The sequence below is a fragment of the Streptomyces sp. NPDC044571 genome, assembly GCF_040647115.1.
Taxonomy (GTDB): Bacteria; Actinomycetota; Actinomycetes; order Streptomycetales; family Streptomycetaceae; genus Streptomyces.
Window position 1 is genome coordinate 1 of the sequence record NZ_JBEZBN010000051.1, and the last position, 46,976, is coordinate 46,976.

The 46,976-nt window shown below is 74.1% G+C and carries 36 protein-coding genes and 1 pseudogene; 11 read left to right on the plus strand and 26 right to left on the minus strand.

Going from position 1 to position 46,976, the window contains the following annotated elements:
• Window positions 1-216: 216 nt before the first annotated feature.
• On the minus strand, window positions 217-540 hold the full coding sequence (locus AB0B01_RS24135; protein ID WP_361722728.1) for a plasmid stabilization protein: 324 nt from the start codon (window positions 538-540) through the stop codon (window positions 217-219).
• A gap of 131 nt (window positions 541-671) precedes the next feature.
• Between AB0B01_RS24135 and AB0B01_RS24140 the strand changes: the two genes are divergently transcribed.
• A complete protein-coding gene (locus tag AB0B01_RS24140) occupies window positions 672-1,073 on the plus strand; it encodes a DUF6479 family protein (RefSeq protein WP_361722730.1) in 402 nt (133 codons plus the stop codon).
• A gap of 75 nt (window positions 1,074-1,148) precedes the next feature.
• On the opposite strand, the gene AB0B01_RS24145 is transcribed toward AB0B01_RS24140, so the two are convergent.
• Together AB0B01_RS24145 and ligD are read right to left on the minus strand one after the other, a co-directional pair.
• Window positions 1,149-2,081 carry an ATP-dependent DNA ligase gene (locus AB0B01_RS24145; RefSeq protein WP_361722733.1) on the minus strand — a complete coding sequence of 311 codons (933 nt, stop codon included), beginning with the start codon at window positions 2,079-2,081 and terminating at the stop codon, window positions 1,149-1,151.
• Window positions 2,078-3,019 carry a non-homologous end-joining DNA ligase gene (ligD, locus tag AB0B01_RS24150; protein ID WP_361722736.1) on the minus strand — a complete coding sequence of 314 codons (942 nt, stop codon included), beginning with the start codon at window positions 3,017-3,019 and terminating at the stop codon, window positions 2,078-2,080. The genes AB0B01_RS24145 and ligD overlap by 4 nt, the downstream gene beginning before the upstream one ends.
• A gap of 31 nt (window positions 3,020-3,050) precedes the next feature.
• On the opposite strand from ligD, the gene AB0B01_RS24155 reads away from it, so the two are divergent.
• Window positions 3,051-4,205, plus strand: a complete 1,155-nt coding sequence (locus AB0B01_RS24155) for a Ku protein (RefSeq protein ID WP_361722739.1) — start codon at window positions 3,051-3,053, stop codon at window positions 4,203-4,205.
• Here the strand turns inward: AB0B01_RS24155 and AB0B01_RS24160 are convergent.
• Window positions 4,099-5,031: a nuclease-related domain-containing protein gene (locus tag AB0B01_RS24160; RefSeq protein WP_361722742.1), complete on the minus strand. Its 933-nt coding sequence runs from the start codon at window positions 5,029-5,031 to the stop codon at window positions 4,099-4,101. The two genes, AB0B01_RS24155 and AB0B01_RS24160, sit on opposite strands and share 107 nt — an antisense overlap.
• Window positions 5,032-5,235: 204 nt before the next feature.
• Between AB0B01_RS24160 and AB0B01_RS24165 the strand changes: the two genes are divergently transcribed.
• Window positions 5,236-5,844: a hypothetical protein gene (locus tag AB0B01_RS24165; RefSeq protein ID WP_361722745.1), complete on the plus strand. Its 609-nt coding sequence runs from the start codon at window positions 5,236-5,238 to the stop codon at window positions 5,842-5,844.
• A gap of 61 nt (window positions 5,845-5,905) precedes the next feature.
• Here the strand turns inward: AB0B01_RS24165 and AB0B01_RS24170 are convergent, their stop codons facing one another.
• From AB0B01_RS24170 to AB0B01_RS24180, 3 genes are read right to left on the minus strand one after another with little or no spacing between them, the layout of a single operon-like run.
• The gene (locus tag AB0B01_RS24170; RefSeq protein ID WP_361722748.1) at window positions 5,906-6,184 is read right to left on the minus strand and encodes a hypothetical protein; all 279 of its coding nucleotides are present in this window, start codon (window positions 6,182-6,184) and stop codon (window positions 5,906-5,908) included.
• A gap of 10 nt (window positions 6,185-6,194) precedes the next feature.
• Window positions 6,195-6,908: a helix-turn-helix domain-containing protein gene (locus tag AB0B01_RS24175; RefSeq protein ID WP_361722751.1), complete on the minus strand. Its 714-nt coding sequence runs from the start codon at window positions 6,906-6,908 to the stop codon at window positions 6,195-6,197.
• Between the two features lie 29 nt (window positions 6,909-6,937).
• A complete protein-coding gene (locus AB0B01_RS24180) occupies window positions 6,938-7,867 on the minus strand; it encodes a diiron oxygenase (RefSeq protein ID WP_361722754.1) in 930 nt (309 codons plus the stop codon).
• A 193-nt stretch (window positions 7,868-8,060) separates the two neighbouring features.
• On the opposite strand from AB0B01_RS24180, the gene AB0B01_RS24185 reads away from it, so the two are divergent.
• A complete protein-coding gene (locus AB0B01_RS24185) occupies window positions 8,061-9,170 on the plus strand; it encodes a ferritin-like domain-containing protein (protein ID WP_361722757.1) in 1,110 nt (369 codons plus the stop codon).
• Window positions 9,171-9,176: 6 nt separating this feature from the next.
• Here AB0B01_RS24185 and AB0B01_RS24190 read toward each other — a convergent pair whose 3' ends face one another.
• Both AB0B01_RS24190 and AB0B01_RS24195 read right to left on the minus strand, forming a co-directional pair.
• Complete coding sequence (locus AB0B01_RS24190) at window positions 9,177-10,649, minus strand: penicillin-binding transpeptidase domain-containing protein (RefSeq protein ID WP_361722760.1); 1,473 nt, start codon at window positions 10,647-10,649, stop codon at window positions 9,177-9,179.
• Entirely contained in the window at window positions 10,646-12,016 is a 1,371-nt protein-coding gene (locus AB0B01_RS24195) for an FtsW/RodA/SpoVE family cell cycle protein (RefSeq protein ID WP_361722763.1), read from the minus strand. The genes AB0B01_RS24190 and AB0B01_RS24195 overlap by 4 nt, the downstream gene beginning before the upstream one ends.
• A gap of 353 nt (window positions 12,017-12,369) precedes the next feature.
• Between AB0B01_RS24195 and AB0B01_RS24200 the strand changes: the two genes are divergently transcribed.
• Window positions 12,370-13,878, plus strand: a complete 1,509-nt coding sequence (locus AB0B01_RS24200) for an NlpC/P60 family protein (RefSeq protein ID WP_361722766.1) — start codon at window positions 12,370-12,372, stop codon at window positions 13,876-13,878.
• Here the strand turns inward: AB0B01_RS24200 and AB0B01_RS24205 are convergent.
• The 5 genes from AB0B01_RS24205 to AB0B01_RS24225 are packed head-to-tail and all read right to left on the minus strand — an operon-like array spanning window position 13,764 to window position 19,522.
• On the minus strand, window positions 13,764-15,089 hold the full coding sequence (locus AB0B01_RS24205; RefSeq protein WP_361722769.1) for a styrene monooxygenase/indole monooxygenase family protein: 1,326 nt from the start codon (window positions 15,087-15,089) through the stop codon (window positions 13,764-13,766). The genes AB0B01_RS24200 and AB0B01_RS24205 overlap by 115 nt on opposite strands.
• Before the next feature lie 9 nt (window positions 15,090-15,098).
• The gene (locus AB0B01_RS24210) at window positions 15,099-15,722 is read right to left on the minus strand and encodes an ATP/GTP-binding protein (RefSeq protein ID WP_361722772.1); all 624 of its coding nucleotides are present in this window, start codon (window positions 15,720-15,722) and stop codon (window positions 15,099-15,101) included.
• Window positions 15,703-16,137 carry a DUF742 domain-containing protein gene (locus tag AB0B01_RS24215; protein WP_361722775.1) on the minus strand — a complete coding sequence of 145 codons (435 nt, stop codon included), beginning with the start codon at window positions 16,135-16,137 and terminating at the stop codon, window positions 15,703-15,705. The genes AB0B01_RS24210 and AB0B01_RS24215 overlap by 20 nt, the downstream gene beginning before the upstream one ends.
• Entirely contained in the window at window positions 16,134-16,610 is a 477-nt protein-coding gene (locus tag AB0B01_RS24220; RefSeq protein ID WP_361722778.1) for a roadblock/LC7 domain-containing protein, read from the minus strand. The genes AB0B01_RS24215 and AB0B01_RS24220 overlap by 4 nt, the downstream gene beginning before the upstream one ends.
• A complete protein-coding gene (locus AB0B01_RS24225) occupies window positions 16,607-19,522 on the minus strand; it encodes a nitrate- and nitrite sensing domain-containing protein (RefSeq protein WP_361722781.1) in 2,916 nt (971 codons plus the stop codon). The genes AB0B01_RS24220 and AB0B01_RS24225 overlap by 4 nt, the downstream gene beginning before the upstream one ends.
• 437 nt (window positions 19,523-19,959) lie before the next feature.
• Between AB0B01_RS24225 and AB0B01_RS24230 the strand changes: the two genes are divergently transcribed.
• Window positions 19,960-20,733, plus strand: coding sequence for a protein phosphatase 2C domain-containing protein (locus AB0B01_RS24230; RefSeq protein ID WP_361722783.1), 774 nt, complete (start codon window positions 19,960-19,962; stop codon window positions 20,731-20,733).
• Between the two features lie 66 nt (window positions 20,734-20,799).
• Here AB0B01_RS24230 and AB0B01_RS24235 read toward each other — a convergent pair whose 3' ends face one another.
• The 5 genes and pseudogenes from AB0B01_RS24235 to AB0B01_RS24255 all read right to left on the minus strand — a co-directional run bounded on the left by AB0B01_RS24235 (window position 20,800) and on the right by AB0B01_RS24255 (window position 26,730).
• The gene (locus AB0B01_RS24235) at window positions 20,800-21,240 is read right to left on the minus strand and encodes a MarR family transcriptional regulator (RefSeq protein ID WP_356849494.1); all 441 of its coding nucleotides are present in this window, start codon (window positions 21,238-21,240) and stop codon (window positions 20,800-20,802) included.
• A 141-nt stretch (window positions 21,241-21,381) separates the two neighbouring features.
• Window positions 21,382-23,781, minus strand: coding sequence for an endopeptidase La (gene lon / locus AB0B01_RS24240; RefSeq protein ID WP_361722786.1), 2,400 nt, complete (start codon window positions 23,779-23,781; stop codon window positions 21,382-21,384).
• Window positions 23,782-23,925: 144 nt separating this feature from the next.
• The gene (locus AB0B01_RS24245) at window positions 23,926-24,390 is read right to left on the minus strand and encodes a DinB family protein (protein ID WP_361722823.1); all 465 of its coding nucleotides are present in this window, start codon (window positions 24,388-24,390) and stop codon (window positions 23,926-23,928) included.
• A gap of 75 nt (window positions 24,391-24,465) precedes the next feature.
• A pseudogene (locus AB0B01_RS24250) lies at window positions 24,466-25,317 on the minus strand (sulfurtransferase); the annotation flags it as partial.
• A 57-nt stretch (window positions 25,318-25,374) separates the two neighbouring features.
• Window positions 25,375-26,730, minus strand: coding sequence for a glycosyltransferase family 39 protein (locus tag AB0B01_RS24255; protein WP_361722789.1), 1,356 nt, complete (start codon window positions 26,728-26,730; stop codon window positions 25,375-25,377).
• A 143-nt stretch (window positions 26,731-26,873) separates the two neighbouring features.
• Here AB0B01_RS24255 and AB0B01_RS24260 point away from each other — a divergent pair, with 143 nt between their 5' ends.
• The 4 genes from AB0B01_RS24260 (at window position 26,874) to AB0B01_RS24275 (ending at window position 33,736) form a co-directional block, all read left to right on the plus strand.
• Window positions 26,874-27,446: a hypothetical protein gene (locus AB0B01_RS24260; RefSeq protein WP_361722792.1), complete on the plus strand. Its 573-nt coding sequence runs from the start codon at window positions 26,874-26,876 to the stop codon at window positions 27,444-27,446.
• Between the two features lie 239 nt (window positions 27,447-27,685).
• Entirely contained in the window at window positions 27,686-28,426 is a 741-nt protein-coding gene (locus AB0B01_RS24265) for a response regulator transcription factor (protein ID WP_356849500.1), read from the plus strand.
• A complete protein-coding gene (locus AB0B01_RS24270) occupies window positions 28,423-29,559 on the plus strand; it encodes an ATP-binding protein (protein WP_361722795.1) in 1,137 nt (378 codons plus the stop codon). The genes AB0B01_RS24265 and AB0B01_RS24270 overlap by 4 nt, the downstream gene beginning before the upstream one ends.
• 259 nt (window positions 29,560-29,818) lie before the next feature.
• Entirely contained in the window at window positions 29,819-33,736 is a 3,918-nt protein-coding gene (locus tag AB0B01_RS24275; RefSeq protein ID WP_361722798.1) for a multifunctional oxoglutarate decarboxylase/oxoglutarate dehydrogenase thiamine pyrophosphate-binding subunit/dihydrolipoyllysine-residue succinyltransferase subunit, read from the plus strand.
• Between the two features lie 619 nt (window positions 33,737-34,355).
• On the opposite strand, the gene fxsT is transcribed toward AB0B01_RS24275, so the two are convergent.
• From fxsT to AB0B01_RS24310, 7 genes are all read right to left on the minus strand, one after another.
• A complete protein-coding gene (fxsT, locus tag AB0B01_RS24280; protein ID WP_361722801.1) occupies window positions 34,356-37,361 on the minus strand; it encodes an FxSxx-COOH system tetratricopeptide repeat protein in 3,006 nt (1,001 codons plus the stop codon).
• A gap of 63 nt (window positions 37,362-37,424) precedes the next feature.
• Window positions 37,425-38,690: an HEXXH motif domain-containing protein gene (locus tag AB0B01_RS24285; RefSeq protein ID WP_361722804.1), complete on the minus strand. Its 1,266-nt coding sequence runs from the start codon at window positions 38,688-38,690 to the stop codon at window positions 37,425-37,427.
• Window positions 38,687-39,943 (minus strand): FxsB family cyclophane-forming radical SAM/SPASM peptide maturase, encoded by a 1,257-nt coding sequence (locus AB0B01_RS24290; RefSeq protein WP_361722807.1) that lies wholly within the window; start codon window positions 39,941-39,943, stop codon window positions 38,687-38,689. Before AB0B01_RS24290 ends, AB0B01_RS24285 begins: the two co-directional genes overlap by 4 nt.
• A 115-nt stretch (window positions 39,944-40,058) precedes the next feature.
• Window positions 40,059-40,226 (minus strand): FxSxx-COOH cyclophane-containing RiPP peptide, encoded by a 168-nt coding sequence (fxsA, locus tag AB0B01_RS24295; RefSeq protein ID WP_361722810.1) that lies wholly within the window; start codon window positions 40,224-40,226, stop codon window positions 40,059-40,061.
• Between the two features lie 113 nt (window positions 40,227-40,339).
• The gene (locus tag AB0B01_RS24300; protein WP_361722813.1) at window positions 40,340-43,462 is read right to left on the minus strand and encodes an SAV_2336 N-terminal domain-related protein; all 3,123 of its coding nucleotides are present in this window, start codon (window positions 43,460-43,462) and stop codon (window positions 40,340-40,342) included.
• Between the two features lie 6 nt (window positions 43,463-43,468).
• On the minus strand, window positions 43,469-44,479 hold the full coding sequence (locus AB0B01_RS24305) for a MoxR family ATPase (protein WP_361722816.1): 1,011 nt from the start codon (window positions 44,477-44,479) through the stop codon (window positions 43,469-43,471).
• 19 nt (window positions 44,480-44,498) lie between these two features.
• Window positions 44,499-46,577, minus strand: a complete 2,079-nt coding sequence (locus tag AB0B01_RS24310; RefSeq protein ID WP_361722819.1) for a trypsin-like peptidase domain-containing protein — start codon at window positions 46,575-46,577, stop codon at window positions 44,499-44,501.
• Between the two features lie 132 nt (window positions 46,578-46,709).
• On the opposite strand from AB0B01_RS24310, the gene AB0B01_RS24315 reads away from it, so the two are divergent.
• On the plus strand, window positions 46,710-46,895 hold the full coding sequence (locus AB0B01_RS24315; protein WP_003966321.1) for a DUF6104 family protein: 186 nt from the start codon (window positions 46,710-46,712) through the stop codon (window positions 46,893-46,895).
• Window positions 46,896-46,976 lie beyond the last annotated feature (81 nt).

Sequence of the window (46,976 nt, forward strand, 5' to 3'; positions counted from 1 at the left end):
GGGTGGCGGGGCCGGGGCTCCGGGCGGGGGCCGCGGGGCGCGCGGGGGGCCCCGCCCCCCGCGGCCCCCCGGGGGGGCCCCGCGCGGCCGGCGGCGGCCGGCGCCCACCGGCTCCGGCTCCGGCTCCGGCATTCGGGTCCGCCGGCGGCCCGGTGTCACCCGGACAGGTGTGTGCGGGCGGGCGGATTCAGGCGGGTCGCCCGCCGGTGCGCGGTGTCACTTGTCGAGGGCGCGCTTCAGCTGGTCCTTGTTCATGTCCGAGCGGCCGTGGATGTTGCGGCGCTTGGCCTCCGCGTAGAGCTGGTCGTACGTCGGCCCCTGCGCGCCCGAGTGCGAGTGCAGGCCGCCCCGGCGGGACGAGGACATGTCCTCCAAGGACTCCTTGCTCGCCGTCTTGGACTCGCCGGCCCGGGCCCGCTCCTTGTTCACCGTCCGGGCCGCGATCTCCTTGGCCCGGTCCTCGGACTCGCCGCGCTGCTCGGCGCTCTCCTTGATGTGCTCGTACTGGCGTTCCCGTTTGGGGGAGGATCCGCGGGGCATGACGCGCTCCTTTCCGGGTCATGTACCGGTCGCTTGCCTGGGGCGTTTACCCCGGCCCGGACGAGGTATCCGGTCCGGAGGTTTTCCAAGCGCCCGAGTGCATTGGGCCGATATGCGGGAAAATGGTGGATATGGACGTGACTTTGAGCATGGACAGGATGCTGACCAACATCGCGTGGTTCCTGGTCGTCGGAATCGTGATCGTCGGTTTCCTGCTCGGCGCCTTCAAGCTGGGCCAGCGGGTCCGCGCCAAGGAGCCGCCGCCGCCCACCCCCGAGAGCCAGCCCCACCTGCCGAACGGCGGCGCCGTGGGGGAGGTCCGGGAGGAGCGCGACCCGGTGGAGTTCCCGCCGGAGGGCCTGCGCCCGCACGAGATGCAGGGCTTCGGGAACTTCGGGTCCACCACCTCCGCACATCCCGATGACATCCGGGCCGAGCGCGAGGCGGGCTACCGGAATCCGCCGTCGTACCCCGGGCCGCAGCAGCCGCCGAAGGGCGAGCCGCCGCGGGACAAACCCACCGGCCACGCCTGAGCCCTGTCCGTCCGTGCCGGGCCGCCCCCCTGTACGTGCCGGTCGCCTCTGACCTGCGCCACCCCACGGCGCAGGTCAGAGGTCTGTCCGGAGCCTGAGCACCTCGGGCGGCGGATGCCTCAGCGAGGTGTAGCGGACCTCCGCCGCCAGGGGAGGGTCCAGCGTCCGGTACACGACCTCGCCGAACCCGATCGCCGTGACGGTCCGGGTCGCGGCCCCGGCCCCCGCCCCCTCCCGCGCCCCGGCCGCTCCGGCCTCCCCCGCCGAACCCGCCCGCGCCGCCACCGCCGCCGCCACCTCCGCCCGCAACCCCGCCGACAACGGGCTGGACACCAGCGGCGTCTCGTCCTCCACCGGCACGACCACCACCAGCGCGAGCGGCCGCCGCGGGGTGCCGGTGTAGCCGACCACCGCCGCGTCGCGCACCTCCGTGTGCCGCAGCTTCTGCCAGCCGCGCCGCCCCGCCGGGTAGGTCTGGTCGAGCCGTTTGACCACGATCCCCTCGATGCCGCTCGCGGGCAGGGTCTCGTACCAGGTGGCGGCCAGTTCGGGGTCGGTGGTCATCGGTACGGGCTGGAGCGGCGGGCCGAGCGGGAGCAGCAGGTCCACCAGGAGCGCCCGGCGCCGCTCGTAGGGGCGCCCGCGTACGTCCACCCCACTCAGCTCCAGCACGTCGAAGGCGGCGTACGAGGCCGGCAGGGTCTGCGCGAGCACGGGGGCGCGCGCCGCGGTGGCGGCCGCCCTGCGCTGGACGAGGGCGAAGTCCGTACGGCCCTCGTGCCAGACCACCACCTCGCCGTCGAGGACGGTGTCGGCGGGCAGGTGCAGCGCCGCGGCCGCCAGGTCGGGGAAGGCGCTGGTCACGATGCGCCCGGAGCGGGCCTGGAGCTGGACGTCCCGCCCGGTGCGGACGATGACCATCCGGTGGCCGTCGAACTTGGGCTCGTACGCGAGGCCCGCCGCGACGGGCAGGGTCCGTACGGGCGCGGCGAGCGCGACCTTGATCATCGCCTGGTCCCGGGGGGCTTCCGCGTCGCGGGGGATTTCCGGGTCCGGTGGTGCCCGGGGAGCGGGCGGGCCCGGTCGGGGTCGGTCAGCGGGGCGAAGAGGTCCCCGTCGCGCTCCAGCCGGGGCGGGACGTCCTCGGCGAGGAAGACCAGCTGGGAGGGGTCCCCGCAGTGCGCGACCTCATCCCAGGAGACGGGCGCGGAGACCGTGGGGCGGGCCCGGGCCCGCAGGGTGTAGGGGGCGGCGGTGGTCTTGGCGGCGGCGTTCTGGCTGTGGTCGACGAAGACTTTGCCGGGGCGCAGGGCCTTGGCCATGCGGTGCACGACGAGGTCGGGGAGCTCCCGCTCGGCCTCCTGGGCGAGGGCCTTGGCGTACGCGGACACGCGGTCGGACGGGGTCGGCTCCAGGGGCACGGCCAGGTGGAGGCCCTTGGAGCCGGAGGTCTTGGCGTACGCGGACAGGCCGTCGGCAGCCAGGCGCTCGCGCAGCCAGAGCGCGGCGGCGCAGCACTCGACGACGGTGGCGGGCGGGCCGGGGTCGAGGTCGAGGACCATCCGGTCGGCGACGGCGGGGCTGCCCGCCGGCCACTGGTAGGTGTGGAACTCGACGACGAGGTTGGCCGCCCACATGAGGGACGGCAGGTCCGAGACGAGCACCTGTGCGGCGGAGGGCTCGTCGCTGCGCGGCACCGGGGCGGTCTTCACCCAGGCGGGTGTGCCGGGCGGCGGATTCTTCGTGAAGAAGAGCTGGCCGTCCGGGCCGTCGGGGTAGCGCAGGAACGACACCGGCCGGTTGTGGGTGTGGGCCAGCAGCGGGTCCGCGACGGTGGCGTAGTAGTGCAGCACCTCGCCCTTGGTGGTGCCCGTCTCCGGGTACAGGACCTTGTCCAGGTTGCTGAGCGAGATGCGACGCCCCTCCACCATGGTGATCGGCGTCATACGATGAGATTGCCATGAAACGGGAGGAACCGTGCGATCCATCTGGAACGGCGCAATCTCTTTCGGTTTGGTCAGCATTCCGATCAAGCTGGTGAACGCCACCGAGAGCCACTCGATCTCCTTTCGGCAGATCCACCTGAGCGACGGCGGACGGATCCGCTACCGCAAGGTGTGCGAGCTGGACGGGGAGGAGGTGACCAACGCCGAGATCGGCAAGGGCTACGAGGAGCCGGACGGGGCGATCATCCCGATCACGGACGAGGATCTGGCGCAGCTGCCGATCGCGACGGCGAAGACGATCGAGATCGTGTCCTTCGTGCCGGCCGACGAGATCGATCCGCTCCAGATGGACGCGGCGTACTACCTCGCTGCGAACGGGGCCACGGCCGCCAAGCCGTACACCCTGCTGCGGGAGGCGCTGAAGCGGAGCCGGCAGGTCGCCATCGCCAAGTACGCGCTGCGGGGCCGCGAGCGGCTGGGGATGCTGCGGGTCGTCGACGATGTGATTGCCATGCACGGGCTGCTCTGGCCGGACGAGATCCGCGAGCCGGAGGGCGTGGCCCCGGAGGGGTCGGTGTCGGTGCGGGATGCGGAGCTGGACCTGGCGGACGCGCTGATGGCGACCCTGGGCGAGGTGGACATCAGCTCGCTGCGGGACGAGTACCGGGACGCCGTGGAATCGATGATCGAGGCGAAGGCGGAGGGCGCTTTCGAGCCTCCGGCGGAGGTGGGGACGGAGCCGGCCGGGAAGGTGATCGACCTGATGGCGGCGCTGGAGAACAGCGTACGGGCGGCCAAGGCCGCCCGGGGCGAGGCGGCGTCGGGGGCGGGCGCGGCCGGGACGGAGGGCGGCGAGGCGGAGGTGACGCCGATGCGGCGGTCCGCCTCCTCCGGTTCCGGCGGCTCCCGGACCTCCCGCAAGTCCGCGGGATCCGCACCGAAGGACGTGGGCGGCAAGAAGTCGACCGCGACGACGGCGAAGAAGACGGCGGCCTCGGGAACGGCCAAGAAGTCGGCGGCCAAGTCGACCTCCAAGTCGGCGTCGGCCAAGTCCGCTTCCGGGGCCCGGTCCGGCACGGTCAAGTCCACCTCGGCGGCGAAGAAGACCTCCGCGAAGAAGACGGCCTCGGCGGCGAAGACGGCCTCGGGAGCGAAGAAGGCGGCCCCGCGGAAGCGGACGGCCTGAGGAGGCTGCGCGGGCCGGGGCCCGCGGGGCCGGGGAGCCAGGTCCGGCTGTCGCGGGCGAGGGCGAAGAGGGCTTCGGTGTCCGGCGGTTTGAGGGTGGCGGGGGCCGAGGCGAGGACCTCGGCCGCCGTGGCCGGTTCCAGGACGCGGATGTCGGCGACCGTGGGCGCCACCGCGATCCGGGCCGCGTCGACCAGCGCGAGGGCCGGGCTGACGGGGGCTGCCAGGGCGCGGGTGGCCGCTGCGGCAGCGCGGCGGATCCAGCGCGGGTCCGGGCGGGGCTCCGTACGCCCCACGGTCAGCAGCAGTTCGCCCACCGAGGCGCGCTGCCTGCGGCCCGGGACCGTACGGACGCAGAAGAGTCCCGCCGGGCCGATGAGCAGGTGGTCGACCGGGCCCAGACCGGGCAGCGGAACACCGTGCAGGACCCGCCAGCCCTCCACTTCGAGGGCGTCGAGGACCTCGCCCATCTGCTGCTGGGCGGTCAGGTCCTGGCGCAGCCGGTGCCGGGCCCTGGTGCCCGCAGAGCCGTGTTCGAGCTCGCCGAGCAGCAGCTCGCCCGGGCGGTTCGGGGCCAGGTCCCGGTCCGGGGGCAGGGAGAGCCGGCGCAGCTCGGCCCGGGTGGGGACCGGGGGCGGGCCGACGGCGTAGCCGTGGGCCAGGTACGGGCGCAGGGCCGCGAGGACCGCGTCGCGGTGTTCGTCGGCGAGCACACTGATCCGGTTGGCCTCCCGGTCGTACCAGGCCACCGCCCGCCCGTCGGGCAGGTTCACATACAGCCGGCCGCGGCCGGGCCGGCCGCTCGGCAGCACCTTGAGTCCGCGCACGGGACCTCACCCCCGCCGTACATGGGAGCAGCCTCGGGGCAGTGCGGCAATCCCCCGGTGGAGTTCTCGGCCGTGTTCGGCCGTGTAACGACTTCTACGGGACTCCGCCGGGTTCCTGTTACACGGCGCGTGCTCAACCGCAATGGCCCGCACCTACGTTGGTGGCACCCGCAGCCGCCGGACCCACCGCACCGAGGGATTCACGTGACCACCGTCAGCCGCCGCACTCCCGTTCGCGCAGCCGCCGTGACCGCCTGCGCCGCAGCCCTGCTCGCGCTGCCCGCCGCGGCGGCGCTCGCCGAAGGGGTGCCGGCCGCGTCGGCCGCGCACACCGCCGGCGCACCCGGGACGCCGGTCAAGAGCCTCGGCCTCGCCGACGGCGTCTCCACCGCGAAGGTGTACCGGGTCTCCGAGGGCGTGTACCAGGCGGAGATCCTCACCGCCGACGGCTCCCTGGCCACCACCGTGACCAGCCGCGACGGGATCCCCGCCGTCGGCGGCGCGGGCCCGCTGCACGCGGCCCTGCAGCCCGACGGGCGGCTCTCCTCCTGGGTCGGCGACCCCTCCGCCCCGAGCGGTACGCGCGGGGGCGACGGCTACAAGACCGGCATCCGGGACGGGCACACCGCCCCGGCGGCGGCGCCGCGCACGCACACCGTCGCCGCCGGCGCGACCGGGGTGCTACGCCTGGACACCCTGGCCGACCAACCGGGTGACGGGCTGGTGCTGGTCGCGGCGGGCGCCGGGATGGCGGCGCTGGGCGCCGCCGGGCTCGGCTTCGCCCTGCTGCGCCGCGGCCGCAGCGAGGGCTGACCTCGATCGAGGCGGCCACCTCAGGCGGGGGGGCGAAGGGGACGAACCCCAAGGGCCTGCCTCAGGGGGCCGGGGGCCGGCTCGGTTTGGTCCAGGGCCAGCGCAGTCCCGGTTCGCGCGCCTGCGGGCGGTATTCGTACTTCCAGCCCTTCTGGAGGTGCAGCCGCTTGCTGTAGCCGGCCGGGACGCGTTCGTAGAGCAGGACCGTCGGGGCCCCGCCGTCCGCCGCCGGGACCGGGATCTCGTACCACCGCGGCGGGTGGCCGGTCGGGCCGAGGAGGATCGGGAGGACGCGGCCGTCCATCGGGCCGCCCTCGAAGGGGGTCGGTTCGCTTCTCACCCCACCAGTGTCACAGCAGGTGCGCGGCCTGCGAGACCACGGGCATCACGCGCCGGACCAGTACCCCCGCCGGCCCGTCCGCCGACTCCAGGGCCAGCGCCGCCCCCGCCGCGGCCGCGGTCTGCGGGTCGGTGGCGGCGGTCGCCGTGAGGAGGGCGATGAACTGGTCCACCAGCCAGTCCCGCAGCGAGGCCACGTCCGGCTGCTTGCCCTCGTCGATCCAGATCAGGGAGGCGGCCTCGACGGCGGTGATCCAGGTGCGGACCATCATGCGCAGCCGCGGCCCCGGCGACGGGACGCCCAGGTGGACGAGGATCTGCTGCGCGGCCGCCCGCCGGATGCCGTCCACGGTCGCCGTCGTACGGGAGGTCTCCACGACGCTGCCGCCCTGCAGCAGGGCCGCGAAGCCCGCGTCGTGCACGTCGACGAAGCCCAGGTAGCGGTCCAGCGCCCGGGACAGCCGCTGCGTCAGCGGGCCCTCCTGGGGCTCGGCGAAGCACAGTTCCAGGATGTCGGCCGCCGAGCGCAGGGCGGCCTCGTACAGCTGCTGCTTGCCGCCTGGGAAGTACCGGTAGACCAGCGGGCGCGAGACTCCGGCCGCCTCGGCCACGTCGTCGAGGGAGACGTCCTCCGGCGCCCGGTGCGCGAAGAGAGACAGGGCGGCGTCGAGGAGTTGGGCCCGCCGCTCCTCGACGCTCAGCCTGCGGTACGCGCGTACGGTCATGCCCGCAGGGTAGCCCCACCCCCCGGGCTTCAGGCGAGGAGTCCCGAGCTCCGCCAGAGCCTGCGGCCGACCCCGCGCAGCACGCCGATGTCGTCCAGGAAGTCGGTGAGCCGCTTGGCACCCGTCTGCATGACCTCCCGCCGGTGGCCGCTCGCCTTGACCTGGGCGACGGCTTCGCGGCGGTCCAGGCCGATGTTCTCGTAGACGTGGGGGTTGACGAAGGCCAGGGAGAAGACGCGGGCGGCCTCGCCGCAGCTGATGCGGGTGAGCTCCTGCTCCCAGCGCGGGGCGGTCAGCATCTGGCGGCGCAGCTCCTCGCGGGCGTACCGGACGTGCCGGGCCTCCTCGATGACGTGGATCCGGGTGACCCCGCGGACCAGCGGCTGGATGCGCTCGTCGGGGAAGGTCAGCCGCTGCATCCAGTCGAGGATCTCCTCCCCGAGCAGGGTGCAGGCGAAGGAGCCCGGGGTGGTGGAGACCGTCTTGAGGATGCGGGCGAGGTTGTGGTTCGTGCGGGACACCGGGTACGCGGGGGCCCCGGCCTTCTGGATCATGCGGGCGAACATCATCGAGTGGCGGCACTCGTCGGCTATCTCGGTGAGCGCGTACCGCACGTGATTGCTGGTCAGCGGCTTGTCGTAGATGTGCCGGACCAGGAGCTGCATCAGGATGATCTCGAACCAGATGCCGAGGGAGCCGAGCGCCGCCGCCTCGTGGCGGGAGAGGTCGATGCGCTGCTCCTCGCCCATCTTCTTCCACAGCGGGGTGTCGTAGAGGGAGAGCAGCTCGGGGGGCCAGTAGTACTTCCCGTCGACCGTCGGGGCATCCCAGTCGAGTTCCTTGTCGGGGTCGAAGGAGTGCTTGGCGGAGGATTCGAGGAGGCGTGCGGCGATCTGCTCGCGGTCCTTGAGGAGGCCGAGCGCGTCCTGGAGGACCCGTCGATCGGTCGTGGTCGTCATGGCGGGGGCACCTCGCCGTGTTCCGGATGGATGGATGGGTGGGGCGTCACTGCTTGCCGTCACCAGTTATGAGACTGCCTGTCAGCAAGGGCGTCAATCCCCCGCGCGTCACTTGTTGACCGCGCGTCTACCAACGTGTGACGCTGCCAACCATCCAGTCCTGTACGGAAGTACACGAGCCGAGGGGGCGTCAGTGTCGACGCACGAGCTCTACACCAAGGACCCGGGCGCAGACGTCTGGCAGGTTCCCGCCACCGGCGCCGCCCGCTTCAGCTGGGAGTACGGCGAGGGCCGGGAGCGCCTCCTCGCGCTGTACCAGAAGGGCAAGGACAAGCAGTGGGACGGTGCCAAGCGCATCGACTGGGACCTGGAAGTGGACCCGTACAACCCGCTCGGCACGCCGGACGAGGCGCTGACCCTCCACGGCACCCGCTACTGGCCCCGGCTCACCGACCAGGACAAGGGTGAGCTGCGCCGGCACTACGCCGCCTGGAACTTCAGCCAGTTCCTGCACGGCGAGCAGGGCGCGATGGTGTGCGCCGCACGCATCGTGGAGTCGGTGCCGGACCTGGACGCGAAGTTCTACTCCGCCACCCAGACCATGGACGAGGCCCGGCACGCCGAGATCTTCGGGCGCTTCCTGCACGAGAAGATCGGGATGCTCTACCCGATCAACGACAGCCTGCAGGGCCTGCTCGGCGACACCCTGCGCGACGCCCGCTGGGACATGCCCTACCTGGGCATGCAGGTGCTCATCGAGGGGCTGGCGCTGGCCGCGTTCGGGATGATCCGCGACACCACCGACAAGCCGCTGCCCAAGCAGATCCTCGCGTACGTGATGCAGGACGAGGCCCGGCACGTGGCCTTCGGGCGGATGGCGCTGCGGGACTACTACAAGCAGTTGACGGACGCCGAGCTGCGCGAGCGCGAGGAGTTCGTGATCGAGGGCTGCCACCTGATGCGCGACCGGCTGCGCGGGGTGGAGGTGCTGGAGAACTTCGGCATCCCGCGCAAGGAGGCGGAGGAGTTCAGCGAGCAGTCGGAGTTCCTCCACATGTTCCGCAGGCTGCTCTTCAGCCGGATCGTGCCCTGCGTGAAGGACATCGGGCTGTGGGGCGACCGGCTGCAGAAGACGTACCTGGACATGGGCGTCTTCGAGATGGGCGACTCCAACCTGGACCTGCTGATGAGCCAGGACGAGGAGATCGCCGAAGCCCTCGACCGCGAGCGGTTCGCGGCCGAGGAGGCCGAGAGGGTGGCGGAGGTGCGGGCCGCCATCGCGGAGGGCGGCGAGAACCCGTAGGGCGGGTCAGGCCGGCGGCCGCGCCCCGGACAGGGCCGCCTCCATCACCGCCCGGGCGATCGGGGCCGCCGCGCCGTTGCCGCTGACGCCCCCGCGGACCGCCGATGCGTCCTCGACCACCACCGCGACCGCGACCCCCGGCAGCGGTGCGTCCTCGGCCTTGGCCCAGCCGATGAACCAGGCGTACGGGGTGCCCGCGTTGCCGACGCCGTGCTGGGCCGTCCCCGTCTTGCCGCCCACCACGGCGCCCCGGATGGCCGCGTTGCGCCCGGTGCCGTCCTCCACCACCTTCACCATCAGCTCCTGGAGCTGCAGCGCGGTGGCCGGGCTCATGGCCCGGCCCAGACTGCGCGGGACGCCCCGCCGCACCGGACCGCCGTCGCCGCGCGTGGTCCGGTCCACCAGGTAGGGGGCCCTGAGCTCGCCGCCGTCCGCCACGGCCGCCGCCACCATCGCCATCTGCAGGGGTGTCGCCCTGGTGTTGAACTGCCCGATCGAGGACAGCGCCAGCTGGTCCTGGCTCATGTCGGTGTCGAAGTTCGAGCGGGACACCCACGAGGGCACGCGCAGCCCGTCGTCGTTGAACCCGAACCGCCGGGCCGCCTCCACCATCCTGCGCAGCCCGACCTGGACGCCGATCTTCGCCATCACCGTGTTGCAGGACCACCGCACCGCCTCCGCCATCGAGGCGTCCTCGCAGCCGGTGGCCGCGTTCGGCAGCAGGGTGCGGGTGCCGGGCAGGGGGTAGGGGTCGGGGGTCCGGGTCGGCGCGTCCGCATCGGTGACCACGCCCGCGTCCAGGGCCGCCGCAGCCGTCACGATCTTGAAGGTCGAGCCGGGCGGATACGTCTCGCGCAGCGCCCGGTTGAGCATCGGCCGGGCGGGATCCGCATTCAGCCGCGCCCAGGCCGCCTTCACGGCCGCACCGGTCCCCGAGAGCGTCCCCGGGTCGTACGAGGGGCTGCTGACCAGCGCGAGGATCCTCCCGGTGGCGGGCTCCAGCGCGGCCACCGCACCGCGCTTGCCGGCGAGCCCCGTGTACGCGGCCCGCTGCACCGCGGACCGGAGGGTGGTCGCCGCGTTCCCCCCGGCCGGACGGCCCCGGGAGAGCTCGTACCAGAGGGGGAACGCGGAGAGACCCGGATCCGTGCCCGAGAGGATCCGGTCCTCGGCGCGCTCGACGAAGCTGGTCCCGTACGTCTGCGAGGAGTAGCCGGTGACCGGCGCGTAGAGCGGGCCGTCGGCGTACGTCCGCTCGTGACGCAGGAGTTGGCCGCTGTCCCGGGATCCGGTGACGGGCCGGCCCTCGACCAGGATGTCCCCGCGGGGTTCGGCGTAGCGGGCGATGGCGGGACGCTTGTTGGCCGGGTTCGCCCCGTACGCGGCGGACTCCCAGACCTGCACCCGGGCCACGTTGACCAGGAGGGCGAGCAGCAGGGCGGCACAGAAGTACGCGCACCAGCGGATGTAGCGGATCACGCGGCGGCCTCCCCGTCGGCGGGGCGGGGGCGGTGGGCGCTGTCGCTGAGCCGGACCAGCAGGGCGACGATGATCCAGTTGGTGACCACGGAGGAGCCGCCCTGGGCGAGGAAGGGCATGGCCATGCCGGTCAGCGGGATCAGCCCGGTCACTCCCCCGGCGATGACGAACACCTGGAGCGCGATGATCGAGGCGAGCCCGGTGGCGAGGAGCCGCCCGAACGGATCGCGCAGCGCGAGCCCGGCCCGGAAGCCCCGGTCGACGAGGAGCCCGTACAGCAGCAGGATCGCGCTGACCCCGACGAGGCCGAGCTCCTCGCCCGCCGTGGCCAGGACGAAATCCGACTTGGCGGCGAAACCGATCAGGAACGACTGCCCGTGCCCCAGACCGGCACCGAGCAGCCCGCCGGCGCCGAAGGCGAAGAGCGACTGGGCGAGCTGCCCGGGCCCCTCGCCGCGCCCGATCGAGGCGAATGGATTCAGCCAGTCCTCGACCCGGCTGTTCACGTGCGGCTCGAAGGTTCCGACGGCGTACGCCCCGAGGGCGGCGAGCAGCAGCCCGATGGCGATCCAGCCGACCCTGCCGGTGGCGGTGAACAACATGATCACGAACAGCCCGAAGAAGAGCAGCGAGGTCCCCAGGTCCCGCTCCAGCACGAGCACGCCGACGCTCAGCAGCCAGATCGCCAGGATCGGCCCGAGCACCCGCCCGGGCAGGAGCCGCAGCCGCCAGAACAGCCGGCGGCCGGTGAGGGCGAGGGCGGTGCGGTTCGCCGCGAGGTACGCGGCGAAGAACACCGCGAGCAGGATCTTGGCGAACTCTCCCGGCTGGAAGGAGAGTCCGGCGAACCGGATCCAGATGTGGGCCCCGTTGACGGCCGGGAAGAAGACGGGCACGAGCATCAGCACGAGGGCGGCGGCCACCGAAAGGTACGCGTACCGCTGGAGCAGGCGGTGGTCCCGGAACCCGGCGAGCACACACACGAACAGCGCCACCCCGAACGCGGACCACCGCAGCTGGTCTCCGGCGGTGAGGTGCTCGGGCGTGGTGAGGTCGAGACGCTGGATCAGCACCAGCCCGAGCCCGTTCAGCAGAACGGCGATGGGCAGAACGAGCGGATCGGCATAAGGAGCACACACTCTGACGGCGACATGCGCAAGGAACGCAGCAGCCGCAAGCCCGGCACCGTACCGGGTGGCAGACTCCGGAATGCGGCCGGTGCCGGAGAGACCGACGTACAGATGACCGAGAACGGCAATGAGCACGGCCCCCAGCAGCAGCGCCGACTCCACCCCGCGGCGGGGGGCGCGGCTGTCGGGGGGCGGGGGCGGAACGGGGTCCACCACCTGTTCCGTCAGGGCGGTCATGAGGGCAACGTAGCAAGGCGCCGGTCGGAATGTCCGCGTATGTCGCAGTGCGCCGAAGACCGGTCAGGTGGCAGTCGGCGCCAACAGGCCGGGGACGGGGACGGGGTGGGGTGTCGACCGGGGCGTGGAACGTGATGTGTTGGCGCCTGATCCGGAGCACCTCGGTGGTCCGGACAGGGCGCCATGAATCATGAGCCCCGGACGACACCCCACCCCGGCCCGGCGCCGGCCCCACCACGCAGTCCCCGCCCGGCGGGGATCGGCCGGACGGGTGGGCCCCGACGGCTGGCCGCCGCCGTTCAACATCTAGTCATACCGCGCATGGCAGCATCGGCCGCCTTGGAGGTGATCCCATGTCACGTCGGCTGCTCCGCGCCGCATGTCTCGCCGCAGTACTCGTCGCGGCCGGGCCCGCCCATGCCAACCCCGGCCCGGAGGACCCGCCCACCGGAACCACCAGCACCGGCACCGGCACCGGCACCGGCACCGGCACCGAAAGACCCAGCGGAACCACCGAACCCGCCGAGGCCGAAACCACAGAAACCACTGAGGACAAAGAGACCCTCGAAACCACGACGGACACCGGGACCACGGGGACCACCGGGACCACGGGGAGCACCGCGCCCACGGGGGCCACCGGGACCACCGGGAGCACCGCGACCACCGCGCCCACCGGGACCACCGGGACCACCGGGAGCACCGGGAGCACCGCGACCACCGCAGCCACTCCCGGCCAGGGCGTCGGCGCGCTCCTCACCCGCTTCCAAACCCTCTACCGCCAGGCCGAAGAGGCCACCGAGGCCTACAACGCCACCGACGTCGCCCTACAAGCCCGCCAAGCCGAGGAGCGCCGCCTCGGCTCCGCCCTCGGCAAGACCCGGACCGCCCTCGACGCCGAGCGGGCAGCCGCGGGGCGGATGGCCCGCGAGCAGTACCGGGGCGCCCGGGCCGGCCTCTCCCCGTACGCCCGGATGCTGCTCACCGGCGACGCCCAGGCCGCCCAGGACCAGCGCCACCTCGCCGCCCGCGAGGGCGCCCGCCGGGCCGGGATCCTGGCCCGGCTCGCCCGCGGCGAACACGAGGCCGACGCCCTCGCCACCGCCGCTCGCAAGGCCCTGGACGCCCAGCGGTCCCTCACCGCCCAGCGCAAGCAGCGCAAGGACGAGGTGACCCTCAGGCTGAGGGAGGTCGAGCGGATGCTCTCCTCCCTCACCCCGGAGCAACTGGCACAGCTCGGCGCCCGCGAAGCCGCCCAGACGGCCACCGCCCAGCGGGAGCTCATCGCCGCGGGGGCGCTCGGCAGCCCGGCAACCCCCCGCACCCCCACGGCCGCGGGCGGCGCCGCCCTGAGCTACGCGGCCGCCCAGATCGGCAAACCGTACGCGTGGGGCGCCGAGGGGCCCGGTGCCTTCGACTGCTCCGGGCTCACCTCCAAGGCCTGGGCCCACGCCGGCCGGTCCATCCCCCGGACCAGCCAGGAGCAGTGGGCGCAGCTGCCGAAGGTGCCGCTGGACCAGTTGCGGCCCGGGGACCTGGTGGTCTACTTCCCCACGGCCACCCACGTGGCCCTCTACATCGGCGACGGCAAGGTGGTGCAGGCGCCCAGGCCCGGGGCCAAGGTCAAGGTGTCCCCGATCGCGGCGAATCCGCTGCTGGGGGCCGTCCGCCCCGACCCCGGGGGCACCCCGCTCACCGCCTACACCCCGCCGCCGCTGCCCGAGGGGGCGGAGGCGGGCGACGACACCGGCTACTCGGGCGAGGCGGCACCGTCCGCAGCCGCCGGGGCGGCACCGTCCACGGCGGCCGAAGCGGCCGAGGAGGCGGAGGAAGCCGAGGCTGCCGCCGAGACCTCCGCCAGGTAGTCCGCCGCGTCCTCGGGATCGTAGAAGTACCCGTCGAAGTCGGCCGGGTTGTCGAAGCCGTTGGCGAAACGATCCGCCACCGGCTGGAGCTGCCCGGCCGCACCGATCAGGTTCAGCACGTGCTCCGGCGGCGCGCCCAGCATCGCGTTGGTCCACCGGGTCACCGGCTTGCCCGTCGTGAACCAGAACCTGTCGAAGGTCGCCTTCATCCAGGCCGCATCGAACGGCTTGTCGCCGTGCATCAGGATCGACGAGAGGTACGAAGCCGCGCACTTGGCGGCCGTGTTCGAGCCCTGGCCCGTAATCGGGTCGTTCGTCACGACCACGTCCGCGACGCCCAGCACCAGTCCGCCGCCCGGCAGCCGCCCCACCGGCTTGCGCACGACCGGCGCGTACCGCCCGGCCAGGGTGGCGCCCGCGTCCGTCAGCTCGACGTCCTTGGCCCGCGCGTACTCCCAGGGCGTGTACTTCTCCATCAGGTCGAGCGTCAGCTGCAGGTGCTCCGCCGGGTCGTTGACCCCGCGGAACATGTCCAGCGGACCGCCCGGGAGGCCCTCCCAGAACAGGATGTCCGCCCGCCCCGAGGTGGTCAGCGTCGGCATGGTGAACAGCTCGCCGACCCCCGGGACCAGGTTGCAGCGCACCGCTTCCGTCTGCGGGTGTTCGGGCCGCGGCCCGAGCCCGTGCACGTACGAGACCGCCAGCGCGCGCTGCGGCACGTCGTACGGGGAGCGGGCCGCGTCCCGTTCGAACATCGACACCAGCTCGCCCTTGCCCGCGGCGACGAGGATCAGGTCGTAGGTGCGGGAGAAGTAGTCGAGGTCGGCGACGGACGCGCCGTGCACGACGAGCTGCCCGCCGCGCTGCACGAAGCTGTCGAGCCAGCCGGCCATCTTCACCCGCTGGTCCACGGACTGCGCGAAGTTCTTGAGGCGGCCCAGCCAGTCGATCGGGCGGGAACCGTCCGGGGCTGCGACCGAGACGCCGAGCCCCTCGATCCGCGGGGCCTGCCGCTCCCAGAAGTTCAGCTGCAGGTCGCGCTCGTGCTGGAGCGCGGCGCCGAACATGACCTGCGTGGACATGACCTTCCCGGTCCGGATCTCGTCCGGGGTCCGGTTGGACATGAGGGTGATCTCGTACCCCTTCGCCTGGAGGCCGAGGGCGAGCTGGAGACCGGACTGCCCGGCTCCGACGACGAGTATCCTGCGCATCCGCGTTCTCTATTCGGGAGTGGTGTCGAGGGCGTGGCCCACCAGGGTCAGCAGGGACTCGACGACCGTGGGCCGGCGCCGCGCGTCCATGATCACCACCGGTACGTCGGGCGGGATCGTGAGCGCTTCGCGCACGTCCTCCGGCTCGTACGAGCGGGAGCCCTCGAAGTGGTTCACGGCCACGGCGTACGGGAGCCCGCAGCTCTCGAAGTAGTCGAGGGCCGGGAAGCAGTCACGCAGCCGGCGGGTGTCGGCCAGGACGATGCCGCCGACGGCTCCGCGGACGAGGTCGTCCCACATGAACCAGAACCGCTCCTGGCCGGGCGTCCCGTACACGTACAGCACGAGGTCGTCGTCGAGCGTGACGCGGCCGAAGTCCATCGCGACGGTGGTGGTGTTCTTGTCCGGGGTCGCGGACAGGTCGTCGGTCGGCAGGCTGGCGCGGGTCATCACCGCCTCGGTGCGCAGCGGTGTGATCTCGGAGACGGAGGAGACGAAGGTGGTCTTGCCGACGCCGAAGCCGCCCGCGACCAGCACCTTGACGGCCACGGGTGCGCGGGAGCGGTCGTACTGCCAGGGCCGGACGGGTTCGTCGTCCACCGACGCGACCGGGTCAGAGACGGCGAAGGCCACTGAGCACCCTTTCGAGCAGTGCGCGTTCGGGCCGGCCGGGGCCGTGGCCCGTGCCGTAGACGCGGACCCTCCCCTGGTCGGCGAGGTCGCTGACGAGGACACGGACCACGCCGAGCGGCAGCTTCAGCAGCGCGGCGATCTCGGCGATCGTGCGCATGCGCCGGCAGACCTCGACGATGGCGGGCATCTCGGGCATGCGGTCGGACCTGCCGTCGGACGTGCCGTCGGTCTTGTCCTGCGTCCCGCCCGGCAGCTGCGGCTGGGACACCTTGGCGTCCAGGGCGGCGACGAACGTCTCGACGTGCAGGACCTGGGTGAACCGGGTGCGGCCGCCCGTCAGCGAGTACGGGCGGACGCGGGCGGGGCGGCGGTCGGCGCCGCGTATCGGCAGCCGGTCGGAGGCCGGACTCCTCACGGGGTTTTCTCCATCGACTGGCGCAGCTCGCTGCGGACTTCGGGGGTCAGGACGTGGCCGGCGCGGCCGACGAACAGCGCCATGTGGTAGGCGACGACGCTCATGTCGCAGTCCGGGGTGGCGTGCACGCCCAGCAGGGAGCCGTCGCTGATGGCCATGACGAAGACGGAGCCGTGCTCCATCGCCACCATGGTCTGCTTGACCCCGCCGCCCTCCATGAGCGCGGCGGCGCCGGTGGTGAGGCTGCCGAGCCCGGAGACGATGGTGGCGAGGTCGGCGGAGGCGCCGCGCGGCCCCTTGGTCGGGGTGGGGCTCTGGCCGGCTCCCGCGGGGTCGGAGGACAGCAGCAGGAGCCCGTCCGAGGACACGACGGCGACGGAGTTGACGCCGGGTACCTCCTCCACCAGGTCGGTCAGCAGCCACTGCAGGTTGCGGGCCTGGGTGCTCAGTCCGTACGTACTGGGCGCGGTCATGTGCGTGCCTCCTGTGCGGTGTCCCCCCGGTCGGTGTCCTGTGCGAGTTCGGCGGCGACGACGCGTCTGCCGTCGCGCGTCCCCTGGTAGAACCCGCCGAGCCGGCGCCGCAGCTCGTCCGCGTCGACACGGCGCGGCGGCTCCGGCGGCCGGACGGCCTCGCTGCGCCGGGCGGCCACCACACGGGGGGTCCGCTTGGGCAGCCCCTTGCCGGTGACGGGCCCGGTGGCCTCGGCGGCCTCGGGCGTCTCCGCCTCGGGGTGGGCTCCCCGGCGGGGCAGCCAGTCGCCTTCGGGGGTGGCGTGGCTGTGCGGGGTCCGCTCCGCGTCGGGCCCGGCCGCTTCCTCGTGTACGTCGGCCCCCGGGGCGGAACCGGCCGACGGGTCGGGGGACGCCGGGGCGGGGTCGGACCCTGCGAAGGCCTCGTCCGCGCCGTCGGGGACGACCCGCGCGAGGAGCTCCTGGACGGGCTCCGGCCCGGCCGGAGCCGGGGCCGGGACGGTGAAGACCTGCTCCGGGGGCGGCAGCACGCCCTCGGCCCCGGCGGAGCCGTGCCCAGCCTGGGCAGGCTCCGGCGCGGCCTCGGCCGGCAGCTGCCGATCGGGCTCCGTTCCGGCCCCCGCAGCCGCCTCCGGCTCAAGCCCGAGCCCCGGCTCCGGCTCCGGCCAGAGCTCGGCCGCGGCCGCCGTCGGCTCCGGCCCGAGCTCCAGCTGCTGCCCGAGCTCCGGCTCCGTTCCGAGCCCGAGCTCCGGCTCCGGCCAGAGCTCCGGCGCGGCCGCGTCCGGCTCAAGGCCGAGTTCGGCCTCGGTTTCGGCCCCGGCGGGGGCCGACGCCGGCTCCGCCGCCGGAGGTTCCGGCTGCGGCCGGGTGCGGGGCGGGAGCGTGTGCTCGTTGGCCTCGGCGATGACGCCCGGCAGCCGCAGCTCCGGCCGGCCCGGTGCGGCGAAGGTGTGGACCGGGGTGGCCGGCGGGGTCGTCGGCAGCAGCGCCGCCGGGACGACCACCAGGGCCTCCGTGCCCCCGTGCCGGCCCGCGCGCAGTTCCGCGGTGACGCCGTGCCGGGCCGCCAGGCGGCCGGCCACGTACAGGCCGAGGCCCAGGCCGTGTTCCGCCTCGGACTCCTCGTCGTAGGCCTCGGGCGTCGCCAGCCGGGAGTTCAGCGATTCCAGCCGGTCCTCGGTGACCCCGATGCCCGCGTCCACCACCGACAGCACGACGTCGCCGGAGTCCAGCTGCCAGCCGGACACCCTCACCTTGGCGTCCGGCGGCGAGAAGGTCGTCGCGTTCTCCAGCAGCTCGGCCAGGACGTGCGCGATGTCGTCCGCGGCGTGCCCGGCCACCTGGGTGAACGACGGCAGCCCCGCGAGGTCGACCCGCTCGTAGCGTTCGATCTCGCTGACCGCGGCCCGCATCACGTCGACCAGCGGCACCGCGGGGGCTCCGGCGCCGTGGCCGGTCTCCTGTCCGGCGAGCACGAGCAGGTTCTCGTTGTGGCGGCGCATCACCGTCGCGAGGTGGTCCAGCTTGAACAGGGTCGCCAGCCGGTCCGGGTCCTGCTCCTTGGACTCCAGCTCCTCGATGACCGTGAGCTGCCGCTCCACCAGGCCGAGGGTGCGCAGGGAGAGGGAGACCGAGGTGGTGGACATGATGCGGCGGTGCTCCTCCAGCCCCGCCCGCAGCTCCTTGAGCTCCTGCTCCAGTGCCTCCCGGCCGGAGGTCAGCGCCTCGTTGCGGCCGATGAGGCGGCGCTGGTCGGCGTCGAGGCCGGCGATCCGCGTGTGCAGGGACACCGTCTGGTCCCGGACCGCGTTCAAATGGCGGACGACCTCGGCGAACTCGTCGTTGCGGCCCGTGAAGCGGACCGGCTCGACCGAGCCCTCGGGTGTGGCCAGCCGCGCGGCGCCGCGCCGCAGCACCGACAGGGGCCGGGTGAGCGAGCGGGCGACGGCCGTGGAGACGCCGACGGCGAAGAGGAAGAGTGCGCCGAGCGCGCCGACCAGCAGCTCCAGCCGGGTCACGTCGTCGTCCCGCAGCGTGGCGAGGGCGGTGGCCCGCTGCCCGGCGAGGGTGGCCTCCACGGTCCGGATCCGCTCGATCCGGGCGGTGAGCGGCGGGCCGACGGCCGCGCCGTCGAGCTTGCGGTCGGCGGAGGTGAGGGTGGGCCGTTCGGTGAGCCGCTTGAGGAGGTCGTCGGCCGTCTTGACCTCGGGGCCGGTGACGGTGGCGGCGAGGGTCTGGCGCACGTCGGGTCGGGCGACCCGCGCGAAGTCGTCGAGCGCCGCCTGTTCCCGTACGCGGGCGCGCTGGGCGGCGGCGGTGAGTTCGTCCACGACCGCCGAGTTGGGGGGCTGCTCGCCGCGGGGGACGGCCAGCGCGGCGAGCAGCAGTCCACGGGTGGCCGAGGCCTGTTCCACGGCCTGGCCGAGGGGGGCCAGCGGGCGGGTGGTGACCAGGGCGGCGCCGGCGCGGGGCGGGGTGAGCACGGCGAGCCGGTCGCCCGGGGCGAGCACCTCCGCGATGGCGCCCGCGTACGCCTGGTGGGCGGCGAGGGCGCTGCCCTTGCCGTCGACGGCCTCGGAGCGGACGGCCGCCACGCGGCTGAGGCTCCGGGCGAGCGGTTCGTCGGCCTCGGAGCGGATCTCGGCGAGCTGCCGGTCGGTGAGGAGGATGCGCTCCTGGACGGGCGCCTTGGCCTGTCCGCCGGGACGGCCCTTGGCCACGTACTCGACGACGGCGTCGCGCTCGTCGCCGAGGAGGTGGGCGAGCGTGAGGGTGTGCCGGGTCTGCTCGGCGAGGGTGACCAGCTGCTGGGAGTCGTTCAGCTCCCGTGTCGCGGACACCACGGCGGGCGCGCCGGCCGCGAGGACGGTGAGGCCGGCGACGGCCACGCCGACGACCAGCCTGCTGCGCACGCGGACACGGGGTCCTGCGGGGGCGGGTCCGTCGGTGGCGGTGCCGTTCTTCCGAGACCGCTTCTTCTGCACCGGTGCTCGCAATCCTGTACGTGTGCTCGTGCTCGTCTACTCGTGTGGCCGAGGTAACGGCCGGTCAACAAGTAAACGCCCCCTGCCCCCTCGTACCGCCTCAGACCTTCGCAGTGTGTTGGGGGGAGAGCCTGACATCGCCCACCCGGCCACTCGAACGAGTGAACATCACGGATGAGTTGGCGACCAACTCGGCGGGGTGGGGTCAGGGCGCGGCCGTGGACGGGTGGTTGAAAGATCGATGGGGGCTTTGGCAGTATGCCCGCCCGCACGTTCGCGGGACCTGGGGCACGGCCCGCCCCGCCCTTCCCCCTTTGGTACGGACCTTGCCCGTCCGCGGGGGGCCCGGCGGGCAGAATGCCCGCATGCGCATCGACCTCGCCTCGGTCCCCGGCAACCCGGAACGCCCCAATGAGGACTGGCTGTCGGCGGCGATTCCGGCGGTGGGAGGCGGGGTCCTGGTCGCCCTGGACGGGGTGACCCCGCCGGACGGCGAGGTGGGCTGCGCGCACGGCGTGCCGTGGTTCGCGGCGCGGCTCGGCGGCCGATTGACCGAACTGTCCGGTTCGCGGCGGGACATGCCGCTGGACCGGATCCTGGCGGAGGCGATCCGCGACACGGCCGACTCCCACCGCCACACCTGTGACCTTTCTCACGTGCGCACTCCGCAGGCGACGGTGGTGCTGGTCCGCTGGGACGAGGCATACGTGGAGCACCTGGTGCTCTCGGATTCCGTCCTCCTCCTCCAGGATCCCGGGGGCGCGGTGACGGCGGTGCTCGACGACCGGCTCGACCGGGTCCCGCGCGAGCTGCTGCGGACCACGGCCTCGGCGGACACGCTGCGCAACAGGGAGGGCGGTTTCTTCACGGCGGCCGCGGATCCTGCGGTGGCGGCGCGGGCGGTGACCGGCCGGACCCCGCGCGAGCGGGTGCGGGCGCTGGCCGCGCTCACCGACGGGGCGAGCCGGTGGACGGACACGTTCGGGGAGGGCGACTGGGCGCAGTGCCTGGCCGTGCTGCGGAAGGAGGGGGCGGAGGGGCTGATCGGCCGGGTGCGCGCCCTGGAGTCGGATCCGCAGCGCACTCCGTCCCGCGCCAAGCGGCACGACGATGCCTCTGCGGCGTACGCGGAGCTGTAGGGGCCGGGCGCAGCCGGCCGCCCGGACCGCTCAGGCCTCTCAGTCCGCTCAGTCGCCTCGGTCCGCTCAGTCCTCGCCCTGGTTCAACTGGTTGAGGAGCCGGGCCAGTTCCGCTACCTCGCCGCGGTCCCAGTCGGCGAGCTTGCGCATGTACTGCTCGCGCCGGGCGCCGCGGACGCGCAGGAAGCGCTCCCGGCCCTCCTCGGTGAGTCCGACCAGGAAGGCCCGGCCGTCCGCGGGATCGGGCTCGCGGGCCACCAGCCCGAGCACCTCCAGGGCGCGCAGCTGCCGGCTCATCGTGGCCTTGCCGACCCCGAAGTAGGCGGCGAGGTCGGTGGCCCGCTGCCGGCCGGCGGCCTCCAGGCGGACGAGCAGGCCGTACGCGGCGGGCTCCAGTTCGGGGTGGAGGGCACGGGCCATCTCCCCGGAGGAGGCCCGGGCCCGCCGGAGGAAGACGGACAGCTCCCGCTCCAGGGCAAGGAACTCCTGGTCTTCGCTCCCGTGCACGTGCCGCTCCCGCTGTCTGAGTCTGTGTCCGAGTGGGGGTTCCCGAGGTCTCCAGTATTTCGCAGCGGGTACGGCGGCGGCCCGGGACCCCGCCGCAGCGGGAGCCCGGGCCGCCCCGGCGGGTCAGGCCGCGGTGGCGGGTCAGGCCGCGGTGGCCACCGCCTGGGCGCCGGCCGTCGCCAGCGCCAGTTCCAGGACCTGGCGCACGTCCGTCACCGGGTGCACCTCAAGCCCCTCCAGGACCTCGGACGGGACGTCGTCGAGGTCGGCCTCGTTGCGCTTCGGGATGATCACGGTGGTCAGGCCGGCCCGGTGCGCGGCGAGCAGCTTCTGCTTGACCCCGCCGATCGGCAGGACCCGCCCGGTCAGCGAGACCTCGCCGGTCATCGCCACGTCCGTGCGGACCTGCCGGCCGGACAGCAGCGAGGCGAGCGCGGTGGTCATGGTGATGCCCGCACTCGGGCCGTCCTTGGGGACGGCGCCCGCCGGGAAGTGGATGTGCACGCCCCGGTCCTTCAGGTCGGCCACCGGCAGCTCCAGCTCGGCTCCGTGCGAGCGCAGGAAGCTGAGTGCGATCTGCGCGGACTCCTTCATCACGTCGCCGAGCTGGCCGGTGAGGGTGAGCCCTGCGGCCCCGGTCTCCGGGTCGGCCAGCGAGGCCTCGACGAAGAGCACGTCACCGCCCGCGCCGGTCACCGCGAGGCCGGTGGCCACGCCGGGGACGGCGGTGCGCCGCTCCGCCGGGTCCTGCGCGGACTCGGGGACGTGGTGCGGCCGGCCGATGAGGGGGCGCAGGTCGTCGGCGCCGATCCGGAAGGGCAGTTCCTGCTCGCCCAGTTCGTGCTGCGAGGCCACCTTGCGCAGCAGCCGCGCGATGGAGCGCTCCAGGGTGCGCACGCCCGCTTCGCGGGTGTACTCCCCGGCGAGCTTGCGCAGGGCGTCCTCCTCCAGGACCACCTCGTCGGCTTCCAGACCGGCCCGCTCCAGCTGACGGGGCAGCAGGTGGTCGCGGGCGATGACGATCTTCTCGTCCTCGGTGTAGCCGTCGAGGCGGACGAGCTCCATGCGGTCCGCGAGGGCCTCCGGGATGGCCTCCAGCACATTGGCGGTGGCGAGGAAGACCACGTCGCTGAGGTCGAGCTCCACCTCCAGGTAGTGGTCACGGAAGGTGTGGTTCTGGGCCGGGTCCAGGACCTCCAGCAGGGCGGCGGCGGGGTCCCCGCGGAAGTCGGAGCCCACCTTGTCGATCTCGTCGAGGAGCACGACCGGGTTCATGGACCCGGCCTCCTTGATGGCGCGGACGATCCGCCCGGGCAGCGCGCCGACGTACGTCCGGCGGTGGCCGCGGATCTCGGCCTCGTCCCGTACGCCGCCGAGGGCGACCCGGACGAACTTGCGGCCCATGGCGTGCGCGACGGACTCCCCGAGGGAGGTCTTGCCCACACCGGGCGGCCCGACGAGCGCGAGCACGGCCCCGCCGCGGCGGCCGCCGACGACGCCCATGCCCCGGTCGGAGCGGCGCTTGCGTACGGCGAGGTATTCGGTGATGCGGTCCTTCACGTCGCTCAGCCCGGCGTGCTCGGCGTCGAGGACGGCCCGGGCCCCGCGGATGTCGTACTCGTCCTCGGTGCGCTCGTTCCACGGCAGCTCCAGCACCGTGTCCAGCCAGGTCCGGATCCAGGAGCCCTCGGGGGACTGGTCGCTGGCCCGCTCCAGTTTCTCGACCTCCTTGAGGGCGGCTTCCCGCACCTTCTCGGGGAGGTCGGCGGCCTCGACGCGGGTGCGGTAGTCGTCGGACTCCTCGCCCTCCTTCTCCCCGTTCAGCTCGCGCAGTTCCTTGCGGACGGCCTCCAGCTGACGGCGCAGCAGGAACTCGCGCTGCTGCTTCTCGACGCCGTCCTGGACGTCCTTGGCGATGGACTCGGCGACGTCCTGCTCGGCGAGGTGGTCGCGGAGCCACGTGATGGCGAGCTTGAGCCGCGCGACGGGATCGGCGGTCTCCAGCAGCTCCACCTTCTGGGCCACCGTCAGGAACGGCGAGTAGCCGGAGTTGTCGGCGAGGGCGGAGACGCCTTCGATCTGCTGGACCCGGTCCACGACCTGCCAGGCGCCGCGCTTCTTGAGCCAGCTGGTGGCGAGGGCCTTGTATTCCTTGACGAGCTCGGCCACGGCCCCGGGAAGCGGCTCGGCGAGCTTTTCGTCCACACTCTCGCCCTCGACCCAGAGCGCGGCGCCGGGGCCGGTGGTACCGGCGCCGATACGGACGCGGCCGACGCCGCGGATGAGCGCCCCGGGGTCCCCGTCGGAGAGCCGCCCCACCTGCTCGACGGTTCCGAGCACACCGGTGCCCGCGTATTTCCCGTCGACGCGCGGCACGAGCAGCACCCGGGGCTTCCCGCTCCCGCCCGCCGCCTGGGCGGCCTCGACGGCCCCCCGCACCTCGGCGTCGGACAGTTCGAGCGGGACGACCATCCCGGGCAGCACGACCTCGTCGTCGAGCGGCAGCACGGGCAGAGTGAGCGTTACGGACGTCGAAGCCATGATCTTCCCTCCGGCAGTGAAGTTGAGCTATGCCGACTCAATGCATGTGCGCCTCCCAATGTTCCCCAACCCCCGTTCGCCCGGGGCGAACACGGCATGACGGGCCGCCGCGGGCGGGCCGCTGCGGTGCCGGCCGCTCCTGCGTCAGATGCCGACGGCCCCGTCGATCCGCTCGCGCAGCAGGTCGGCATGGCCGTTGTGGCGCGCATACTCCTCGACCAGATGGATCAGCACCCAGCGCAGCGAGACCCGTCCGCGCCACGCGTCCTCGCCCTCGACGTCGAGGTGCGGCGCGTCCGCGACGAAGGCCTCAGCGAACGCCACTTCCGAGCGCCAGGCCTGCCACGCCTGCGCGACGGCGGCCGGGCCGGCCTGTGCGCGGTCGAAGTCCCCGTCCGGGTCGGCCTCCGAGGAGAACAGCGCCGGAGCCTCCTCCCCGGCGAGGACGCGCCGGAACCACCGGCGTTCCACGTCCGCGAGGTGGCGGACCAGGCCGAGCAGCGACAGCGTGGAGGGCTCCACGGAACGCAGCGCCAGGTCCGCACCCTCCAGGCCCGCGCACTTCAGCTCCAGCGTGGCGCGCTGGGCGGCGAGGAACCCGGCCAGCATGTGCCGCTCCTCGCCCGTGGCGGGCACGTCGAACTCCCGCTCGGTGGTGGTGCCGGGGAAGAACTCGGCCCTCCGGCCGGTCACCGCCGGGAGCTCCGGGTCCATGGCCCAGTCGGTCCAGGAGCCGTCGTAGACCGCCAGGTGCGTGTAGCCGGCGAGGGTGGCGCCGAGGGCGAGGACGCACGCCGTCACTCCCGAGCCGCAGCTGAAGTAGAGCTCTTCGCGGTCTGCGGCCAACGCGGCAAAGGTCTGGCGCAGTTCGGCGGCGGGGCGCATCCGGCCGCCGTCGCGCTGGAGTTCCCCGAACGGCAGATTGACCGCGCCCGGCATGTGGCCGCCGCGCAACCCCGGGCGGGACTCGGGGGCGGTGCCGGCGAAGCGTTCGCGGGTCCGGGCGTCGAGTACGGCCGCGGCCGGATCGGCCAGGGCCGCGCGGACGGCGGCACGGTCCACCAGCAGCCCGGGGCGGGCCCGGGCGGTGAACGAGCCGGCCGGGCCGGCGTAGGCGGGGGCGGTGCTCTCCACGTCCAGCCCCGCCGCGACCCAGGCGGGCAGCCCGCCGTCGAGGACGGCGGCCCGGTCGAAGCCCATGGCGCGCAGCATCCACCAGGCGCGGGCGCTGGAGTAGATGCCGGCGCCGTCGTAGACGACGACGGTGCTGGTGTCGTCGATGCCGAGGCCGCGTACGGCTTCGGTGAACCGTTCGGGCGCGGGCATGGTGTGCGGGGCGGAGGCCTCGTGGTCGGAGAGGTCGCCGTCGAGGTCGAAGGGCCGCGCCCCCGGGATCCGCACGGCGGCACCGCGGTGGGCGCCGACGGAGGCGTCGAGGACGACGAGCCCGGGCGCACCGAGCCGCTCCCCCAGCCACCGCACGTCGACCAGCGGCCCCGGCAGGGCCCCCGCGTTCCCGTTCTCGTCACTGGTCATTGCGGCGCGCCCCCCGGAGCCTGGTACGTGATCAGTGGCGCCATCCTGCCGTACCGCTCACCCCGGGGGGCAGTGGCCCGGTGGGGCGAAGACGGCGATCCGGGCGCCCCGGGCCGGCGTCAGGGAGCACAGCTCGAAGTGGGCGGCCAGGGTCTGGCGTTTGACCGCCTCCGCGGGGGTGCGGTCGCGGGGCTGGTCAGGCGGGTCCAGGAGGGCCACCACCCGGGGTGCGTCCACCAGGCGGGCCCATATCCGGTCCGCGGGCAGCTCGGTGCCCTGGAGGGTGTGCGAGGCCGCCGGGGTGCGGTCCAGGGCCAGGTCGTACAGGCCCCCGTACACGTCCGGCGAGGACAGCAGCCACTCGCGCCGCCGCGCCGGCAGGAACAGCACCGCGTCCCCGGGCGCGGCCCGCTCCCGGACCGCGGCGGCCACCGCGAGGACGTCGTCCTTGCGGCTCTCGGGCGTACGCAGCCACGCCGACCACCAGCCGGACGGCACGAGCAGGACCCCGGCCAGCGCCCAGGACCCCCACCACCGGAACCCGGCCCCGGACGGCCGGAGCGCGGGCACCCGGAGCGCGGGCACCCGGAGCGCGGACAGCCGGGCCCCCGCCAGCAGGGCCGGCCCGGCCAGGGCGTAGAGCACGTACCGGTCGACGTACCAGGGGTGGACCAGCGAGACCGCCATCAGCAGCCCGGGCGGCAGCAGGACGAGCGGCAGGGCCACGCCGGCCAGCTCCCGCACGGCCGTCCCGCGCGCGAGCAGCAGCGACACGACCCCGACCACCGCGTACGCCACCCAGTCCTGCCAGCTCGGCCGCCCGAGCCAGCCGAGCTGCTGCTGGGCCTGCCGGGCGGTGACCACGGCCAGCGGCAGCAGCAGGGCGGCCACGACCGCGGCGCTGCGGCGCCAGCCCCGGAAGCGGCGGCCCCGGAAGGCGTGCGCGAGCACGGCGAGGGCGGCGAACTCGTGGAGCCAGCAGCCCAGCAGCAGCACCACCGTGTAGGCCGTCCACCGCTCGCACAGCATCAGGTACGTGGCCCACACCACCGCGGCCGCGACCAGGGCGTACGAGCGCCCCTCCTGGGCGTACATCTGCACGGGCGGCAGCAGGGCGTACACGGCCCCGGCGAGCAGCGCGGCCCGCTCCCCCGCGAGCCGCCGGGCGATGGCGGCCACGCCGGCCGCCGCGAGGGCGGTGGCGGCGACGGAGGGCAGGCGCAGCGTCCACAGGCCGTCTCCGCCCACGAGGAAGACGGCGTGCATGAGCAGGTAGTACAGCCCGTGCACGGCGTCGACCTGGCCCAGCAGTTCGCCGATGCCGCCGAGCGGCCGGTGCGCCACCTGCCAGGTGACGGACTCGTCGCGCCACATGCTGCCGCCGCGGCGCAGGCCCCAGAGGCCGAGGAGCACGGCGAGCAGCGCAGGCAGCCAGCGCCAGGGGGCGATGCTGCGGATGTCGTCCTCCTGGTGCTTTCCGTACGGGGGGTGCCGACTCCATACTCGGGGGTCGGCCCGAGGACCCGTGGGGGTGGGGTGTGCGTGCGGTGCGAGGAGTGGCGGCGGTACTGCTCGGCACGGTGGCGCTGGGCGGATGCGGTGCGGGCTCCGGCGGCGGGTCCGGCTCCGGGGGGACGGCCTCGGCGGCCGTGACCCCGTCGGCGCCGCCCGCCCCCGGGGCCACGGCCCGCTCGTCCGCGGCGCCCGGCCCGACGGGTGCGCCGGCCGCGACCCCGTCGCCCCCGGCGTCGGCCTCGGGGCCGCCCGCCTCCCCGGCCCCGTCCTCCGCGGCGGAACGCCTGGTCACGGTCACCCGCAGCGGCGGCTTCGCGGGCAGGACGCACACGCTGCTGATCAGGGGCGACGGCTCGTGGACCCGGCTGGACGGGCAGGGCGGACCCGAGGGGAGCGGGAAGCTGGCACCGGACCGGCTCGCGGTGCTGCGCACCGCGCTCGCAGAGGCGGACTTCGCGCACCTGCCCCGGGTGGTGCGCGGCGGTCCGACGGTGTTCGACGGGTTCACGTACGCGTTCGTGCACGCCGGCTTCGAGGTGGCCACCGCCGACGGGTCGGTACCGCCGGGGCTGCAGAAGGTGCTCGCGGCGCTGCCCCCGTTCGAGAGCGGCTGAGGCCGCGGGCGGGCGGCGTCCTGTAGGAGGCCCACAAACCGGGGGCGGTGCCCGGCCCCGCCGCGCGGCCGGCCCCGTCTCCCGAGGGCGGCCGGGCACCCGGCATGGCCCGTCATATCCCCATTCCCGACGGAATCGGAACCATTGGTTCCGCCGCCTGGCCTGTCCGAACCCCGCATAGCCGCAGGCCGGTGGCTCCTCTACGCTGCACCCCATTACGCGGATCTTCAGGGGCGGAAATGGAACAGACACACACCACCCACAGCGGGGCCGCGGCCACTCCCGGCGCTCAGCGGCGCGTGCTCGTGGTCGAGGACGACCGCACCATCGCCGATGCCATCGCGGCCCGGCTGCGCGCCGAGGGCTTCCAGGTCCAGGCGGCCTTCGACGGCCCGGCGGCCGTGGCGGCGGCCGAGAGCTGGCAGCCCGAGCTGCTGGTCCTCGACGTGATGCTGCCCGGCTTCGACGGGCTGGAGGTCTGCCGCCGGGTCCAGGCGCAGCGGCCGGTGCCGGTGCTGATGCTCACCGCCCGCGACGACGAGACGGACATGCTGGTCGGGCTCGGGGTCGGAGCGGACGACTACATGACGAAGCCGTTCTCGATGCGCGAGCTGGCCGCGCGGGTCCACGTCCTGCTGCGGCGGGTGGAGCGGGCCACGCTCGCCGCGCACGCCCCGCGCGGGGCCACGCTGCGCCTGGGCGACCTGGAGATCGACCACGCGCAGCGCCGGGTCCGGGTCCAGTCCGAGGACGTGCACCTGACCCCGACCGAGTTCGACCTGCTGGTGTGCCTGGCCGGGACCCCGCGGGCGGTGCTCTCCCGGGAGCAGCTGCTGGCCGAGGTGTGGGACTGGGCCGACGCGTCCGGGACCCGTACGGTCGACAGCCACATCAAGGCCTTGCGCCGCAAGATCGGGGCGGAGCGGATCCGTACGGTCCACGGCGTCGGGTACGCCCTGGAGACCCCGGCCCAGGCATGAGCCGCGGCATGCGCCCCGGTACGGGCCCCGGTACGGGCCCCGGTACGGGCCGCCCGCCGCGGCCCCGGCCCGCCCACCAGCTGAGGCCGTACTCCCCCTTCTCGATCAAGACCAAGCTGGGCACGCTGGTCGTGGTGTCGGTCTTCATCACCACGGGGCTGCTGATGGTGGCCCTGCGCACGGACACCGAGCTGCGGTTCATCACCGTCTTCTCGGTGATCGCCTCGATGCTCATCACCCAGTTCGTCGCGCACGGCCTGACGGCGCCGCTGGACGAGATGACCACCGTGGCCCGGGCGATATCCCACGGGGACTTCACCCGCCGGGTCCGCGGGGCGGGGCGCCGCGACGAGCTGGGCGACCTGGCCTCCACCATCAACCTGATGGCGGACGACCTGGAGGCGGTGGACCGGCACCGCAGGGAGCTGGTCGCCAACGTCTCGCACGAGCTGCGCACGCCCATCGCCGCCCTGCGGGCGGTGCTGGAGAACGTGGTGGACGGGGTCTCGGCCGCCGACCCGGAGACCATGCGGACGATGCTGAAGCAGACCGAGCGGCTGGGGCGGCTGGTCGAGACGCTGCTGGACCTGTCCCGGGTGGACAACGGGGTGGTGCCGCTGAAGGCCCGCCGCTTCGAGGTGTGGCCGTACCTGTCGGGCGTGCTGAAGGAGTCGGGCCTCGCCGCCGCCGGCCGGCCGGGCCTGTCCTCCGGCTCGGGCGGGCACACCCGCAACGACGTGCACCTGCACCTTGACGTGTTCCCGTCCGGACTGACGGCCTACGCGGACGCCGAGCGCCTCCACCAGGTGGTGGCGAACCTGATCGACAACGCGGTCAAGCACAGCCCGCCGCACGGCCGGGTCACGGTCCGGGCCCGCGCGGGCGAGACTCCGGGGAGCCTGGCGCTGGAGGTACGGGACGAGGGGCCCGGCATCCCCGAGGCCGAGCGGCACCGGGTCTTCGAACGGTTCAACCGCGGCAGCGCCCACGGCGGCGACGGGGGCACCGGGCTGGGCCTGGCGATCGCCCGTTGGGCCGTCGGCCTGCACGGAGGGGACATCGGAGTGGCCGAATCGTCACGCGGCTGCCGCATCCTTGTCACGCTTCCGGGCAGTTCACAGGCGCCGCATTGACGTAGGGTTCGAGTGGGAAGGACATGATCTCGGCCACACGTGCCCGGGGTCCGTCAGGGGTGCGAAGCCATGGGGGCCGCAACCTCGGTGCCGCCTACCCGAACCTGGCTGGTTTCCCGCCATTCCGCGCGGCGAAACCCGCCGTTCGGTGTGACCTACATGACGGAAGTCCGGCCCGGTCTGCATCTCACCCCTGGAGAGGCGTAGCCTTTATTCCCGCTGTCCATACCTTGTGAAGCGGAAGAGGGCGGTTGCCGCCGTGTCGCCACAGTCCCCCAGTAACCCGACCACCACGACCGAAGCAGGGGGCGGGAAGACCCCTGCCTCGGGCTTCGGCGCGAATGAGTGGCTCGTCGACGAGATCTATCAGCAGTACCTCCAGGACCCGAACTCGGTCGACCGGGCCTGGTGGGACTTCTTCGCCGACTACAAGCCGGGCGGCGCTGCCGCTCCCGCGAAGGCCGAAGAGCCGAAGAAGTCCCCGGTGACGGATGGCGCCTCCGCACAGGCCGCCACGACCGTCACCCAGGCCCCGCAGGTCTCCGAGGCTGCCGCCACGGGGGCGGCCGGCCCCGGTGCAGGCACCGGCTCCACCGCAGCGGCTGACGCCGCGCCCGCATCTGCCGCGCCCACTCCTGTGTCAGCTCCTGCCCCTGCTCCTGCCACCCCCTCTGGTGCCCCTGCTGTGACTGTCACCTCCCAGGCCCCGGCCGCCGCACCGGCCGCGCCCGCATCTCAGGCCCCGGCCGCCGCTCCCGCCACCGCAGCCCCCAAGCAGGCCGCGCCCGCCGCCGAGGCCCCCGCGGGCCCCGAGCTGGTGACGCTCCGCGGCCCGGCTGCCGCCGTGGCGAAGAACATGAACGCCTCGCTGGAGGTGCCGACGGCCACGTCCGTGCGCGCCGTCCCGGTGAAGCTGCTGTTCGACAACCGCATCGTCATCAACAACCACCTCAAGCGCGCCCGGGGCGGGAAGATCTCCTTCACCCACCTCATCGGCTACGCGATGGTGCAGGCCATCAAGGCCATGCCGTCCATGAATTACTCCTTCGCGGAGAAGGACGGCAAGCCGACCCTGGTCAAGCCGGAGCACGTGAACTTCGGCCTCGCGATCGACCTGGTGAAGCCGAACGGCGACCGCCAGCTCGTCGTCGCCGGCATCAAGAAGGCCGAGACCCTCAACTTCTTCGAGTTCTGGCAGGCGTACGAGGACATCGTCCGCCGCGCCCGCGTCGGCAAGCTGACGATGGACGACTTCACCGGCGTCACCGTCTCGCTGACCAACCCCGGCGGCCTGGGCACCGTGCACTCCGTGCCCCGCCTGATGCCCGGACAGTCCGTCATCATGGGCGTCGGCTCCATGGACTACCCGGCCGAGTTCCAGGGCACCTCGCAGGACACCCTGAACAAGCTGGGCATCTCCAAGGTCATGACCCTGACCTCGACCTACGACCACCGGGTCATCCAGGGCGCGGCCTCCGGCGAGTTCCTGCGCATCGTCGCCAACCTGCTGCTCGGCGAGGACGGCTTCTACGACGGCGTCTTCGAGTCGCTGCGCATCCCGTACGAGCCGGTCCGCTGGAACCGCGACATCGACGCCTCGCACGACGACGACGTCACGAAGGCCGCCCGCGTCTTCGAGCTGATCCACTCCTACCGGGTCCGCGGCCACGTCATGGCCGACACCGACCCGCTGGAGTACAAGCAGCGCAAGCACCCCGACCTCGACATCACCGAGCACGGCCTCACCCTGTGGGACCTGGAGCGCGAGTTCGCGGTCGGCGGTTTCGCCGGCAAGTCGATGATGAAGCTGCGCGACATCCTCGGCGTGCTGCGCGACTCGTACTGCCGCACCACCGGCGTCGAGTTCATGCACATCCAGGACCCCAAGCAGCGCAAGTGGATCCAGGACCGCATCGAGCGCCCGCACTCCAAGCCGGAGCGTGAGGAGCAGCTGCGCATCCTGCGCCGGCTGAACGCGGCGGAGGCCTTCGAGACCTTCCTGCAGACGAAGTACGTCGGCCAGAAGCGCTTCTCGCTGGAGGGCGGCGAGTCCGTCATCCCGCTGCTCGACGCCGTCATCGACTCGGCCGCCGAGGCCCGCCTCGAAGAGGTCGTCATCGGCATGGCCCACCGCGGCCGCCTGAACGTGCTCGCGAACATCGTCGGCAAGTCCTACGCGCAGATCTTCCGCGAGTTCGAGGGCAACCTCGACCCGAAGTCCATGCACGGCTCCGGCGACGTCAAGTACCACCTGGGCGCCGAGGGCACCTTCACCGGTCTCGACGGCGAGCAGATCAAGGTCTCGCTCGTCGCGAACCCCTCCCACCTGGAGGCGGTCGACCCGGTCCTGGAGGGTGTCGCCCGCGCCAAGCAGGACATCATCAACAAGGGCGGTACGGACTTCACCGTCCTGCCCGTCGCGCTGCACGGTGACGCGGCCTTCGCCGGCCAGGGCGTCGTCGCCGAGACGCTCAACATGTCGCAGCTGCGCGGCTACCGCACCGGCGGCACCGTCCACGTCGTGATCAACAACCAGGTCGGCTTCACCGCCGCCCCGGAGTCCTCGCGTTCCTCGATGTACGCGACCGACGTGGCCCGCATGATCGAGGCGCCGATCTTCCACGTGAACGGTGACGACCCGGAGGCCGTGGTCCGCGTCGCGCGGCTCGCCTTCGAGTTCCGCCAGGCGTTCAACAAGGACGTGGTCATCGACCTCATCTGCTACCGCCGCCGCGGCCACAACGAGTCCGACAACCCGGCCTTCACGCAGCCGCTGATGTACGACCTGATCGACAAGAAGCGCTCGGTGCGCAAGCTCTACACCGAGTCCCTGATCGGTCGCGGCGACATCACGCTCGAAGAGGCCGAGCAGGCGCTCCAGGACTTCCAGGGCCAGCTGGAGAAGGTCTTCGCGGAGGTCCGCGAGGCCGCCACGCAGCCCGCGATCGCCCCGCCGGTCGCCCCGGCCGGTCAGGCCGAGTTCCCGGTGCCCGTGGACACCGCGGTCTCCCCGGAGGTCGTCAAGCGGATCGCCGAGTCGCAGGTCAACATCCCCGACCACGTCACCGTCCACCCGCGTCTGCTGCCGCAGCTGCAGCGCCGCGCGGCGATGATCGACGAGGGCACCATCGACTGGGGCATGGGCGAGACCCTGGCCTTCGGCTCGCTGCTGATGGAGGGCACCCCGGTCCGGCTGTCGGGCCAGGACTCCCGCCGCGGCACCTTCGGCCAGCGCCACGCGGTGCTGATCGACCGGGAGACCGGCGAGGACCACACCCCGCTGCAGTACCTGTCGGACGACCAGGCCCGGTTCAACGTCTACGACTCGCTGCTCTCCGAGTACGCGGCCATGGGCTTCGAGTACGGCTACTCGCTGGCCCGTCCGGACGCGCTGGTCCTGTGGGAGGCCCAGTTCGGTGACTTCGTCAACGGCGCGCAGACCGTCGTCGACGAGTTCATCTCCTCGGCCGAGCAGAAGTGGGGCCAGACCTCCGGCGTCACGCTGCTGCTGCCGCACGGCTACGAGGGCCAGGGCCCGGACCACAGCTCCGCCCGCCCCGAGCGCTTCCTCCAGCTGTGCGCGCAGAACAACATGACGGTCGCCATGCCGACGCTGCCGTCGAACTACTTCCACCTGCTGCGCTGGCAGGTCCACAACCCGCACCACAAGCCGCTCATCGTCTTCACCCCGAAGTCGATGCTGCGCCTGAAGGCCGCGGCGTCGAAGGCGGAGGAGTTCACGAGCGGTTCGTTCCGCCCGGTCATCGGCGACTCCGCCGTCGACCCGAACGCGGTGCGCAAGGTCGTCTTCTGCGCGGGCAAGGTCTACTACGACCTGGAGGCCGAGCGGCAGAAGCGCGGTGTCACCGACACGGCGATCATCCGCATCGAGCGGCTGTACCCGCTGCCGGGTGCCGAGCTCCAGGCGGAGATCGCCAAGTTCCCGAACGCGGCCAAGTACATCTGGGCGCAGGAGGAGCCGGCGAACCAGGGTGCGTGGCCGTTCATCGCGCTGAACCTGATCGACCACCTCGACCTCGCGGTCGGCGCGGACATCCCGGCGGGCGAGCGCCTGCGGCGCATCTCGCGCCCGCACGGCTCCTCCCCGGCGGTGGGCTCCGCGAAGCGCCACCAGGCGGAGCAGCAGCTGCTGCTGAACGAGGTCTTCGAGGCCTAGTCGCTGCGCTGAGCTGAACAAGGAAGGCCCGACCCCTCAAGGGGGCCGGGCCTTCCGGCCGTTCCGGGGGCGGCCACGTACGCGGCTGGCGCCCGGGTGGCCGAGGGCCGGCGGCATTTCGCGCCCGGATCGGCTTGCGGAACGGGGGGCTTCGGGGGGACCCATGTGCCGAGAGCAGGCAGCGGGTCCCGTGTCGAAAGGGCCGGCAAGCCCTGTCGGGCTGATCGCCGCCGGGGCACCTCAGCCACGTAGCGATCGGTGGCGGCCCATGTCCGGCCCCGGACGGCCGCCGGACGCCGTCATTGAGGAGCGCGTAGCGATTCGACGCGGCTGCGGCTCCCGATGAGGCTCTCGTCGCTGTTTCGTGCGGGTAGGCCGCCCGCGACTCGGAACACGTATGCCTGTGGGCCCCCGGGCTGGATGGTGGGGCTTGGGCGGCCCCGGGAACCAGCCCGCGCAGCCGAGATGCGCCCGCGTGGGTGTCTCTGACGCCGGCCCCGACCCCGCCCGGCAATCCACCGCCCCCCACCTGGCCGCCGAGGGGCGGGTGGGCAACCACCGCCCCGGGGCGGTGGGGAGAGGGGGAAGAGGCCCCGCCCGGGCGCAAGCCCCGTACCCCCTACGGCTGTGGTTCGAAGTCCCAGTACGGGCGCATCTGCTGGCGGGCCGAGACGGTGTGGACGTGCTGGGGGCCCAGGGTGCGGGTCAGGGCGCGCAGGCCCGCGTCCTCGTGCTTCTGTGCCTCCACGTCCTCCCGTACCGACCGGAGGTCGGCCGCCAGGGCGATCTGGGCGCTCAGCGTCATCGGGTGGTCGGGGCCGAGGACCTGCTCGCAGCCGCGGAGGGTCTCCCGGCTCAGGTCGAGCGCGTCCTCCAGGCGGCCGGTGATGTTGCGGTGCCCGGTGGCGTTGAGGGCGCAGCCCAGGGTCCACGGGTGCCGCTCGCCCACCGCGCCCCGCATGCCGACCAGCGCCTGTTCGGCGAGGCTGAGGGCCTCGACCCGTTCGCCCTGCGCGCGCAGCACCAGGCCGAGGTTGCCGACGGTGCCGATGCTGTACGGGTGGGCGAGGCCGAGCTGCGTCTGGTAGCCGCGTACGACCTCCTCGGAGATCCGGCGGGCCTCGCCGATGTCCCCGTACTCCCGCAGGTAGGTGGCGTAGTCGGAGGCCACCATCAGCGTCCACGGGAACGTCGCGCCGAACACCCGCGTCGAGCGCTCCAGGACGCTGCGCAGCCGGGCTCCGGCGCCGGGGATGTCCCCGGAGCGGCGCAGGCACATCCCGAGGTTGTGCTCGGCGCGCAGGGTCTGCGGGTGGTTGGCGCCCAGCACCTGGGAGTTGAGCTTGAGGCCCTGTTCCTGGCGGGCGAGGGCCTCGCGGTAGCGGCCCATGAGCCGCAGGCCCATCGCGCAGCCGATCCCGGAGGACAGGGTGGCGATGTGCCGGACGCGCAGGACCCGTTCGCGCCGTCGCAGGGTGTCGAGGTCGGTGTCGTAGGCCTCCTGGTAGCGGCCGAGCAGCCGCAGCGCGACGGCGACGTTGTTCTCGGCGTTGAGGGTGATGGAGTCGTCCTCGCCGAGCAGCTCGCGGTAGCGGGCGAAGGCGTGCTCCAGGAGTTCCCGGGCCTGGTCGAACTTGGCCGTGCTGAGCAGGACCCCGGCGTAGGTGCTGGTCGCGCGCAGGGTTTCCAGGTCGCGGTCGCCCCGCTCGGCCAGCATGCGGTCGGCGACCGCCTTGGCGAGGGTCTCGGCACGTTTGAAGTGCCCGAGCATGCGCAGGGCGCCGCCGTAGTGGTAGCTGAGCTCGCGCACCTGGTCGTGGTCGTCGCCGAGCATCGTGCGCCAGACGGCGTCGGTCAGTTCGGCGAGCCGCAGGCAGGTGCGGTACTCCCCGGCGAGGATCAGGTACCGCAGGCAGTGCAACAGGAAGTTCTGGATGCGCGGATTGGTGCTGGTCAGGACGCCGGAGCTCTCCAGGTGCGGGATGAGTTCGGCGTACCTCGGCCAGAGCCGGGAATCGGAGGGCCGGCCGGGGTCGGCGGCGGCGAGGACCTGGCGCACGGCGCGGGAGAGGGGTTCGGCCTCGTCCGCGGAGAGGTCCTCGCGGACGATGCCGTGGACCATGCGGTGCAGCTGTACGGTCTCCAGCCCGCCGCCCTCCTCCACGGACAGGTCGGAGTATTCGAGGCGTACCACCGAGAACTGGACCAGTTTGTTGAGGGCCGCGTTCCAGCGGATCTGGTCGTTGATCAGCCCGGCGAGCTGTTCGGGCACGTCGGCGGCGGGGAACTCGCGCAGCAGCCGCAGGGGCACCGGTCCGGGTGCGAAGAACACGAACAGCCGCAGCAGGGCGAGGGCGTCGGGGAAGTTCTCCCGGACGTTGTTGAGGAGTATCGCCAGGGCGGTCGGGAAGGGCAGCGGGTAGTCGTCGGAGACGGTGACGGCCTCCCGTGAGTCCAGCCGGCTCCGCAGCAGCCGCAGGTAGTCGCCGACGGTCAGCGGGGAGTCGGCGAGCCAGCCGGCGGTCTGGTCGAGGGCGAGAGGGTAGTCCTCCAGGGCCTCGGCGAGCTGGTCGGCCTCCTCGCCGGTGAGCCGGATGGCCCGGCGGCGGATGAAGGTGATCGACTCGGGCCGGGCGTAGAGCGGGACTTCGACGAGGCTGGTGTGCCGGGAGGCCCATTCGCGGTTGCGGGAGGTGATGATGACGTCGCCGGCGCCCTGCGGCAGCAGATCGGTGAGGTCGTCGGGGTTGTCGCAGCCGTCGAAGACCAGCAGCCAGCGGTGGTACGGGGAGCCGCGCCGCAGCGCCTCCAGGACGGCCCGGATCTGCTCGCCGTAGCTGCCCGCGCCCAGCGGCAGGCCGAGGGCGGGGGCCAGGTCGGCGAGCCGCTCGCGCAGGGTCGGCCGGTCCTCGGCGGGCACCCACCACACCACGTCGTACTCGGAGGCGAAGCGGTAGGCGTATTCAGTGGCGACCTGCGTCTTGCCCACCCCGGACAGGCCGAGCAGGGTCACGGTGGCCGCCCCGGGCGGCGCTTCGGTCAGGGCGGCCCGCAGTCGGCCGATGACGTCGTTGCGGCCGGTGAAGCGCGGGTTGCGGCGCGGGACCCGGCCCCAGATCTCGGGCGGGTCGTTGGGGAAGCGGGGGCCGCGGCGGCCGGTCTCGGTGCCGATCCGGTCGGTCGGCAGCTCCAGCCTGCGCAGCACGCGGTATTCGGCCTCGTACGCGTCCAGGCCCCACAGGTCGGTCTTCTCCAGGACGGCGACGGCGCTGGGCAGCGGGGCGTCGGTGAGGCAGACGGCCGCGAACCGGCCGGGGTGGTCGTCGGTGACGGTCCGCAGGGCCGTGTTCCACTCCTCGTCGGTGTGGGTGCCCGCGGAGAAGTAGCGTTCGCTGAGGACCAGCAGGACGCGGCTGCCGCTGCGGGCGAGGTCGTCGAGGGCCTGCGCGATGCCCGGGCTGTTCTGCGGGTCCCAGCGCTGGAGGGCGACGCGGTGGCCGTGCTCCTCCAGGCGGTGGGCGATCCACACGGCCCAGGGGCGGTTGAAGCCCGCGAAGCTGATGACGAAGCGCTGCGGCTGCGCGGCTCCGTCTCGGTCTCGGTCCTGCCGACTACCGGTGGTCATGCGGCCGTCTCCCTGAATCCGGGCAGTGGACGGGGTTGAAAAGGTACCGCAGCGGACGGTCCGTCATCCCTGTGCGAAAGGGGCGAGTTCGGGGTGGTCCTCGCACCAGGCGCGGCGTTCGCGGTCGACGGCCCGGCGGGCGGTGGCGTGCTGGTCGCCGGGGGGCGGCAGTTCGTCCATGGCCTGCTCGGCGGCGGTCATCGCGGCGGTGAACTGGCGTCCGGCCGCGGTCAGCCGGGGGTGCTCGTGCAGGACCGGGAGGACGGCGGCCACCTGGGCCCGGATCCGGGCGTGCTGCGCCCAGGCGCCGCGGGCCCCGTAGAGGGCGGCGCGCTGCCAGTAGCCGGCCAGGGCCAGGTGGGCGTACGCGCCGTGCAGCAGTCCCTCCAACGGGCGGGGGTCGCTGCGCCAGGGGGCCCAGTACAGGGGTGTCCGGTCGGCGGTGTGCAGCGGCAGGATGTCGGCGAGGGCGGCCAGTTTGCCGTGCTGCACCTCGTGGACGAGGGTGGCGGCCAGGGCGGGCGGGGCCTGGGCGCGGGCGAGGACGGCTCCGGCGGCTGCGGGCAGGGTGGCGCCGCTGGAGCGGGCGCCGCCGCCCAGCGGGACGACGGAGCGCAGCAGCCGGCCGACCTCCCCGGCGCGGGCGGTGTCGTAGCGCTGGAGCAGGGTGAGCGCGCCGGACCACTGGGTGTCCCAGCGTTTGTGCCCCTTGGGGGTGAGCCGACGGGCGGGGCGGGCGCTGGCCGGGTGGGCGGGGCCGGTGGCCCGGTACGGGTCGAGGTCGTCGAGGGCGGTGTGTCCCCCGGGCAGGGTGTGCAGGGTGAGGACCGCGGGGTCCTCGGGGTCCCAGGAGCGCTCGGTGAGGGCGAGCGGGCCCGGGCGCGGAGGCCGCAGCAGGCCGAGCGTGGGGAGGGCGAGGCGGCCGCCGGTGGGCCGCAGTGCGGCCTTGAAGGTGATGCCGGCGCGCAGGGCGGCGGCGACGGCGAGGGCCCCGAGGTGGCCGAGGTCGGGCGGCGGCCCGGCGGGGGCGTGCAGCCTGCGCAGGGTCTCCTCGGCCCACACGCCGGTGGTCGGGTAGTGCAGGACGTCGTGGACGGCTGCGGGGTCGTGCCGTTCGGCCTCCTCCAGCAGGGCCCAGTGGTCGGCGGCCTCCGCGGCCCGGCCGGCGGGAACGGCGTCGAGTACGGCGCGCAGCAGGACGAGGCGCTTGGAGCGGCGGACGGCGCGGATCAGGCGGGTGGCCTCGGTGCAGGGTTCGGTGGAGGCGAGGGCGCGCAGGGTGGCCGAGCCGACGGTGAATCCGGTCAGGGTGGCGGCCGTGCCGGTCATGAGGCGGCCGCCCGGGGGGCCGCGGGGACCGCGGCCCGGTGCAGGGCGGCGGCGATGTGCCGGATGACGACCTGGAGGTCCGCGCAGTACACGGACGGCTGCCGGAAGCCTTCGCCGGCGCGGTAGCGGTGCGGGTAGTGGCCGCCTCCGCAGACCGTGACGAGCTCGCAGGTGCGGCAGCCTGCGGCCAGGGCGTCGAGGCCGAGCTGCCGGGCGGCGAGCCCGGGGTGGTCGAGGAACTGGTCGAAGCTGTGGCGGTGCACGCTCATCCCGGTGGCGGCGGCGCCCTCGTAGGCGGATTTCAGGGAGTCGGCCTGTTCCAGGCTGCCGTCGGTCTCGATGACGGCGGTGGCGGCCGGGGCGAGGCCGAGGGTCTCGGTGGCGGCGGGCAGGCCGAGCAGCAGGGCGATGATCTCCTCGAAGATCCGGATCCGGGTGCGCAGGACCCCGTCCTGCCACCAGCGTTCGAAGACGGCGAGGAGCCAGTCGGCGTACGGGGTCCGGGGCGGGTGGTGGCCGGGCGGCGGGGTGCTCCAGTTGGCGAGGGGCAGCAGCAGGCCGATGGCGGGCGGGGCGAAGGCGAGGAGGGACTCGTAGGTCTCCACCGGGTCCTGGTCGAGGTCGATGACGCACAGCACCCCGGCGTAGCCGGCGGGATGGCGGGCGAGCAGCCGCAGGCCGCGGGCCGCGGCGGTGAAGCCGGGCCGTCCGGCGTGGTCCACGCGCCGGGTGTTGTGCGCGGGGAGCCCGCCGTCCAGGCTGACGCCGACGCGGATCCCCGCGGCGGCGAGCGCGGCGAGCCGGCCGCGGGTGAGCAGGGTGCCGTTGGTCTGGACGGTGGCGGTGACCCGGGTGCGCGGGGAGGTCCGGGCGAGCGCGGCCCGTACGGCGTCGACGGGGACGGCGAGCCGGTCGGGTGCGGTGAGCAGCGGTTCGCCGCCGTGCAGGACGAGGTCGACGCGGGTCAGTGCGTGGGCGGCGGCGTGTTCGGCGATGCGCTCGGCGGTACGGGCGACGGTGGCCGGGGCCATGGCGGCGGGCTGGCCGCGCCAGCCCTGGTCGGCCATTTCGTAGACGTAGCAGTAGGTGCAGGCGAGGTTGCAGCGGCTGCGGGTCTTGAGGACGAACTGCCGTATCGGGTGGGGTCGGTGGCCCTGGGCGCGGGCGGCGGCCACGTCGAGTCGGGCGTGGGGCCAGGGGGCGTGCGTGCGGTGGGCGGTCAGCGCGGCGCCGCCCGTGCGGGTCTGCCTCATGGCCTGCACCTCCCTCCCCCCGGCGGACGGTCCATCCCTGCCCGCGGACAGCCCGGGCTAACGGCGGAAAACGGTCAACTCTGCGTGCGCTGAGTGGCGCTGGGAACGCGCTGTGTCACGAGACCCCGGAATCGAAGGCGTTGAGGATTTCGGCGGGGTGGGTGACCCGCTCCACCATGCCCTCGATCACCTGGGCGAGCACGGGATGGTCGATGGCGCGCAGTGCGGCCAGATCGAACCCGGACAGGTCCGGTAACGGTCCGGCGCAGGCTGTTCCCGTCATGGCCGTTTCCTGGTGCCGCGTCACCATGGGCTGCCCGTCCCCCTGTCGAGTCTGTGCATTCAATGGTCCACTGCCCTTTCCCACTGCCTCGGCCCTCCAAGCCCCGGGGGACGTCACAGCGCCGCCTCCAGCAGGCGTACGCGCACCTGCACCGCCTCCCTCCGGTCGGCGGCGGCCGTTCCGAGCCGCCCCAGGAGCTCCACCGCGGAGCGGTAGGCGTCCAGGGCCGCCCGGGGCCGCGCCAGCCGCTCCAGCACCTCCCCCCGCAGCTCCTGGACCCGGGCGGCCAGTTCCACGGCCACCTCCTCGCGCTCCTCCCGGTCGGCGGCCAGCGCCTGGCGCCACGCCCGCCGGTAGGAGTCGGCCGCCCGGTCGAGCCGGTCCAGTCCCCGGGTGTGGGAGTGGATCTCCTGCTGGACGTCTCCGTGCTCCCGCCAGGCACGCGCCTGCTCCAGCGGGTCGCGGCTCTGCCGGACGGCCAGTTCCAGCAGGTACTCGGCCTCCCGCAGGTCCACCAGGTCGCCCTCGTACGCGTGCCGCAGCCGCAGCCCCGCCGCGAGCCGCAGCAACCGCTGCGCCGACCGGGGGTCGGACTGCGGCACCGCCGCCCGGCTGTCGCGCAGCACCCGTACGGCGGCCGAGGTGAAGCGCCGCCCGTCGGCGGCCCGCGCCCGGTCCAGCAGGACCTCGCCCCACTCGGGCAGCAGCTCCCCGTACGCCTCCCCGTCCCGGGGGATCAGCCTGCGGGCCCGGCCGTAGGCCTCGGCCGCGTCCTCCAGGGCCGCCGGGTCACCGTCCCGGGCGTACCGGGCGCGGTGCACCCTGGCCAGGCAGACCAGCCCGGCCAGGCGCAGTTCGGGATCCGCGGGGGCCTCGGCGAGGGCCAGGCCCAGCTGTTCGGCGGCCTCCTCCAGCCGCCCGGGCAGATGGCGCAGGGCCGTCGCCAGCTCCACCCGGATGCGGGCGCCCGGCCCGGCGGCGAGCCCCGCGGCGAGGCGGTCGGCGGCCTGTTCGGCCAGGGCGGTGCGCTCCGCCGGGTCGGGCGTGCGGCTCAGCAGCGCCAGCAGCACCCGGCCCAGGGCGGCCTGCACCAGCGGTACGGGCGCCGGTCCGGCCAGGGCCTCCAGGGCGGCCCGTGCCTCGCGCAGCGCCCCGGTGTCCTCCCGCAGCTTCCCCAGCCGGACCAGGGTCTGGGCCCGCCGCACCACGCAGTCCAGCCGCAGCTGCGGATCCAGGTCCGGGGCGGCGGCAGCCGCAGTGAACTCCCGTTCCGCCGCGGCCAGCAGCTCCGCGTCGGGCGCGCCCTCCAGGGCCCGTTCGTACAGCACCCGGCCGAGGACGGCCCGGGCCTGCGCGGTCGGGAGCCCGGTCACCGCCCGCTGGGCCTCGGTCAGCAGGTCGGGGTCCCGGCGGCGGGCCCACAGCCGCAGCAGCACGGCCGCGAGCTCGCACTCCGCCTCCCCCGGCGGGTCGTCGGCGCCGGCGGGGGCCGCCACGGCCCGGCGCAGCACGGCGGCGGCCTCGTACAGCCCGCGCCCGCCGACGTCGGGGTCGGGTGCGGCGAGCCGGTCGCGCGCGGTGCGCACCGCCCAGGCCCGGCCGGGCGGTGCGTCCGGGACGTCCGCGGCGCGTTCGTCCTCGTCGGGGCCGGGCAGGTAGCGCCGTACGACTCTCGCCGAGACCTCGGCGAAGGCCTGCGGGAGGCGCCCGGCGGGGACCCGTTCGTCCCCGCCCTCCTCGACGAGGGGCGCACCGGTCAGCTGAGAGACGGCGAGCGCCGGGAAGTTGCGCACGCCCCGCCCGAAGTGCGCGAGGACGTACTCCGAGCAGTGCTTGAGCACGAGGGCGGCCTCGTCCCGCCCGAGCGGTCCGAGCAGCACGTCCTGGACGCCGGGCACGAACTCGTACCACTGCCCGGGTGAGGTGCCGCGCCGCAGCAGCCCGCTGAGCAGGACCTCGGCCAGGTCCGAGGGCTCCGAGTCGGGCAGCATCGTGCGCTGGACCAGGCGCATCACCGGCAGGGTCAGCGGCGCGGCCGACAGGTACACCGCGAGCTGCACGGCGCGCGGCGAGGCCGAGGAGCGGAAGCGGCGCACCAGTTCCTGCGGCGGCCGCACGGCCCGGGGCGGCGGTACCGGAGCGGCGGGGTGGTCGGCGAGCACCCGGCCCACCTCGGCGGGTACGGGCCCGGTGCCCAGTCCTGCGACGAGGCGGGCCCAGGCGCCGAGGGCGGTCGCGCGGGGCGGCAGGACGGGGACGGTCAGCCCGCCGGTGGGCCGCCCGGGCCGGGCCGGCCGGTCGGGGCGGAACTTGAGCCTGCCCGACCCGCCTTCGACGCGGGTGAGAGCGCCCCGCTCGGTCGGCAGCCAGCTCCTGTTCCACAGCCGCTGGGGCAGCGGCTGCACGACCACGCAGGGGGTGCACTCGGCCCACCGGTACAGCAGCCGCTGGGCCTCGCCCTCTCGCCACAGCGGGCCGGCGCAGTCGGAAACGACCATGGTCAGCGCCCGGCCGGTGGGATCGCGCAGCTGGTCCCCGGAGCGCAGCCGGGTGCCGGGGCCGGGCCCGCGCCCGAGGGCCGCGCGGCCGTCGGCGAGCCGGTGCAGGTAGTGCACCTGCACGTCCCGGAAGGCGCCCAAGCGCTCGCACACGGCCCGGAGTTCCTCGAACATCTCCTGCCAGACGGCCATGGACGGGGACGCGTCCATCACCAGCCGTACGGTCGCCTCGCGCCGGCTCTCCGGCCGCAGCACCGGAATGACCAGCCCGAGGGCCCGGGCGCTGGCCTCGGCGGTGGCGGGCTCGTCGAGCACGAGCCGGGTGGGCGGACCGGGCGGCCGGTGCCGCTGGAGGGCGCGCAGGGCCCGCTGGATGTCGAGTATCCGGGGCAGGGCCGCGGCCCCGGGCACCCGTACGGGCACCCCTCCCCCGTCCGGCAGCAGGGCGGCCTCCTCCGCGACGGTCCCCCTTGCCCGGGAGGCGTACAGCCGGACGGGGTCCTCGGCTGGTGCGCCGGGCCGTACGGGCTCCTCCTCGGGCGGCGGCGCGCCCCCGGTCCGCGGGCGCCTGATCCGGACCTCCTGGCGCGGGGGGCCGCCGGCCGCGGGCGGGCCGATGTGCCCGGCCAGCCACAGGGCGTCGGCGAGTTCCTCGGCGGAGGGGTCGAGTCCCGCGGTGCGCAGGAGCGCGGCCAGTTCGCGCAGGCCCGGGGGGACCGGTGGCCGGTCGGGGGTCACGGCCGCTCACCTCGGACGGTCGAGGCGCTGGATGAGCAGGTCGGCGAGGTCCTCCCGGGTGGGCGGGGCGGCGTAGTGGGTGAGGTAGATGGCGTTCAGCAGCTGGTCGGCGGCGACCAGTTCGGACTGGGAGCGGCTGAGGAACTCGCGGATCAGGTCGGCGCCGAGCTGGGCGGCCTCCTCGCCGAGGTGGGCGCGGACCATGGTGGCGAGCCGTTTCTCGCCGGGCTGGCCGAGTTTGAGCTGGATGCAGCGGCGCAGCAGGGCGGCGGGGAAGTCCCGTTCGCCGTTGCTGGTCAGGATGATGAAGGGGAAGGCCCGGCAGCGCACCCGGCCGCCCCGGACGGTGACCTTCGCCCCGTCGTCGGTGAGTACCTGCACCTCGGGTTCGGTGTCGGCGACGCGCTCCAGTTCGGGCAGCGCGTACTCGCCTTCCTCCAGTACGTTCAGCAGGTCGTTGGGCAGGTCGATGTCGCTCTTGTCGAGCTCGTCGATGAGCAGGACGCGGGGCCGTTCGGTGGGCAGCAGGGCGGTGCCGAGCGGGCCGAGGCGGATGTACTTTCCGATGCCCGGGGCGCCGCCGGGTGCGCCGCCGCCGGCGGCGATCTGCACGTCCTGGAGGCGGGCGATGGCGTCGTACCGGTACAGCCCCTCCTGGAGCACCGTCCGCGACACCACGGGCCAGCGCAGCACCCGGCCGAGTTTCAGCTCGTGGGCCACGGCGTGCGCGAGGGTCGACTTCCCGGTGCCCGGGTACCCGGTGACCAGCAGGGGGCGGCGCAGGTACAGCGCCGCGTTGATGGCCTCCAGCTCCTCCGGTTCGGGGCGGTGCAGTTCGGCGGCCTGCCGGTGGGCGCCGAGGCGCCGGGTGACGTTCCCGTCGGCGGTCGCGGCCTGGCCGCCGGGCTCGCCGACGGGGCCGCCGTCGAAGTCCCGCCAGGGCGGCGGATCGGGCAGTGCGTCGATCCCGTCGTGGGGTTCGCCCACCCCCCGGTATATGAGCCATTCCTCGTTCACTGCTGCTCCCTCCCTCCGGTCACAGGTCACCGTGCAGCGGCTCGTCCTCGGGCAGGGCGCGGGCCGGGTCCTCCCAGATCAGGGTCATCCCTTCGGCCCAGTACGCGTCCGGGTCCGCTCCGTGGGCGCGGGCCCGCAGCGCCTGGAGCCGTTCCGGCAGCCGCTCGCCGTGTCCCGCCTCGGTCAGCTCCTCGCGCAGCCCGCGGTGGAACGGCGCGCACGGCGCGGCCGGATCGGCCGGGGGCCGCCGCCCGACCGCGACCCCGTACCCCGCGTCGTGGACCGCCTGCAGGGAGCCGAGGGTGGGCTCCTGGTCGGCGGCCCGGCAGTGCACGGGCACGGTGTTGTCGGGCAGTGCGTCGAGCCAGGCCGGGTCGGGGATCCGGGGGCGGCCCCGCGCGCAGTCGGCCCGCTCGTCCAGCGGCGGGCCGGCCTGGACGCGGGCCCAGCGGTCCGCCCTGCGGTGGGCGGCCTCGCTGCCGGGCGGGGGTTCGCCGCTCCCGGCGGGGTGGCGCAGCACCACCGGCCGCTGCACGCCCAGCGGGACCCGGCCCGTCACGGTCCAGGTGTCGACGGGCAGCCCGAACAGCTCGGGGGCGACGGCGACTTCGAGGACGGCGGCCGCGTCGTGGGTGTCGCAGCGGCGGAACGCCTCGGCGAGCGGGGCCCGCAGGGCCTCGGGCAGTCCCGCCGCGGTGACGCGTTCGCCCGAGTCGACGGGGGTGAGCCGCCCCGGGTGGGCGGGCCCGGCGAGCACCGAGACCCGCCAGTCGTACACGTTCTCCCAGCCGTGGGCCCAGGCCTCCAGCAGGACGGAGGGCCCCGGCCGCGGCCCTGCGGTCGGCCGGCCCTGGGCTGCCGCGGGCCGGCCGGCCCGGGCGCGGCGGCGTCGTTCCCGTTCGACCAGGCCGCGTTCGTGCCGCTCGGCGAGCTCGCGACGCAGGGGCCTCCAGAGCCGCTCGGCCGTGGCCCGGACCCAGTCCCACAGCTCCTCGTCGGCGCCGGGGGACGGCGGCTCGCGGTGGTCGGCCACGCTCACGTCGGTCGCGTACCGGAGCATCGCGGCGGCCTCCCCGGCGGAGCCGGGCGGGTCGAGCAGCATCCCGAGGCCGTCGCGCCAGCTCAGGGGTGCGGGCAGGACCGGGTCCGGCTCCTCCCCGCGGGCCGCTTCGACCAGGGCCCGTACGGCCTCGGAGGAGCGGGGCGGCGGGAGTTCGGCGAGCAGCCCGCACAGGGTGGTGCGCTCGGCGGGGGTGAGCCGCCGGCGCCCCTCGTACGGGTCGTCCTCGGCGGGCAGCTCGTCGTGGACGTCGGTCCAGGTGCGGCGGGTTCCCAGATCGCTGAGGTGCTGGTCGTAGTGGTAGAGGTCGTGGGCCTGGATGACCCGGCGGTACAGCCCGATCTGGCCGGTGGCGGCGAGCGGCAGGGTCCGTAACTGGATCACGGAGACGGCGAGCCCGCCGCCTCCGCCCTGCCGGCGGGCCTTGACCACGCCGACGACCTCGCCGCGGGCCAGGTCCACGACGGGCCCGCCGGACATGCCGGGCTCGATCTCGTCGTCGTCGCCGAGGCGCAGGGCGGCGCCGTTTGCGGCGGTCCCGCGCAGCCGGGTGGTGCGGCCGGTGATCTCGGGGGTGCCGAGGTCCTCGGTACAGCCGAAGTACGCGACCTCGTCGAGGCGCGGCCGGGCCCGGTCGGTCAGCCGGACGCAGGCGTGCGAGATCGGCGCGAGGACGCGGACCAGCGCCAGGTCGGGCAGGTCCCACAGGGCGCGCCGGGCGGGCCGGCGCTCCTCCAGCCGCTCGGGCAGGACGCACTCGACACGGCCGGTGACGGTTCCGGTGGCGCCGGCGCCGGAGGAGAAGGTGATGCCGAGCTCACGTCCCACGAGACGCACCGCAGCACCCCCTTCGCCGACGACGTGCGCGCACGTCAGGACCCAGCCGGGGGCGACGAAGAAGCCGCTCCCCCAGGTGGGGCCGGTCCCAGAGGGTGCATACCCGCCCGGCGCCGCATGGACGCGTACGGTCGCGGCCTGGACGAGGGGTTCGAGGAGCTCGTAGGCGCGCGCGGTGCCGGTCGTGCGCCCGTCCTGCATCCCCTGCCCCCTCAGGTATGTGGCAGTCAAGGCTAGCGCCGGGGGCGGGGACGGGGGAGGTCTCGCCGGGTATGCGGATTATCCTGGCGGGAAACACCCCCTGCACACCTTCATCACGGCACGGAGCCCGCTTTGTACTTCACCGATCGCGGCATCGAGGAGCTGGAGAAGCGGCGCGGCGAGGAGGAGGTCACCTTCGAGTGGCTCGCCGAGCAGCTGCGCACGTTCGTCGACCTGAACCCGGACTTCGAGGTTCCGGTGGAGCGCCTGGCCACGTGGCTGGCCCGGCTGGACGACGAGGACGACGAGGACGCCTGAGCGTCGAGTGAGACCAGCCGTTTCCCAGGGGGACGGCCGAGGTGGGTTGGGGCGGGGGGGCCCGGGGGGGGGGGGGCCGGG

What these genes read in the sequence shown, in the direction of transcription:
- lon (WP_361722786.1), bottom strand. Translation starts at nt 23,781, where the DNA reads ATGGCTTCGACGTCCGTAACGCTCACTCTGCCCGTGCTGCCGCTCGAC.
- AB0B01_RS24195 (WP_361722763.1), bottom strand. Translation starts at nt 12,016, where the DNA reads ATGACCGCCCTGACGGAACAGGTGGTGGACCCCGTTCCGCCCCCGCCC.
- fxsT (WP_361722801.1), bottom strand. Translation starts at nt 37,361, where the DNA reads ATGACCACCGGTAGTCGGCAGGACCGAGACCGAGACGGAGCCGCGCAG.
- AB0B01_RS24180 (WP_361722754.1), bottom strand. Translation starts at nt 7,867, where the DNA reads ATGACGACCACGACCGATCGACGGGTCCTCCAGGACGCGCTCGGCCTC.
- AB0B01_RS24285 (WP_361722804.1), bottom strand. Translation starts at nt 38,690, where the DNA reads ATGACCGGCACGGCCGCCACCCTGACCGGATTCACCGTCGGCTCGGCC.
- AB0B01_RS24270 (WP_361722795.1), top strand. Translation starts at nt 28,423, where the DNA reads ATGAGCCGCGGCATGCGCCCCGGTACGGGCCCCGGTACGGGCCCCGGT.
- AB0B01_RS24145 (WP_361722733.1), bottom strand. Translation starts at nt 2,081, where the DNA reads ATGATCAAGGTCGCGCTCGCCGCGCCCGTACGGACCCTGCCCGTCGCG.
- fxsA (WP_361722810.1), bottom strand. Translation starts at nt 40,226, where the DNA reads ATGACGGGAACAGCCTGCGCCGGACCGTTACCGGACCTGTCCGGGTTC.
- AB0B01_RS24245 (WP_361722823.1), bottom strand. Translation starts at nt 24,390, where the DNA reads ATGCTGGCCGGGTTCCTCGCCGCCCAGCGCGCCACGCTGGAGCTGAAG.
- AB0B01_RS24175 (WP_361722751.1), bottom strand. Translation starts at nt 6,908, where the DNA reads ATGACCGTACGCGCGTACCGCAGGCTGAGCGTCGAGGAGCGGCGGGCC.
- AB0B01_RS24140 (WP_361722730.1), top strand. Translation starts at nt 672, where the DNA reads ATGGACGTGACTTTGAGCATGGACAGGATGCTGACCAACATCGCGTGG.
- AB0B01_RS24205 (WP_361722769.1), bottom strand. Translation starts at nt 15,089, where the DNA reads ATGCGCAGGATACTCGTCGTCGGAGCCGGGCAGTCCGGTCTCCAGCTC.
- AB0B01_RS24220 (WP_361722778.1), bottom strand. Translation starts at nt 16,610, where the DNA reads ATGACCGCGCCCAGTACGTACGGACTGAGCACCCAGGCCCGCAACCTG.
- AB0B01_RS24200 (WP_361722766.1), top strand. Translation starts at nt 12,370, where the DNA reads ATGTCACGTCGGCTGCTCCGCGCCGCATGTCTCGCCGCAGTACTCGTC.
- AB0B01_RS24265 (WP_356849500.1), top strand. Translation starts at nt 27,686, where the DNA reads ATGGAACAGACACACACCACCCACAGCGGGGCCGCGGCCACTCCCGGC.
- AB0B01_RS24290 (WP_361722807.1), bottom strand. Translation starts at nt 39,943, where the DNA reads ATGAGGCAGACCCGCACGGGCGGCGCCGCGCTGACCGCCCACCGCACG.
- AB0B01_RS24310 (WP_361722819.1), bottom strand. Translation starts at nt 46,577, where the DNA reads ATGCAGGACGGGCGCACGACCGGCACCGCGCGCGCCTACGAGCTCCTC.
- ligD (WP_361722736.1), bottom strand. Translation starts at nt 3,019, where the DNA reads ATGACGCCGATCACCATGGTGGAGGGGCGTCGCATCTCGCTCAGCAAC.
- AB0B01_RS24135 (WP_361722728.1), bottom strand. Translation starts at nt 540, where the DNA reads ATGCCCCGCGGATCCTCCCCCAAACGGGAACGCCAGTACGAGCACATC.
- AB0B01_RS24230 (WP_361722783.1), top strand. Translation starts at nt 19,960, where the DNA reads ATGCGCATCGACCTCGCCTCGGTCCCCGGCAACCCGGAACGCCCCAAT.